At 30.2% G+C, this 44,058-nt stretch carries 42 protein-coding genes (1 of these 42 running past the window's edge); 36 read left to right on the top strand and 6 right to left on the bottom strand.

What is annotated here, in order from left to right; genetic code table 11:
* The first annotated feature begins 420 nt into the window (after nucleotides 1-420).
* The 7 genes from B5E92_RS01800 (at nucleotide 421) to B5E92_RS01770 (ending at nucleotide 11,624) form a co-directional block, all read left to right on the top strand.
* On the top strand, nucleotides 421-1,896 hold the full coding sequence (locus tag B5E92_RS01800; RefSeq protein ID WP_087298713.1) for a S41 family peptidase: 1,476 nt from the start codon (nucleotides 421-423) through the stop codon (nucleotides 1,894-1,896).
* A gap of 144 nt (nucleotides 1,897-2,040) precedes the next feature.
* The gene (gene uvrB / locus B5E92_RS01795; protein WP_087298712.1) at nucleotides 2,041-4,014 is read left to right on the top strand and encodes an excinuclease ABC subunit UvrB; all 1,974 of its coding nucleotides are present in this window, start codon (nucleotides 2,041-2,043) and stop codon (nucleotides 4,012-4,014) included.
* Nucleotides 4,004-5,359 carry a CCA tRNA nucleotidyltransferase gene (locus B5E92_RS01790; RefSeq protein ID WP_087298711.1) on the top strand — a complete coding sequence of 452 codons (1,356 nt, stop codon included), beginning with the start codon at nucleotides 4,004-4,006 and terminating at the stop codon, nucleotides 5,357-5,359. Before uvrB ends, B5E92_RS01790 begins: the two co-directional genes overlap by 11 nt.
* A gap of 3 nt (nucleotides 5,360-5,362) precedes the next feature.
* A complete protein-coding gene (gene uvrA / locus B5E92_RS01785) occupies nucleotides 5,363-8,185 on the top strand; it encodes an excinuclease ABC subunit UvrA (RefSeq protein WP_087298710.1) in 2,823 nt (940 codons plus the stop codon).
* 12 nt (nucleotides 8,186-8,197) lie between these two features.
* Nucleotides 8,198-9,133, top strand: a complete 936-nt coding sequence (hprK, locus tag B5E92_RS01780; RefSeq protein ID WP_087298709.1) for an HPr(Ser) kinase/phosphatase — start codon at nucleotides 8,198-8,200, stop codon at nucleotides 9,131-9,133.
* Between the two features lie 3 nt (nucleotides 9,134-9,136).
* Nucleotides 9,137-9,946, top strand: coding sequence for a prolipoprotein diacylglyceryl transferase (gene lgt, locus B5E92_RS01775; RefSeq protein ID WP_087298708.1), 810 nt, complete (start codon nucleotides 9,137-9,139; stop codon nucleotides 9,944-9,946).
* Nucleotides 9,947-10,202: 256 nt separating this feature from the next.
* A complete protein-coding gene (locus B5E92_RS01770; RefSeq protein WP_158095178.1) occupies nucleotides 10,203-11,624 on the top strand; it encodes an ROK family protein in 1,422 nt (473 codons plus the stop codon).
* Nucleotides 11,625-11,716: 92 nt separating this feature from the next.
* Here the strand turns inward: B5E92_RS01770 and bilS are convergent, their stop codons facing one another.
* A complete protein-coding gene (bilS, locus tag B5E92_RS01765) occupies nucleotides 11,717-12,223 on the bottom strand; it encodes a flavodoxin family protein BilS (protein WP_087298706.1) in 507 nt (168 codons plus the stop codon).
* A 138-nt stretch (nucleotides 12,224-12,361) separates the two neighbouring features.
* Here bilS and trxB point away from each other — a divergent pair, with 138 nt between their 5' ends.
* From trxB to B5E92_RS01730, 7 genes are all read left to right on the top strand, one after another.
* The gene (gene trxB, locus B5E92_RS01760) at nucleotides 12,362-13,270 is read left to right on the top strand and encodes a thioredoxin-disulfide reductase (protein ID WP_087298705.1); all 909 of its coding nucleotides are present in this window, start codon (nucleotides 12,362-12,364) and stop codon (nucleotides 13,268-13,270) included.
* A 39-nt stretch (nucleotides 13,271-13,309) separates the two neighbouring features.
* A complete protein-coding gene (locus B5E92_RS01755; protein WP_087298704.1) occupies nucleotides 13,310-13,888 on the top strand; it encodes a uracil-DNA glycosylase family protein in 579 nt (192 codons plus the stop codon).
* Nucleotides 13,889-13,933: 45 nt separating this feature from the next.
* Nucleotides 13,934-14,857, top strand: coding sequence for a hypothetical protein (locus B5E92_RS01750; protein WP_087298703.1), 924 nt, complete (start codon nucleotides 13,934-13,936; stop codon nucleotides 14,855-14,857).
* A 141-nt stretch (nucleotides 14,858-14,998) separates the two neighbouring features.
* Nucleotides 14,999-15,847: an RNase adapter RapZ gene (gene rapZ / locus B5E92_RS01745; protein WP_087298702.1), complete on the top strand. Its 849-nt coding sequence runs from the start codon at nucleotides 14,999-15,001 to the stop codon at nucleotides 15,845-15,847.
* A gap of 5 nt (nucleotides 15,848-15,852) precedes the next feature.
* The gene (gene whiA / locus B5E92_RS01740; RefSeq protein WP_087298701.1) at nucleotides 15,853-16,800 is read left to right on the top strand and encodes a DNA-binding protein WhiA; all 948 of its coding nucleotides are present in this window, start codon (nucleotides 15,853-15,855) and stop codon (nucleotides 16,798-16,800) included.
* Nucleotides 16,801-17,013, top strand: coding sequence for a helix-turn-helix domain-containing protein (locus B5E92_RS01735; protein WP_087298700.1), 213 nt, complete (start codon nucleotides 16,801-16,803; stop codon nucleotides 17,011-17,013). It abuts the gene before it with no gap.
* Nucleotides 17,014-17,051: 38 nt separating this feature from the next.
* Nucleotides 17,052-17,333 carry a hypothetical protein gene (locus B5E92_RS01730; protein ID WP_087298699.1) on the top strand — a complete coding sequence of 94 codons (282 nt, stop codon included), beginning with the start codon at nucleotides 17,052-17,054 and terminating at the stop codon, nucleotides 17,331-17,333.
* Between the two features lie 43 nt (nucleotides 17,334-17,376).
* Here B5E92_RS01730 and B5E92_RS01725 read toward each other — a convergent pair whose 3' ends face one another.
* Both B5E92_RS01725 and B5E92_RS01720 read right to left on the bottom strand, forming a co-directional pair.
* A complete protein-coding gene (locus B5E92_RS01725) occupies nucleotides 17,377-18,714 on the bottom strand; it encodes an MATE family efflux transporter (RefSeq protein ID WP_087298698.1) in 1,338 nt (445 codons plus the stop codon).
* Nucleotides 18,715-18,825: 111 nt separating this feature from the next.
* Complete coding sequence (locus tag B5E92_RS01720; protein ID WP_087298697.1) at nucleotides 18,826-19,734, bottom strand: HD-GYP domain-containing protein; 909 nt, start codon at nucleotides 19,732-19,734, stop codon at nucleotides 18,826-18,828.
* Between the two features lie 184 nt (nucleotides 19,735-19,918).
* Here B5E92_RS01720 and rnmV point away from each other — a divergent pair, with 184 nt between their 5' ends.
* The 7 genes from rnmV (at nucleotide 19,919) to B5E92_RS01685 (ending at nucleotide 25,858) form a co-directional block, all read left to right on the top strand.
* Nucleotides 19,919-20,455 (top strand): ribonuclease M5, encoded by a 537-nt coding sequence (gene rnmV, locus B5E92_RS01715; RefSeq protein WP_087298696.1) that lies wholly within the window; start codon nucleotides 19,919-19,921, stop codon nucleotides 20,453-20,455.
* Nucleotides 20,436-20,969 (top strand): hypothetical protein, encoded by a 534-nt coding sequence (locus B5E92_RS01710; protein ID WP_087298695.1) that lies wholly within the window; start codon nucleotides 20,436-20,438, stop codon nucleotides 20,967-20,969. Before rnmV ends, B5E92_RS01710 begins: the two co-directional genes overlap by 20 nt.
* Before the next feature lie 7 nt (nucleotides 20,970-20,976).
* Nucleotides 20,977-21,783 carry a 16S rRNA (adenine(1518)-N(6)/adenine(1519)-N(6))-dimethyltransferase RsmA gene (gene rsmA, locus B5E92_RS01705; RefSeq protein ID WP_087298694.1) on the top strand — a complete coding sequence of 269 codons (807 nt, stop codon included), beginning with the start codon at nucleotides 20,977-20,979 and terminating at the stop codon, nucleotides 21,781-21,783.
* A 27-nt stretch (nucleotides 21,784-21,810) separates the two neighbouring features.
* Nucleotides 21,811-22,554, top strand: a complete 744-nt coding sequence (locus B5E92_RS01700; protein WP_087298693.1) for a sporulation peptidase YabG — start codon at nucleotides 21,811-21,813, stop codon at nucleotides 22,552-22,554.
* Between the two features lie 4 nt (nucleotides 22,555-22,558).
* A complete protein-coding gene (ispE, locus tag B5E92_RS01695) occupies nucleotides 22,559-23,407 on the top strand; it encodes a 4-(cytidine 5'-diphospho)-2-C-methyl-D-erythritol kinase (protein ID WP_087298692.1) in 849 nt (282 codons plus the stop codon).
* Between the two features lie 105 nt (nucleotides 23,408-23,512).
* Nucleotides 23,513-24,892 carry a bifunctional UDP-N-acetylglucosamine diphosphorylase/glucosamine-1-phosphate N-acetyltransferase GlmU gene (gene glmU / locus B5E92_RS01690; RefSeq protein WP_087298691.1) on the top strand — a complete coding sequence of 460 codons (1,380 nt, stop codon included), beginning with the start codon at nucleotides 23,513-23,515 and terminating at the stop codon, nucleotides 24,890-24,892.
* A gap of 9 nt (nucleotides 24,893-24,901) precedes the next feature.
* Nucleotides 24,902-25,858: a ribose-phosphate pyrophosphokinase gene (locus tag B5E92_RS01685; protein ID WP_087298690.1), complete on the top strand. Its 957-nt coding sequence runs from the start codon at nucleotides 24,902-24,904 to the stop codon at nucleotides 25,856-25,858.
* A 46-nt stretch (nucleotides 25,859-25,904) separates the two neighbouring features.
* Here B5E92_RS01685 and B5E92_RS01680 read toward each other — a convergent pair whose 3' ends face one another.
* Nucleotides 25,905-26,561, bottom strand: a complete 657-nt coding sequence (locus B5E92_RS01680) for a DUF2238 domain-containing protein (protein WP_087298689.1) — start codon at nucleotides 26,559-26,561, stop codon at nucleotides 25,905-25,907.
* Nucleotides 26,562-26,974: 413 nt separating this feature from the next.
* On the opposite strand from B5E92_RS01680, the gene B5E92_RS01675 reads away from it, so the two are divergent.
* The 13 genes from B5E92_RS01675 (at nucleotide 26,975) to B5E92_RS01615 (ending at nucleotide 39,535) form a co-directional block, all read left to right on the top strand.
* A complete protein-coding gene (locus B5E92_RS01675) occupies nucleotides 26,975-27,787 on the top strand; it encodes a helix-turn-helix domain-containing protein (protein WP_087298688.1) in 813 nt (270 codons plus the stop codon).
* Nucleotides 27,788-27,994: 207 nt separating this feature from the next.
* On the top strand, nucleotides 27,995-29,533 hold the full coding sequence (locus B5E92_RS01670; RefSeq protein ID WP_087298687.1) for an NEAT domain-containing protein: 1,539 nt from the start codon (nucleotides 27,995-27,997) through the stop codon (nucleotides 29,531-29,533).
* Complete coding sequence (locus tag B5E92_RS01665; RefSeq protein WP_087298686.1) at nucleotides 29,524-30,411, top strand: heme-binding Shp domain-containing protein; 888 nt, start codon at nucleotides 29,524-29,526, stop codon at nucleotides 30,409-30,411. The genes B5E92_RS01670 and B5E92_RS01665 overlap by 10 nt, the downstream gene beginning before the upstream one ends.
* Complete coding sequence (isdE, locus tag B5E92_RS01660; RefSeq protein WP_087298685.1) at nucleotides 30,389-31,279, top strand: heme ABC transporter substrate-binding protein IsdE; 891 nt, start codon at nucleotides 30,389-30,391, stop codon at nucleotides 31,277-31,279. Before B5E92_RS01665 ends, isdE begins: the two co-directional genes overlap by 23 nt.
* Nucleotides 31,266-32,249, top strand: a complete 984-nt coding sequence (locus B5E92_RS01655) for an iron ABC transporter permease (RefSeq protein ID WP_087298684.1) — start codon at nucleotides 31,266-31,268, stop codon at nucleotides 32,247-32,249. Before isdE ends, B5E92_RS01655 begins: the two co-directional genes overlap by 14 nt.
* Nucleotides 32,239-33,000, top strand: a complete 762-nt coding sequence (locus B5E92_RS01650) for an ABC transporter ATP-binding protein (protein ID WP_087298683.1) — start codon at nucleotides 32,239-32,241, stop codon at nucleotides 32,998-33,000. The genes B5E92_RS01655 and B5E92_RS01650 overlap by 11 nt, the downstream gene beginning before the upstream one ends.
* A 472-nt stretch (nucleotides 33,001-33,472) precedes the next feature.
* Nucleotides 33,473-34,231 carry a TatD family hydrolase gene (locus tag B5E92_RS01645; protein ID WP_087298682.1) on the top strand — a complete coding sequence of 253 codons (759 nt, stop codon included), beginning with the start codon at nucleotides 33,473-33,475 and terminating at the stop codon, nucleotides 34,229-34,231.
* Nucleotides 34,232-34,242: 11 nt separating this feature from the next.
* A complete protein-coding gene (locus B5E92_RS01640; protein ID WP_087298681.1) occupies nucleotides 34,243-35,172 on the top strand; it encodes a G5 domain-containing protein in 930 nt (309 codons plus the stop codon).
* Between the two features lie 119 nt (nucleotides 35,173-35,291).
* Nucleotides 35,292-37,154: a tRNA uridine-5-carboxymethylaminomethyl(34) synthesis enzyme MnmG gene (mnmG, locus tag B5E92_RS01635; protein ID WP_087298680.1), complete on the top strand. Its 1,863-nt coding sequence runs from the start codon at nucleotides 35,292-35,294 to the stop codon at nucleotides 37,152-37,154.
* A gap of 2 nt (nucleotides 37,155-37,156) precedes the next feature.
* Nucleotides 37,157-37,858, top strand: coding sequence for a 16S rRNA (guanine(527)-N(7))-methyltransferase RsmG (gene rsmG, locus B5E92_RS01630; protein ID WP_087298679.1), 702 nt, complete (start codon nucleotides 37,157-37,159; stop codon nucleotides 37,856-37,858).
* Nucleotides 37,859-37,866: 8 nt separating this feature from the next.
* Nucleotides 37,867-38,634, top strand: coding sequence for a nucleoid occlusion protein (noc, locus tag B5E92_RS01625; protein ID WP_087298678.1), 768 nt, complete (start codon nucleotides 37,867-37,869; stop codon nucleotides 38,632-38,634).
* 24 nt (nucleotides 38,635-38,658) lie between these two features.
* Entirely contained in the window at nucleotides 38,659-39,021 is a 363-nt protein-coding gene (gene spx / locus B5E92_RS01620) for a transcriptional regulator Spx (RefSeq protein ID WP_087298677.1), read from the top strand.
* 19 nt (nucleotides 39,022-39,040) lie between these two features.
* Nucleotides 39,041-39,535, top strand: coding sequence for an AAA family ATPase (locus B5E92_RS01615; protein ID WP_087298676.1), 495 nt, complete (start codon nucleotides 39,041-39,043; stop codon nucleotides 39,533-39,535).
* 23 nt (nucleotides 39,536-39,558) lie between these two features.
* Here B5E92_RS01615 and B5E92_RS01610 read toward each other — a convergent pair whose 3' ends face one another.
* Together B5E92_RS01610 and B5E92_RS01605 are read right to left on the bottom strand one after the other, a co-directional pair.
* Nucleotides 39,559-40,956 carry a M17 family metallopeptidase gene (locus tag B5E92_RS01610; protein WP_087298675.1) on the bottom strand — a complete coding sequence of 466 codons (1,398 nt, stop codon included), beginning with the start codon at nucleotides 40,954-40,956 and terminating at the stop codon, nucleotides 39,559-39,561.
* 52 nt (nucleotides 40,957-41,008) lie between these two features.
* Nucleotides 41,009-41,818, bottom strand: coding sequence for a MerR family transcriptional regulator (locus tag B5E92_RS01605; RefSeq protein WP_087298674.1), 810 nt, complete (start codon nucleotides 41,816-41,818; stop codon nucleotides 41,009-41,011).
* A gap of 83 nt (nucleotides 41,819-41,901) precedes the next feature.
* On the opposite strand from B5E92_RS01605, the gene B5E92_RS01600 reads away from it, so the two are divergent.
* Nucleotides 41,902-43,632 (top strand): ABC transporter ATP-binding protein, encoded by a 1,731-nt coding sequence (locus B5E92_RS01600; protein WP_087298673.1) that lies wholly within the window; start codon nucleotides 41,902-41,904, stop codon nucleotides 43,630-43,632.
* Nucleotides 43,625-44,058: the 5' end (the start) of an ABC transporter ATP-binding protein gene (locus B5E92_RS01595; protein ID WP_087298672.1), read on the top strand. 1,342 nt of this gene lie beyond the right edge of the window; the window shows 434 of its 1,776 coding nt (coding positions 1-434); its start codon is at nucleotides 43,625-43,627; the stop codon falls past the right edge of the window. The genes B5E92_RS01600 and B5E92_RS01595 overlap by 8 nt, the downstream gene beginning before the upstream one ends.

Here is a 44,058-nt window from a genome sequence, read left to right as displayed (position 1 = left end):
TAATTTAAATATAATAGTTAAAATAATTTGACTATCATAATTAATTTATAAAAATCTTCTTCAAAAATAACTAATTTAATTTGAAAATAATTAGCTAATATAATTCGCTAATCAACACTGATAGATCAAAATAAAAAATTTAAAGTGGAATTTAACTTTTCACTTTAGATTTTATAATCTTTTTCAATTTTTACTAAAAAATATTTAGATTATATGCTAAAATATAAAGATGTGAGGATAGAATAGGTATAATAAATATTCAATTAAACAGTTAATAAAAGTAAAATATAGACTTTTATTAGGTGTTTTTGGTTAATAATTATTAAATAATACTAATTAATAACATATTATTAAATACGAGGTTAATAAATAGCCTAACAAAGAGAGGAGGGAGTCGTCTAAATACGACTCAATTATTAAATGGATGATTTTATTCGCCCACAAAAAAATCAAAATCTACAGCAAAATCAAGTTCCTGTAAAAAAACCTAAAAAAGGACGACATTTAAAAGAAACCGTCTTTATCATTTGTATGATCGTATGTCTAGGAATTGGTTTTGTTTCTGGATATTTAACTAAACAAGTAGTTCCTGAAAGTGGTAGTTCTTCTAGTGAAACTACAGTAATTGATGAGGCGTATCAAGTATTAAATGATAACTGGTACAACGCTAGTGGTAAAGAGGTTGATATTCAAGGGGATACAATTTCAGCATTAGTTGCTTCGTTGGGGGATCAACATAGCGATTATTATACTTTTGAAGAAGCAAAAGCTTTTAATCAAAGTGTTGATGGTAATTATGTAGGGATTGGTGTTGTCCAAAGAACTGTTAGTCAAGGAACGATGATCATTGAGATTTATCAAGATACTCCAGCGATGGAAGCTGGCTTACAAGTCGGAGATATTATTGCCGGTGTTAATGGACAAGATGTAGCTGGGAAAACAGCTACTGAAATTTCTGACTTAGTTCGAGGGGAAGCTAATACTACTGTTACTTTAACAATTATCCGTGGCGGTAAAGAAATGCAGGTAGATGTTACTAGAAATAATATCGATAGTGCAGTTAAAAGTGAAATTCGAACTAACAATGATAAAAAATTTGGTTATGTGCAAATTAATACTTTTGGAACGACAACAGCAAGCGATTTAGAAGCAGCTTTACAATCATTTGCAGAAGCTAATATAGATACATTAGTTATTGATTTACGTGATAATGGTGGTGGTTATTTAGTTGCTGCTCAAGATGTATTGAATTTATTTTTTGACGAAGGAGATTTATTATTCCAAATGGAATATAAAAATGGAACAGTCGAAAAATATGAAGCTGATGATAGCAAAACATATAATTTTATAAATGGTTATATTCTGGTAAATGGAAACACCGCTTCAGCTTCTGAAGTTGTGGCAGGGGCTTTACAAGAACAATTAGGCTATAAACTAATTGGTGATCAGACATATGGTAAAGGAACAGCCCAGACCCAAAAACAATTAAGTGATGGTTCTGTTTTGAAGTATACTTATGCTAGATGGTTATTACCTAGTGATACTTGGATTGATGGCAAGGGGTTAACACCTGATTATTCAGTAAGTAATATAGATATTAGTGAAATTACATCAGAAAGTTTAGAAAGTGATATGGGCTATGATAGTGTGGGAACTGCTATAGCTTCAATGCAAAAAATGTTAAACTGTTTAGGTTATACTTGTGATCGCAGTGATGGATATTTTTCAAGTCAAACTGTCACAGCCTTACAACAATTTGAACAAGCTAATAATTTAACGGTTGATGGAATTTATAGTGATGCTGATCGCCAAATCTTAGAAGCGACAGTATTAATCTATGCAAATGATGATGCCAATGATTATCAGTATCAAAAGTTAATGGAGTTAGTCAAATAGAGTTAGTTTTTTTCTAACTCTTTTTATTTACAATGTAATAATTTGGTAAAAAATATTGAAAGCATAGTTAGTCTAGTAATGGGCATAATTCTTTTAAGTTTGCAAGTTTCTTGTTATAATAGAAAGGACATAGGAGGTGTTTTTATGCCAGATTTTAAACTAGTATCACCATTTTCCCCAATGGGTGATCAAATAACTGCAATTGAACAATTGTTAGATGGGATAAAAGCCGGAAAAAAAGAACAGGTTTTACTAGGTGGAACAGGTACTGGTAAGACTTTTACTGTTTCTAATGTAATTGCGGCAGCTAAAAAACCAACATTGGTTTTAGCACATAATAAAACATTAGCCGGACAGTTATATTCAGAATTAAAAGAGTTTTTTCCTGAAAATCGAGTAGAATATTTTATTTCTAACTTCGATTTTTACCAGCCAGAGGCATATATCCCTGGTCGGGATTTATATATTGATAAAAATGCTAAAACTAATTATGAAATTGAAATGCTTCGTAGTGCAGCTATGAATTCATTGATAGAAAGAGATGATGTTATTGTCGTGGCTTCAGTTGCTTCAATTTATGGATTAGGGAATCCGCAACAATATAAAGAAATGATATTTTCATTGCGGGTAGATCAGGATATTGATCGTCGTGAATTATTGACATATTTAGTTGATCGTCAATATCAGAGAAACGATATTGAACAAACAAAAGGAACTTTTAGAGTACGTGGTGACGTAATCGAAATTGTTCCTGGTCATAGTGAAAGTTATTTAATTAGAATTGAACTATTTGGTGATACTGTTGAAAGAATCAGTGAGGTTGATCCTTTGACCGGACATGTTTTAGGTGTATATAAAACATATACGATTTATCCTGCTTATGGTTATGTAACAACTAAAGAACAAACCTTAAAAGCATGTGATACGATTTTAGCAGAATTAGAAGAACGCTTAGAAGTATTTAAAAATGAAAACAAGTTATTGGAATATGAACGTCTTGAACAAAGAACTCGCCACGATGTTGAAATGTTACGTGAAGTTGGTATGTGTCCTGGAATTGAAAACTATTCACGACATATCGATGGTCGAGCACCAGGACAACGTCCTTATACATTAATAGATTATTTTCCTAAAGATTTTTTATTGATCGTTGATGAAAGTCACGTTATGCTACCACAAATCAGAGGAATGTTTAATGGCGATCGCTCTCGTAAAGAAACCCTTGTAGAATACGGGTTCCGTTTACCAAGTGCTTTAGATAATCGGCCATTACAATTTGATGAATTTGAACAACTAATTAATCAGGCTATCTATGTTTCAGCAACACCTGGAGATTATGAATTAGAGCGAGTTGATCATCATGTAGTTGAACAAATTATTCGTCCAACTGGACTATTGGATCCAATTATTGAAGTTCGTCCAACTAAAGATCAAATCGATGATATCATTAATGAAATTAAGTTACGTCAAGAACAAAACGAACGTGTATTGATTACGACTCTTACTAAACGAATGGCTGAAGATTTAAGTGCTTATTTAAAAGAATTGGGTATTAAAGTTGCTTATCTTCATAGTGATACTAAAACACTAGAACGTACTGAGATTTTAAGAGATTTACGATTAGGTAAATATGATGTTTTAGTTGGCATCAACTTATTAAGAGAAGGATTAGATTTACCAGAAGTTAGCTTAGTATGTATTTTGGATGCTGATAAAGAAGGCTTTTTACGAAGTGAACGTTCTTTGATTCAAACAATCGGAAGGGCTGCTCGTAATAGTAATGGTAAAGTAATTATGTATGGTGATAAAATAACTGATTCAATGGCTTATGCTATTGAAGAAACAAATCGTCGCCGTGGTATCCAAAACAAATATAATAAAGAACATAATATTACCCCAACAACAATTCACAAGGAAATTCGTGATGCTATTCATGGTCAAGAAGTTATTGATGATGCTGCAAGTCTTGTTAAAAAAGGACGAAAAGCTAGCAAGAAAGATAAACAGGCAATGATTCATGAGCTTGAAAAACAAATGAAAGATGCCGCTAAAGTTCTTGATTTTGAAAGAGCAATGGAATTAAGAGATATTATCCTGGAGTTACAAGGTGAAAAATAAATACCAATTTGAAGCTTTAGTAAACCAGATATTTAAAGATATTGATTGCTTAGGCGGACGGGTTTTTCTAGTCGGTGGAATTGTTAGGGATATGTTGATGTATGGTCATGTTGACTATCATGATGTTGATGTAGAAATTTATGATTTAAATATCGACGATTTACAACAAATACTAGGTAAATATGGTAAAGTAAATCTGGTAGGAAAATCATTTGGCATTTTAAAACTAGATAAACTACCTAATTACGATTTTGCCTTGCCGCGAATCGAGCGTAAAAATGGCTTAGGTCATCAGGGTTTTGAAGTGACTGTCAATGAACATTTAGATTTAAAAACGGCTTCATCAAGACGTGATTTTACTATCAATGCTATTATGTATGAAGTAAAAACAGGAAAGATTTATGATTTTTATCATGGAATTGACGATATTAATAAACGAACAATCAGAATGGTTAATGCTAGTAGTTTTGCTGAAGACCCTTTGCGCGTGTTAAGAGCAGCACAGTTTGCTTCAAGATTTGATTATTATATCGACCCTAATACAAAAGCCATCTGTAAAAAAATGGTACAAGAAAAGTTATTAGATACTTTAAGCAATGAACGCATTTTTCAAGAATATAATAAATTACTGTTAAGTATGCGTCCTTCAATTGGGTTAACTTTTCTAAAAGAAATTAAAGCTTTGTGGCCATGTCTAGATATTTTATCATCAACAATGCAACGATTAGACTTCCATCCTGAAGGTGATGTTTGGAAACATACTTTATTAGTAACAGATTTAGCGGCTTTATGCCGCCATAAAACAAGTAATCCATTAGGTTTTATGTGGAGTGCCTTGCTTCATGATATTGGAAAGCCTGAAGTAACGACGCCAGAAGGAAGGGCACCACGTCATAATGAATCCGGTGTTAAGATTTTTGATAGCCAGGTTACTTGTTATATACCAGATAAAAAATTACAGCGTTACATTAGAACGATGATTTATTATCATATGCATTTAATGAATATGGTAAGAAATGGTGCTCGTGATTATGGCTATTTTAAAATTCTAAAAGGAATAAATGGAATTGTACCGGTAGATGACTTAATTTTAATAACAAAATGTGATAAACTAGGTAGATATAAAGATGAACATGAAAATATTAATCGATTTGATTATGTGATGAAAGAAAAAATGGCTCGATTAGGTAAAGAGGCTAAAGAGCCAGTGATAAATGGTAATGATTTAAAAGGACTTGGCATTGAGCCATCATCCAAATATAAAGAGATATTAGAGTGGGCATATGATCAACAGCTAAAAGGACATGATCGTGTGGCTATATTAAAGATGTTAAAAGGTAGGTAAAATATGGAACATGATAAACTGGTCATTAAAGGGGCTAGAGAAAATAATTTAAAAAATATCGATATCGAGATTCCTAAAAATAAATTAGTAATTATGACGGGATTATCTGGTTCTGGTAAAACTTCGTTAGCATTTGACACAATTTATGCTGAAGGACAGCGCCGTTATGTCGAATCATTAAGTGCTTATGCCAGACAGTTTTTAGGGAATATGGAAAAGCCGGATGTTGATAGTATCGAAGGATTATCGCCAGCTATTGCAATTGATCAAAAAACGACTTCTAATAACCCTCGTTCAACAGTAGGAACTGTAACAGAAATCTTTGATTATTTGCGATTATTATATGCAAGAATTGGAAAAGCATATTGTCCTAACCATGGTATTGTCATTGAGTCACAAACTATTAAACAAATGGCAGATACAATTGATAAATATCCAGATGGATCAAAATTGCAGGTTTTAGCTCGGGTAGTTAAAAATCGTAAAGGAACTTTCAAAGATTTATTTGAAGATTTGTTGAAAGATGGTTATATCAGAGTACAAGTTGATGGTGAAGTTATGCTTCTTGATGAAGAAATTAAACTTGATAAAAACAAAAAGCATAATATTGATGTTGTAATTGATAGAATTGTAAAAAAAGAAGGTTATCGTAGTCGTTTAATAGATTCTTTAGAAGTCGGTTTGAAATTAACTGGTGGTGAGGTTATTGTTGCCAATTTAAGTGAAGGAACAGAAAATTTATTTTCAGAACATCTTGCATGTCCTGAATGTGGGTTTAGTGTTCCTAAATTAGAACCACGCTTATTTTCTTTCAATAATCCTTTAGGAGCTTGTCCTGACTGTCGTGGGTTAGGAATTAAAAATGAAGTTGATGAGGATTTATTGATTCCTGATTGGAATTTGAGTATTAATCAAGGTGGAATTCGGTTTTTTAAGTCATCAGTAGGAACTGAACGAATTGAATGGCAGCGTTTTTTAGTTTTATGTCGTCATTATAAAATTGATTTAGATAAGCCGTTAAAAGATTTTACAAAAAAAGAATTAAAGGTTATTTTTGAAGGTTCAGATAAACCAATTTCATATGAGATTGTTTCAAGTAGCGGTAATGTTTCTAAAACAACTCGTCCAATTGAAGGGGTAAAAAAATTAATTGAACGTCGTTATGAAGAAACAACTTCTTCATGGTCAAAAGAATGGTATGCCTCATTTATGGCTGAACATACTTGCCCAACATGTAAAGGACGTCGTTTAAATGAACAGGTTTTAAGTGTTCGTGTTGGTGGGTTAAATATCAGTGAGTTTACTGATATGTCAATTGAAAAAGCATTAGATTTTGTTAATAATTTAAAATTGAATGAATATGAAGCTAAAATCGCTAATCTGGTTTTAAAAGAAATAAAAGATCGTCTAACATTTTTAAATGATGTTGGTTTAGGGTATTTAACGTTATCAAGAAAAGCTGGTGGTTTATCAGGTGGAGAAGCGCAGCGTATTAGATTAGCAACTCAAATCGGTTCACGCCTAACTGGGGTATTATATGTATTAGATGAACCATCAATTGGATTGCATCAACGTGATAATGATAAATTGATTGCAACATTGCAAAATATTCGTGATCTTGGTAATAGTGTATTAGTAGTTGAACATGATGAAGATACAATGAAAGCAAGTGATTTTATTGTTGATATTGGTCCTGGAGCCGGGGTTCATGGTGGTCAGGTAATTGTTGCTGGAACGCCACAAGAGGTGATGGACTGTCCTAAATCGATTACTGGTCAATATTTATCAGGACGGCTTAAAATACCAGTACCTAAAAAACGTCGTAAAGGCAATGGTAACTTTATTCAAATTAAAGGTGCTCGTGAAAACAACTTAAAAAATATCAATGTTAAATTCCCGCTAGGAACGTTAACCGTTGTTACAGGTGTTTCTGGTAGTGGTAAAAGTACCCTTGTCAATGAAATTATGGGTAAAGCAATGATGGCTAAAATCTATCATTCTAAAGAAAAACCAGGAAAACATCGTGAAATCTTAGGATTAGAAAATATTGATAAAGTAATTGAAGTTAGTCAAGATCCAATTGGAAGAACACCACGTTCTAATCCAGTTACTTATACAGGTGTTTTTGATGACATTCGTGATTTATTTGCGCAAACTAATGAAGCTAAAATGCGTGGATATGATAAAGGAAGATTTAGTTTCAACGTTAAAGGTGGTCGCTGTGAAGCTTGTCAAGGTGATGGGCTAAAGAGAATTTCAATGCATTTTTTACCTGATGTATATGTTCCATGTGAACAATGTGGTGGAAAACGTTATAACGAAGAAACTTTACAAGTTACATATAAAGATAAAAATATTTATGATGTTTTAGAAATGACAGTCGAGGATGCAGTTGAATTCTTTGGTAATTTACCAAAAATTAAAACTAAGATGAAAACATTAGAAGATGTTGGATTAGGTTATATAAAATTAGGACAAAGTGCAACTACTTTATCAGGTGGAGAAGCACAACGTGTCAAACTAGCAAGTGAATTACAGAAAAAACCAACTGGCAAAACTGTTTATATTTTAGATGAGCCGACTACTGGTTTACATAGTAGTGATGTTGCCAAATTGATTGAAGTTTTACAAAGAATTGTTGATCAGGGTGATACAGTTATAATAATTGAACATAATTTAGATGTTATTAAAGTAGCTGATTATATTGTTGACCTTGGTCCAGAAGGTGGCGATGGTGGTGGAACTGTTGTAGTTTCCGGTACTCCAGAAAAAGTCGCTAAGTGTGAAAAAAGTTATACTGGAATGTTTTTAAAGAAAATGTTATAGGGAGGAAGCATAATGCCAAAGTCAATTACTGTAGGTGAATTATTAAATAATGATCATTATGTTCAAGTAACTGGTGATGAAAAATCTTTAGAACGGCCGATATTTGTAGCTGAAATTAATCGTCCTGGTTTTGAGTTGGCAGGATTTTTTAAACATAGTGATTTTCGAAGAATTATTATTTTTGGTGATAAAGAATCAGCCTTTATTAATGAAATGTCTGAAGAAAGACAACGTGAAATATTTCCATTTTTAATTAATGATGAGGTTCCATGTATTATTGTCGCTAAAGGAAATGAATGCCCAGCTATTTTAATTGAGATCGCTCGTAAGAAAAATTTTCCTATTTTCGTAACTGAGTCAGCTACTGGGCGAGTTTCAATTGAATTAACTAATATTCTTGATGAAGTCTTAGCACCAGAAACACTTATTCATGGAGTTTTCTTAAATATTTATGGTAAGGGTGTAATTATAAAAGGTGATAGTGGAATTGGTAAATCAGAAATCGCTTTAGAGTTAATTAAAAGAGGCCATTTATTAGTTGCTGATGATGCTGTTGAATTATATCACTTAGGACAAAGTATCGTCGGTAAAGCACCTGAAGTTCTAGCAAATTTATTGGAAATTAGAGGAATTGGTGTTATTGATGTATCTAAAATGTTTGGAATTAGCTCAATTTTAGATAAAGATGAAGTTAACTTAATTATTCAATTAGACCGTTGGGTACCATCACGTGAATATACACGGGTTGGTGTTGAAGAAAATGAAGCTACTGAAGAAATTCTAGGTGTTAAAATTCCTAAAGTAGTTGTACCTGTTTCAAGTGGACGTAGTATGTCAGTGATTATTGAAGCTGCAGTTATGAATATGCGTTTACGCGAATACGGTGTTGATTCTAGTAAAGAATTTGTTGATAGAATTTTGAAAAATATTGATAAAAATAAGGGGTAGAATATGACTTTTTTTCCTGATGCAAAAACGTTCGTACAAATAGGATCGCTTTCAATTGCCTGGTATGCAGTTTTTATTATCACAGGAGCGTTTATTGCTTATAAACTTGGACAACATAATTTTAAAAAAATAGGCTATGATCCAGAAGTTTTATCAGATTACTTTTTTGGGATAATGATTACTGGTATCTTAGGAGCCAGGTTATGGTATGTTATTTTTATGTGGGATGAGATTTATGCTCAAAACCCATTAGAAATTATCATGTTCCGTCATGGTGGTCTGGCAATTCAAGGCGGGTTGATAGCTGGAATTGCTTTTAGCTTATGGTATTTTAAAAAACATAATATTGATTATATGGTTGCTGGTGATGCAATTATGCCTGGGGTTTTAATAGCTCAAGCTTTTGGACGTTGGGGAAATTTCTTTAACCAAGAAGCTTATGGAAGTGCTGTAAGTTTAGATTTTCTACAATCACTTCACTTACCAGATTTTATCATTAATGGTATGCATATTAATGGTGTATATTATCAGCCAACGTTTTTGTATGAATCAGTAGCGAATGTTATTGGATTCTTGTTGATATTTTTTGTTATTCGTAAAATTCAAACTAAGCAGGGCGAACAGTTTTTCTCTTATTTTATCTGGTATGGTATTATAAGATTCTTTATTGAAGGTTTACGTACCGATAGTTTATATGTGATGGGATTTAGAACTGCCCAGTTAGTATCAATTGCGTTTGTTATTGTTGGAGTAATTGGCTTTATTTATTGTAAAAAACGAGGCAAACCAGTTATTAAAGAAATGAAAGCTTAAATTAATTACACTCTATAATTTAGAAATGGATTATAGGGTGTATTTTTTTATTTTGAAAAACGTTGAATAAATCTAAATATTTTTATCTTGGAAGATATTTTTCAAAAAAATATTGATTTTTAAAAAAATAATAATACTTTTTTATCAATCAATTAAAAATCATATTTATTTTGATAAAAATAAATATAATAAAAGATATGTGGGAGGCGATATAAATGATAAAAACTAATCTATTAAAAGCTGGGGAAGAATTATGATGGATGAATTTTTAAAAGACATTCATACTGAAATATTTTATTATTGGATATTGAATCAAAAAAATAGGTTATATCGTTGCTTTCAAGATCCTGATAATCATCAGATTATTATTTTAGAAAATGAAGATAGTCAAGGAATTATTACTTTCAATAAATATAATATTATTGAATTAACAGTAGTTAATAAAATAAAGCATAAAACAGAATTTTATCTTCATTTTCAAATGAAAAATCTTCATCACGCAAAACATCTTTTTGAAGAAATGGTAAAAACAATTAAAAAAATTTCAACTACGCCATCAACTAAGATACTTCTTTGTTGTTCAGGAGGATTAACAACAGGTTATTTTGCTGAAAAAATTAATGAAATATCAAGACTATTAGATTTAGATATTGAAGCTAGGGCGACACGATATCTTGATGTCTATGAAAAAGGGCTTAATTATGATTATGTTTTATTAGCACCCCAGATATCATATCTTTGTGCTAATATTCAAAAAGTATTGAAAGAACAAAAGGTTCTTAAAATACCACCTAAAGTTTTTGCTAAATATGATGTATTAAACTTAATCAGATTTATTAGTAATTATAATAAAACAAATATAATAAATAAAGATAGTGATCGATTATTAATTAAAAGAAATGTTGAATTAGACACAATGATATTATGCTTATCAGTTTATAAAAATAGTGGCAAAGTATATATTGATTATCGTATTTATGATAAGAATAAAAAAATTATTTATCAAAATGAAATTATAAAACAAACAATTGCTATCGAAGATATTTACGATGTATTAGATATTGTTTTAGTTAATTATGATAAAATTGAAAAGATTGCAATTTCATTACCTGGAGTAGTAGATTCAGGAAAAGTTGTTAGTACATTTGTTGTAAATGCTAATAATATTGATTTAGCAAAAGAGTTAAAGCGAAAGTACCAAAAAGAATTTATTATTGCTAATGATATAAATGCAGCTGCAATTGGATATTATGGTGTACAGGATATTTATGATTCTTTTTGTTTTTTATTTCAGCCAATTGGTTTGGATGCTGGTTTAGGAACAGTAATTAATGGTGAGTTAATTCAAGGTAATTTTCATCTGGCTGGTGAAGTTAAATTTCTGCCACTAGAACTATCTGAGAATAAAGCTGAGTTAAATAAAACCCCTGAAGGAATCAATGAGTTAGTTTATAAAATGATCGTTACAATCTCATGTATAATCGCACCAGAAGTGTTTGTTATTTATAGTGATATGGTTAATGATGTGGATTTAATAAAAACTAAAGTTGAACAAAGATTTAATAAAGATGTTGCAAATTTTACAGTTAAGATCGTTAAAGTGGAACATCTACAAGAGTATATATTAGCTGGCTTGATGATATTAGGGGCAAGAGATTATAATAAACAAAAATTATAGTCTTTTTATTGTTAGTTATATCGATTTTTATCTATATAAAATAGGCATTAGTGTTGCTACAAACACTAATGCCCATTAAGTTTAATATTAAATTAGTTTGTATTTACTTGTTTTAAAATATCTAAAGCATATTTTTTAGCGTTATCTAAATCGCTTTGATCAGGATGACTTAAGGCAGCATCAAAATTATCAAGACTAACTTGTAGCCTTTTATCTTCAGGATGTTCTTGAATCATTTTGACATAACGTTCTCTTGTTGCAAGAGGCATCTTACCTTGGCAGAAAAAATGTCCTAAAATCTGATTGCTAGAATCAACAGTAATATCAAAACGAGCTGCTAGTTTATCATAATATTCTTGACTACCACCAAATCCAGCGGTTGCAAAAAAAGCAATCTTTTTATTTTTTAATGATTTTAAAATCTCTTGGATTTTATGACTACAATTTCCTTTATCAATCCAGGTACCTAAAAAAATCAAATCAGCATCATCAATACTTTCAATTAATTCTATATTTTGCTCTTGGCATGTTTCTTGAATACATGAGGCAATTTGTTTGGTATTGCCAGTATTACTATCAAAAATAATCGTAACTTTCATAAATTTTCACCTCTTAGATATAGTATAAACTTAATTGGCTAAATAATAAAGCATATTGTTTATTGCTTTTAAAATGGTATGTTATACTAAAAGGGAAAATAAGGGATAATATTAAATATAAAAATAGGAGTGAATCAAATGGAAGATTTAATTATTATTGGAGCTGGACCGGCAGGAATGAGTGCTTGTTTATATGCTACTAGAGCTGGTGCTAGTGTATTAATGTTAGATGCTGGGGCACCAGGAGGAAAACTTAACGTTAGTGCTGAAATTGAAAACTATCCAGGTCAAAAAAAGAAAACAGGACCTGAATTAGCTTATGAAATGTACGAACATTCATTATCATTTGGTGGAAAACAAGTTTTTGGAGAAGTAACTAAAATAATAGATCATGGTGACTATAAAGAAGTAGTAACTACTGATAATACTTATCAGGCAAAAGCAGTATTAATTGCTACTGGAACTAAAGAAAGAAAAATGGGAATTGAAAATGAAGAAGAACTGACAGGACATGGTGTTTCTTATTGTGCTGTTTGTGATGGACCATTTTTTAAAGATGAAGAAGTAGCTGTTGTCGGTGGTGGAAACTCAGCGTTAGAAGAAGCCATCTATTTAACAAAGTTTGCTTCTAAAGTTCATTTAATTGTCCGCCGTGATGTATTCAGAGCTGATAAAATTATTCAAGATCATGTAAAAGCTAATGATAAAATTGAAATTCATTTTCTAAAAAAACCACATCATTTAATTGCTAAAGATAACAAAGTTGATAAATTAGCGTTAGAAGATTCTGTTACTGGTGAAATTAGTGAATTAGAAGTTAAGGGAGTTTTCCCATTTGTAGGATTAGATCCTGTAACTGATTTTGTTAAAGACTTAGGAATTACTGATGAAAATGGTTATATTATTACTAATGAATTAATGGAAACTAAAATTGATGGTATTTATGCTGCTGGTGATGTTCGTCAAAAAGTATTGCGACAGGTTGTTACAGCAACAAATGATGGGGCAATCGTTGGTCAGCAAGTAGGGCAAAAATTAAGCAGATAATCATACACAGGTCTTTTGCGACCTGTGTTTTAGTAAGCTATGAAAGATTTTGATCAGTTAATGCAGGCAATACGCAAATGTCGTTATTGTAAAGATGATTTCAATCATGAATTTCATCCCGTAGTCTGGGGTCATCAAAATGCTAAGATCATGCAAATTGGACAAGCCCCTTCATATAAAGTAAATCAAAGTTTAGTTCCATTTAGCGATTTAAGTGGTAAACGGTTATTGCAATGGTACCAGATTAGTCAAGAAACTTTTTATAATCAAGATATTTTTTATCTAACGTCTTTAGCGCATTGTTATCCAGGAAAAGCAGCTAGTGGTGGTGATCGTCGACCACCAAAATGCTGTTATCAAAAATGGTTACATCAAGAAATGCAACTAGTTAATAATGAGATTTATATTATTATTGGCAGCTATAGTGCTAAACTATTTTTTCCTGATCAAAAGCTTAGCGACCTGGTTTTTGAAAATCAAAAAATAAATGATAAACTAGCAATTGTTTTACCACATCCATCACCTTTAAATATGCGTTGGTTTAAAGCAAATCCTGAGTTTGAAAATAGGTTGGTAGAAATTCGGAAAATAATCGCTTTTTATTGTAATTGCAATTAATAAAGGTTTCTAGTAAAATAAGTTCAATAGTTTGGAGGGATTTTAATGGTAGATAACGAAATGTTTGCGACATTAAATCAAGATTTAGTGATTAAGGGAAAATTTTATGACAAAGAAAATTTACCTAGTCAAATTAGTAATGCCATTTATAGTTTTGGTAGTTTTGATGTTTTTGAAATATTGGCTTTTATTGATATCAGTGATGAATTAGATGGTAGTAAGGGAATGATAATAACACCAGAGGCTATATATTTTAAGTTTGGTCAAGCTGGATGTTTTAAATATCAAGATATTATTGCACTTTCGTTAGAAAAACATCGTCATGATCCCGTTATAAAAGCGGTTATTAAAACCAATGATAAAAATTATGCTTTTTCTAATAAAACGATTGATCCTGAAATTTTTGTTAATTTGTTATCAAAGATTACTGATTTAGATATAGAAATGATTATGACTAATCATGAAAAGGTTGCTTATTATGTACCAATTGTTTTACAGGATTTAGAAAATGATGAGTATGAAGATATTGAACTAACGTTAATAGAAAAAAATAAAATTCAGGAATTTTATCAGGATTTATCAATGATTGAACAATTAGATGATGAAAATTATCAATATGAGTTAGTGAATTTATGTCATCAAGCCCTTGCTTTTTTTGATGATCTAGGTCTTGATAGTGATGAAATTGATGAACTTGAAAAAGTAGAAGCAGTATTTAATCAAGCTGATCTAGAAGAAGAACAGAAAATTGAAAATGCTAAGAAATTTTATGATGATATGATGGATAAGTATCGTCACGGTGATAGTGAAATGTATGATCGAGTTAAAGGGATAATGAATCAATTTGGTATTGATGAAAATGGGTTGACTGGTAAATCTACTGAAGAGATTGAAGATATTTTATGTAGTAAATTTGGAATTTCTAAAAGTATGATGGAAAAATTAGTACGTAAATTTAATGGTCAATAATGTTTATAATAAGTTCTAAGAAAATATTTTCTTAGAACTTATTTTTACCAATTAATGTAAATAAGTTGTGAAAATAGTGAAAATAAAATACACTTATAGATGTATTTTTGATAAAATATAAATAGAAAGTGAAGTGATATTATGGATCAAGTTGAAATTATAATTGTAACAGGGATGTCTGGTGCTGGAAAGACAAGTGCTATGGCTTGTTTTGAAAACTTAGCATATCGCTGTATTGATAATTATCCGGTAGCATTGTTAACGGAGTTTGCAGAATTAGTACAGGACAATTCTAAATATCAAAGAGTTGCCATGGCAGTAAGTCTTGATGATGCTTTAAAAGCAATTCGTTTGTTATCTAATATTGATTGGATTCACTTAACTGTAGTATTTTTGGATTGTGATGATGAAGTTTTGGTTAAAAGATATAAGGAAACAAGAAGAACACATCCATTATTAATTTCTAATAAAGCATCTTCTTTAATAGAAGCAATCGAATTTGAAAGAAGATTAGCAGAACCGATTTCTAGATTGGCTAATTTATTAATAGATACTACAAAATTAAAAGGAGCTAGATTCCAGGATTTATTAGAAGATTATTTTAGTAAAGGAAAAGTAGATCCATTTAGAATTACATTTGTTTCTTTCGGGTATAAACATGGAGTACCTAAAGATGCTGATTTATTATTTGATGTTCGTTTTTTACCTAATCCTTTTTATGTAGAAGAATTACGTAATTTAACAGGCAATGATAAAGCAGTTTATGATTATGTAATTGAAAAAGAAGAGACCCAGATATTTATTAAGAAAATGCTGGATTTATTAGATTATTTATTAAATGAATATGATAAAGAAGGAAAAATGCATTTAATTGTTGGAATTGGCTGTACTGGCGGGCAACATCGTTCAGTTTCTTTGACTAACTATTTTGCTGATCATTATAGTAAATATTATCAGGTGCATCGTTTGCATCGCGATGCTGATCATTAATAAAAATGGTATCTTTTTCACGAGTTGTCAAAGAGGAAGTTGTATTTAATGATTTTGAATCGTGTTGTCAAAGGGCAATGCTTTGTGCAGTTATTAAAATAAATGGTGTTTTATCTTTATCAAATAGTGGGCTTTCTTTAACGATTAGAACAGAAAATGCTAAAATTGCTTCAAAAATTCATAAGATGTTAAAAGAAGAATACGATCCGCAAATTGAGTTTTTGGTATCTCGAAAGATGAAACTAAAGAAAAATAATGTTTATATTTTAAGAGTTACTAAAGCAAGGGAGATACTGGATGATTTATCTTTACTACAAGGATTAGGTTTTAGTCAAATACCTAATCCTAAAATAATTAAAAAAGATTGCTGTAAACGAGCATATTTAGCAGGAGCTTTTTTATCATGTGGTAGTGTAAATAACCCTGAAACTTCTAATTATCATCTAGAAATGAGTTTTAATGAAGAAGATTATGCTAAGTTTATTGCTGATTTGATTAATTCCTATGAATTAAACGCAAAGGTTATTAAACGTCGTAATAAGTATGTTGTATATTTAAAATCATCAGAAAAGATTGGAGATTTTTTAAGAGCTATTGGTGCTAGTCAATCAGTAATGAATTTTGAAAGTACTAGAATAGATCGGAATATGTCAAATACAGTAAATCGCTGGAATAATTGTGATATTGCTAATGAGGTAAAAACATTAGCTACGGCTAATCGTCAGTTACAAGATATTGAAATAATTGAGATGTTTTCTGGGTTAGATATGTTAGATGAAAAAACTAGAAATGTAGCAATGATAAGAAAAGAAAATCCGGAGTATTCTTTAAATGAATTAACGGAAGCTTATTATGAAAAAACTGGAGAAACAATTAGTAAATCTGGTTTGCATCATCGATTTAAAAAAATTAGTGATGAAGCCAAAAGGTTGATCCAGATGGAGAGTGATTAAATGGATAAAATAGAAGTAAGATTTGGTCATCGAATCAAAGAATTACGTGTAAAACAAGGAATTTCTCAAGAAGAGTTAGCTTTTCGGTGCGGTTTATCAAAAAACTATATTTCTGATGTTGAGCGTGGTACACGTAATATTTCTTTAAAATCAATTGAAAAAATTTCCAAGGGTTTTTCAGTTAATATCAAAGAATTATTTGATTTTAAATAATAAATATGTATGATATAGATGTAAAGGAGTTGATTTGATTGCCAATATATTATGCGATTTTAATAATTTTGATTATCTTTGTAATATTAAGTTTAATCTTTAATATATTAACTAGTCCGATTACCTGGATAATTATTGCTGCTTTATTAATTTATTCGGCAATAAAAAAGCGTACATATGCTAAAAAAGTTGAAAAATATCAAGAAGAATTAAAAAGAAAAGCTGAAGAACAAGAAAAGGCATATTATAGCCAACAGCAATATCGTCGTGGTAGTGAAGATATTATTGATGTTGACTACAAAGAATTTGAGGATGACTAGGGTCATCCTTTTTTATAAACAAAAAATCTACCAATTGGTAGATTTATTGATAACTCTTAAATTCTTTCTTTAATAATAACCAGGCAATTATACTAGCAATCGTTTCAGCGATAACAAAAGTAGTCCATACCCCATTTAAACCAACTAACTGTAATAAAACGTATGATAATGGTAAAGTAATGATAAATTGTCTTAATAGTGAGATAGTTAAAGAATTGCGGCCATTACCTAATGCTTCAAATACCCCAGAAATAACAACGCCAATAGTTGATACAATAAAACTAAATGAAATTATTCTTAAACCACTAATACCAATTTTCAATAATTCATCAGTTGCACTAAACCATGATAAAATTGGTTCTGGGAAAACAAAGAAGAGGACTGTTCCTAAAGATAAAATAATACCATTACAAATAATTGAAACTTTGATAATTTCTTTAACTCGATTAAGGTGATTAGCACCAAAGTTATAACTGATTAGTGGTCGCATTCCTTGAATTAAACCGTTTGCTGGCATATAAATAAATGATTGTAGTTTATAATAAACTCCAAAAAAGGCAATTGCACTTTGAGATACGGTTGCTAAAATACCATTTAATAAAGAAACTAATAATGATGGTAATCCTTGCATTATTCCAGAAGGAATACCAATAGAATAGATTTTAATGATCGTTTGTTTATTTAACTTAAAATTCTTAAATGAAATTTTTAAATCCGATGTTTTAATAAATAAAATAATAGCTAGTAAACAAGCAGTCATTTGACCGATTATTGTAGCAATTGCAGCTCCAGCAACACCCATTTCAAAATAACCATTAATACCAAAAATTAAAATTGGATCAAGAATTATATTAATGATAGCTCCAATTCCTTGAAGAAACATAGGGATAATCATATTACCAGTAGCCTGGAACATCTTTTCAATGGTAATGTGAATTATTGAACCGAAAGTAAAAGTAATAACAATACTTCCATAAGTGATACCATATTGTAAAACTAATGGGTCATTAGTAAATAACATAAAGAACGGTTTCATCAAAAAGATACCCATTAGGACAAATAGTAAAGAATGGAATAAAGCTAAAACAATACCATGATCACAGATATTATTGGCTTCATTATTTTGCTTGGCACCTAGGTTTTTAGCAATCAAGGCATTAATAGCAACTCCAATACCGACTGAACAGGCTAGTGATAGATTTTGCAGGGGATAGGCAAGTGATAAAGCAGTTAAAGCTTCTTCACCTATTTTAGCGACAAAAATACTATCAACAATGTTATACAAAGATTGGATCAGCATGGAAATCATCGGTGGGATTGCCATTTTCATCAATAATGGAAAAACGGGTTTACTCGCCATTTCATTATATGTTTGATTCATAAAATTCCTCCTAAAAAAAGAGCTATAGTTCTCGTTTAATAATCAGAAACGAGAAAATCTATAGCTCTAAAAGTTTTATTCTTTCAATAGCTATCATATATTATCTTAATCTTATTTACTTGTCAATAAGTTATCTTTTTTTAAACGGCTTATTAGTGCGTTTATAATTTGCTTATCATAATGAGTTGATTCAAATTGTTTTAAAATTGTGATAGCTTCATTAACTTCCATACTGCCACAATATGGCCGGCTAGTAACTAAGGCATCATAAGCGTCTGCTACAGCAATAATTTTAGCTCCTAAATTTATTTTATCACCAGCAAGTCCTTGGGGATAACCGCTGCCATCGATTCTTTCATGGTGTTGGAAAACCATTTGACTAGCTTCGTTACTAAGAATATCTTTGATCATTTGATATGATATTTGAGGATGTTTTTTAATAATTTCTTTTTCTTGATCGTTTAAAGGACCGGGTTTTAATAAAATTTCAGTTGGAATAGCTATTTTTCCTACGTCATGAAAACAAGCGGCATAAAATAAATCAGATAATAAATTATTATGAATATTTAATTCATCAGCAATTTTCATTGTTAATTGCTGGACTCGTAAACAATGCTCTTTAGTTTTGACATCTTTTTGGTGCAGTTTTGTAAGAATATTGGATAATTGTTCTAATTGATCCATTTTTTGATTAAAACCTTGATAATTACAAATAACTAAGATAACAGTATCTTCAATTGCTTTAAAAAGATGATTATTGCTTTTATTTGTCAAAGTTAAAGTATCATTATTAGATAATATTAACGGCTTTTCTTGATAATAATCAACAGCTATTTTACCAGTTAAAATAAAAATATTTTTAACACTTTCTGATTTATAAACAGGTTTAATGATATCAAAAGTATTAGCCTTTAAATTTCCTTTAATAATTTCTAAATTAGGGTTTGAATATAATAGTTCAAAACTATTACCATTAAAAATAGTTTTTTTTGGTAGAATATTATTATTTTTTATTTCCATAATGTATTCCTCTTAACAGTAAATTGTAACTAATGAATTTTATGATGTCAATTTATAACCTTTTATTTTATGGTTGTTATCGTTATAATTAACAATAGGAACTGTTGTTTTGATGGAACTGTTATTGTATGATAGTCACATATTTTAAAGTAGTCGAAGGAGGATTAGTAATTTAAATAAAGTTATGAAAAAGATAAAAGAAATTGTTGTAGTTGAAGGAAAAACAGATACGGCTTTATTAAAAGAGTTATTTGAAGTTGATACAATTGAAACTCATGGATTAGCTTTAGATGATAAGACAATGGCATTAATTAAAGAAGCTAGTAAAAAAAGAGGGATTATTGTACTTACTGATCCTGATTTTCCTGGTAAAAAGATTCGTGATCAAATTCAAAAAGAAATTCCTGAATGCAAACATGCTTTTGTTGCTAAAAAAGATGCTGTAGGTAAAAAGAAGTTAGGGATTGCTGAAGCTAAAAAAGAAGCAGTTATTGCAGCGATTGAAAATGTAGTAACATTTGATGCTAATAAAGAAAGTATTACTTGGAAAGAGTTTATTGATTTAGATATTATTGGTAATAAACAAAGAAGATTAGCAGTATATGATTTGTTTAATTTAGGATATGGGAATGTAAAGACGTTATTTAAAAGGTTAAATATGGTAGGAATTACTAAAGAAGAGATATTAAGGAGATTAGCAGATGAAAATTGCAAGTCATAATGGATTTGATTTTGTTGTTAGTGATGTATTTAAAGGAGAATATTTAAATGCGATTATTGATAATTTAAAAGTTAAATATCAAAATAATTTTGATGACTATAATGAAGTATATCATTGTAATGAGTTAATTCATAAACTACAAAAAGATCCTGATATAAAAGTAGAATATCATCTTATGTATAAAGATAAGCAATGCTTGGGAATAGCAATGATTTCGTCAGGAAAGATTGATTCAATAAAATTTTTTGATCAGGAATTTTTCAAAACTAATGATAATGATATTGTTTTAAATTATTTTCATATTTCGCCATTAGGACGTGGAAATGGTACTTATTGGTTAAAAGAAATCATCTTACCATATTATCAAAATAAAGAATATATGTATTTAAAATCATCACATCCTCAGGCTTTTAGTTTATATCAGCGCTTAGGGCAAGAAATTGGCAGTTATACAACAGTAAGCGATAATGGTGATTTTAAAAGAAATGGTAAAATTTTTAGAATAAGGGTATAAAGTAAAAATGAAAGATATTGCAACTATAGCTACAACAAAAGAAATATTAGAAAAATATCAATTAGGAGCATTAAAGAAATTTGGTCAAAACTTTTTAATCGATATCAATATTATTGATAAGATCATAACAAGTGTGGATATCAATAAAAAAACAGCAGTTATCGAAGTTGGTCCAGGAATAGGGGCATTAACACAAAGATTAGCTTTACAAAGCGGTAAAGTAATTAGCTTTGAAATCGATGAACGTTTTAAACCAGTTTATCGTGATTATTTGAATTTTGATAATTTGAATATTATTTTTGGTGATTTTATGGAACAGGATATTGCCAAAGTTGTTTTAGATTTGAGAGAGGAATTTGACCAAGTATATTTAATTGCTAATTTGCCATATTATATTACTACTCCGATTATTGAAAAGGTTCTTTTGAGTAATTGTAAAATTGATAAAATTGTTGTAATGATTCAAAAAGAAGTGGCTTTAAAAATGACAGGATCATTAAAAAATCCTCTAATGATGATGATCGAAGATATGGGATCAATTGATTATTTATTTACAGTTAGTAAAAACGTTTTTATCCCGGCACCACACGTTGATTCAGCAGTTATTGCCATTGATATAAAAAAAGAAGCGGATTTAAAGTTGTATGAAGTATTAAAGGTTTGTTTTAAACAAAGAAGAAAGACAATTTTAAATAATTTAAAACAACATTATGATAATGCCCAGGAGATTTTAGATAATGCTAAGATAGAAAGCAGTAAAAGAAGTGAAGAATTAGCGTTGGAAGATTTTAAAAATATCACCAAATTTATTTAATTTCATATAATAAAGTGGTGATTATAGATGAAAATAGGTGATATTGTTTGTCGAAAAAAATATGGAAAAGATATTTGTTTTCGCATTACAGATATAAAAGATGGAATCTATTATTTAACGGGGATTGAATATCGCTTAATAGCTGATAGTGAAGAAAGTGATTTGGAGTTAAGTGATTTTAGTGGTGAGAAAAATGATATTTTAGTTGAAAATAAACCATGTTTAAAAGGTAGTGTTTTACACATTGATGGGGATAAAGATTATTTAAAAATGTGTTTAAAGAAGTATAAAGAATTTAATATTAATGTTCATGGTTATTATATGAAAGAAACTGAAATTAAAGAAAAAATCATTCCTTTACTAGAAAAACATCGCCCTAATTTGTTAGTTATTACTGGACATGATGCGATGAAGAAAAATGGTAACCGTCATGATATTAATTGTTATTTACATTCAAAAGATTTTGTTGAGGCAATTAGACAAGCACGTTTGTATGAAGATGATAAAGATAGTTTAATTATTTTTGCAGGTGCTTGTCAGTCATATTATGAATTATTATTAGCTAGCGGCGCCAATTTTGCTTCAAGTCCTAGTCGCAAAAATATTCATGCTTTAGATCCAGTATTTGTTGTTAGCCAAATAGCCAATGCAAGTATAAAAAACTATGTTGATTTAGAAAAAATTGTGGCTAAAACATCTAATAAGCAATTAGGTATTGGTGGCATTGATACTAGAGGAGTGGCACGTAAAATTTATCCAGCAAGTAGGTGAAGTAATGAAAATAAGAGCATATGCAAAAATTAATTTAGCGTTAGATGTAATTAGAAAAAGAGAAGATGGTTATCATGAATTAGAAATGATAATGGCACCAATTACACTACATGATTTAATTTATATTAATATTATTGATAGTGGTATTGAAATAGCTTCAAATAGTAAAATTATGCCAACTGATAATCGGAATATTATGTATAAAGTGGCCGCTTTGATGAAAGAACGTTATCAGATAAAAAAAGGTGTTAAGATTTTTGTTTATAAACATATTCCAACTCAAGCCGGATTGGCTGGAGGAAGCAGTGATGGCGCAGCAGTAATTAAAGCGATGAATCAATTATTTCATTTAAATTTAACATTGGAGCAAATGGCATCATTAGGTAAAGAAGTAGGGGCTGATATTCCATTTTGTATTTATCAAAAAATTGCTTTTGTTCAAGGAATTGGAGAGCGATTAGAATTTATAGAACATCCATTTAATTGTAAAGTATTATTAGTAAAACCTAAACGAGGTGTTTCTACTAAAAAATGTTTTAATAGTCTTGATTTAACAAAAGCCAGCCATCAAGATTGTCGTTTGATGATCAAAGGAATTGAAGAAGATGATTATCAGACAGTAATTGATAATCTTCAAAATACATTAGAGGCTCCTTCAATTGATATGGTGCCAGAAATTGAACAAATAAAAAAAGAATTAATGGAATTAGGTTTTGATGGAGCTTTAATGTCGGGAAGCGGATCGACTGTTTTTGGTTTGACTCGTGATGAAGAAATACTAGAAAATGGCTATAATTTTTTTAGAGGAAAGTATTATTTTGTCAGAAAAACTGAAATATTAAATGAATTATAAACTAAATATTAGAAAAGAGATACAATTTATCGCTAGTTTTTAGCTTTTTTCCTTTAACTAATGTTAATTTTTTGTTATTATGTTGTTGAAAAAAGAGGTGTGAAAATGAGAACATATGCGGTAGTAATGGCAGCTGGTAAAGGAACCAGAATGAAATCTGATAAACCTAAAGTTGTTCATGAGGTTTTGTATAAGCCAATGATCAATCATATTGTTGATGAATTGAAACAGGTTGGCGTAGATGAGATTTATGTTATCGTTGGTCATAAAGCAAATGAAGTTGAAAAATTATTAGATGATGTCAATATTGTTTATCAACATCAGCAGTTAGGAACTGGACATGCATTAATGCAATGTAAAGAAGCTTTAGCCAATAAAGAAGGAACTACAGTTGTTTTAAATGGAGATGCTCCACTTATTACTAGTAAAACATTACAAGATTTAATTGCTTATCATAATGATAATCATTTAAAGGGAACTATTATGACTTGTGATTGTGATTTAGATAAAAAATTTGGTCGTGTAATTCGTGAAAATGATCAGGTTAAAGGTATTGTAGAATTTAAAGATTGTACTCCTGAACAAATTCAAATTAGTGAGATGAATTGTGGAGAATACTGTTTTGACAACCAGGCTTTATTCCAGGCATTAGAAAAAGTTACTAACAACAATGCTCAAAACGAATATTATATTACTGATGTTATCGAAATTATGAATAACGACAACTTAAAAGTTGGTGGTTATAAAATTGCTGATTTAGCTGAAGTCGGTGGTATTAATGATCGCGTTGAATTAGCTGAGGCTACTAAAACATTACAGTTAAAAGTAAACAAACAGCATTTATTAAATGGTGTTAATATTATCGATATTAATAATACTTATATTGGTGTTGATGTTGAAATCGGTAGTGATACAACAATTGAACCAGGATGTATTATTAAAGGTAAAACAAAGATTGGCAATAATTGTCATATAGGTCCTTATTGTGAATTTGATAATGTTGAAATCAAAGATAATGTAGAAATTAAATTCTCAGTTATTTCTGATTCTATTATTGAAAATGGCGTTGATATTGGACCATTTGCAAGACTTAGAACAAATTGTCATATTATGGAAAATGCTCATATGGGTAACTTTGTAGAAATGAAAAAAGCTGTTTTTGGAAAAGGAAGCAAGGCTTCACATTTAACATATGTTGGCGATGCAACAGTTGGAAGCAACGTTAACATGGGTTGTGGAACTATAACATCTAATTATGATGGTAAAAATAAATATCAAACTATTATCGGTGATAATGCATTTATTGGATGTAATAGTAATCTAGTGGCACCAGTATCAGTTGGTGCAAATGCTTATGTCGCTGCTGGATCAACAATTACTGATCAAGTTAATGACGACGCTATGGCAATCGCTAGAGCAAGACAAGTAAATAAAGAAGGTTACGCTAAGGTATTAGAAGAAAAGAGAAATCAAAAAGGAAAATAGGAGAATAAGATGAAGAACAAAATTACTGTTTTTTCGTTATCAGCTAGTAAAGAATTAGCTAATGATATTGCAGAAAAATTAGGAACTAAAGTAGGAAAAAGTAAAGTACATCATTTTGCAGATGGTGAAATTTTGGTTGAAATTGATGAATCAGTACGTGGAAAAGATGTTTTTATTGTTCAATCAACTTCAAATCCAGTTACTGAAAATTTAATGGAAATCTTAGTTTTAGTTGATGCTTTAAAAAGAGCTTCAGCTAAAGAAATTACAGCTATTATTCCATATTTTGGATATGCAAGACAAGATCGTAAAGCTAAACCAAGACAACCAATTACTTCAAAATTAGTTGCTGATTTATTAACGGTAGCAGGGGTAACACGTGTTGTTACTGTTGACTTACATGCAGCTCAAATTCAGGGATTCTTTGATATTCCTGTTGATGAAATGCAAGCATTACCATTAATTTCTAATTATTTTAAAAGAAAAAATATGGAAGATATTTGTGTTGTTTCTCCAGATCATGGTGGAGCAACTCGCGCTCGTAAATTAGCAGTAGCTTTAGATGCACCAGTAGCTATTATTGATAAAAGAAGACCTAAACCAAATGTAGCAGAAATCATGGGGGTATTAGGTGATGTATCAGGTAAAAACTGTATCATGATTGATGATATGATTGATACAGGTGGTACAATTGTTGCGGGAATTGAAATGTTAAAAGAAAAAGGTGCTAAATCAATTTCTGTAGCTTGTACGCATCCAGTTTTCTCTGGACCAGCAGTTGAAAGACTACAAAACTCATCTGCTGATGAAGTAGTTGTTACAGATACAATTAAATTACCAGAAGAAAAAATGTTTTCTAAATTAAAAATCGTTTCTGTAGCTGGGTTACTAGCTAAAACAATCGAAAATATTGAAAACTGCTTACCGGTTTCTGATGTTTTCCAAATGTTTGATTTTGATAAATAAAAAAAATTAGCTATTATTTAATCATTGATTAAATAATAGCTTTTTTCTACAATTTACTAAATGTTTTAATATTTTTGTTATAGAAACGCTGTACCATATTGATAACCCAGTTTTGCTTATCTTTACGATAATAAGAAATAACATATCCAAGGACGATTAACCCACCCAAGAAAGCACAGATCATATCAGTTAAAGAATCATGAACTCCAGTAGAATAATGATTGATACAATCATTATTAAAGAAAATTAACATTCCATATTCATAGAATTCCCATATAACAGCAATAGATAAATTAACAGCAACAATAAAAATTAAAAAGATAATGTAATCCTGTTTATTGCTAATATGTGTTTGCTTTTTAATAAGAGTAAAAATAAAAACAGCAAAAATACTAGCAAGAATACCGCTGAAAAAATGAACAATTTTATCAAAATATGCGACATGATAGCCACCTAAACAGCTACCAATTAAAGATGCAAAATAGATAAAGACTACGTTCAATATTTTGACTTCATCGGTCATTTTAATCTTTAAAATGTGCATAAGCGCTGGGAAAAGCCACGGTGTTAAACAAGCAACGATTCCCATATAAAAAGCCTGTTGATTACCATTTAGATAATTATAAATAAATGATCCTGTTAAAGTAATAATATAAATACCGGTCATTAAATAAAATACTAATTTGCTACTTGTTTTTTTCATCTGCCCATCTCCTCGTATAATATGTTTTTAATGATGGATTTTCAACTTATTTAAATAGATAATGTATGATTTATATCATCTTTGATGATTTTGCAAGGTATTAATTATGGTAAGTCATTAACCTATTTTAACAGTTATGATAGCTTTTTTGGTTTAATTTAGTTGAAATAATAAATGGATTATTTTATTGTTCTCTTTTAAGGATAACATACTTTTTAATGTTTATCACGTTAATTATTAATGTTTTAAAGTTGTTATATACGCTAATCATATCTATTTTGCTAAAAAAGTTTATATTTAATTGAAAAATTATCTCTTTTGTTTAGTTGAAACAATTTATTATTGCAATATTAAACTAATAAGGGTAATATAGTTAGCGCTAACTAACTATAATTTATATAAAGGAGCATGACATGCAATTAACAAAAGAAAAACTAACATACTTACTTTTTTTATACGATTATAAGGATAAAGGCTATACGATTACTAGAATTGCTCAGGAAATGAATATATCCAAATCAACAATTAGTCGTGTTTTAAATACTTTTTATCAAGAAGGACTTTTATTAGAAAAAGGGAAAGGAAAACTATCTTGTCAGGGTTGTCAAATGGCAAAAAGATATAAGTACGACATTAATAAGTTATCGAAATGGCTCCAGGATAGTGCTGATTTTAATGAAGAACAAGCGTATCAAGAGGCTTTGTTATTAGTATTGACATTGAGTGATGAAACAAGACGGAAATTAGTAACTAATACTAGTAAAGAGAAATTATTCAAATTAATTGCAAATGTTAAAGAAATTAGTGGCGATATGCTTAGTGTTAATCTAGATGACGGTGAATATTCTTTTGCATTTACAGTGTATAAAAAAGATCGTGTGGGGATTTCTATGGCTAATGAAGTTTTTTATCATCCCGGTGTTTTAGAAATTAAACAAGGTTATGGTCAATTGATTCTTAAACCTAAAGAAGTTGAACATGTTTCGTTAAGTGGTAAGATGGTATTGAAAGGGAAATTGGAATCATTGAAATATGAAATTGAAAATCAATTTATATCAAGTCATTTTATTCGTGGTAATTTTGTTATACCGATCTCTAAATTACGGTTTTTTTATAGTAAGGAAGAAAGAATGTTACAAGCATCGATTAAAATTATAGTTAAAGTAGATGTCGGAATTATTCATATACCAGAAAATGAAGTGATTTTAACAATTATTTTTAAATAATGTTTCGTGGGGTACAACAAATAAATTATTTTAAAACAGTAAGATATTTTGTTATTTTGTTGCAGGATTGAAACAAAAAATGTAGTTGAAATGAGTAGAAATACTGTTAAAATTCCGTTGTGGTTAGTTTTAACTAACTTAAAGAAAATATTTTTTTTGATATTTAAGTTAGAAAAAACTAACAAATATATCTAAGAGGAGGAGAATATGAAAAAAATATTAAAAGTTGCATTAGTTTTAATGATGGCTTTTGGGATTCAATTAGCTTCATTAAATGGAGTTAGCGCTCAAGAAAATGGCACTTTGCCCGATGGTAGTTACATAGTATCAACCGTTTTGAAGAATGCCTCAAATATTAATAATGATTCAAAGGCAGCAGGAGCATTAGCTGATGAAGGAACTCTAGAAATAATTGATGGTAAATGGTATTTGATTGCTGAATTTAAAACATTAAGTATGTTTGGATTTTCAGGTAATGCCTCAAATATCAAATACTATGAAACAGATACTAATTCATCATTAAACGATGCCGAAGTTATTAGTTATCGAACTGATGCTTCAGGGGCTCAACAGGTTGAAAAAGTAAAAATACCAGTAGCCGTTGATAGTGAAGGTGTCTATATCCAGATGTATGTTGATGTGATGATGATGACAACTGATGCTTACATTCAGTTTAATACAGATGGAATTATTATTCCTAAACCAGAACCAGAAAATCCGGTCTATAATTTAGAAAATGGTAAATATGAAGTAGCTGTTGATGTTTTAAAAACGGATAGTGATGATCAATCTATGGCAGCTCAAGCAGTAAAAAGTGCAGTAGTAGAAGCTAATGGTGGCAAATTAATTGTTACATTGGAAATGGGATCAGTAACGGTTTATGGTCAAACGGCCTATGTTGATAATATGGAATATCAATTAGCTGATGGGACATACAAAACAGCCGAAGTTACAGATTATGATAGTGACGGCAATGTTTCACAAATTAAATTTACATTAGATAAAAATACTAAATATACTAATGTAAAATTCTATTACGGTGGAAGTTCACGTGGTGCTGAGGCTAGATTATCTTTAGGATTAGATAATCCGGTATTGGTTGAAGACGATAAAGAAACTTCAAAATTTAGTAAAGATGGTACATATAATGTCAAAGTTGCATTGTGGAATGCGACTCAGGATAAAGCTTCAATGGCAGCAGAAGCAGTTGATGAAATGGCAACCGTTGTGGTTAAAGATGGTGTAAAAACAATGTATTTAACAACTAAAAAAATGTCATTTGCAAGTTTAGAAGCAGCATTACAAGAATTATATATTGGTTCTACTAGCGATAGTAATTATAAAGACAATATGGCTACTGTAGAAGCAAGAGACAATGAAGGTAATCCAGTATTATGGTCATTTGCTTTACCTAGTGAAGAAGAATTTTTCAATGTTGTTGTTAATCCCCATGTAGCAATGATGGGTAATGGGGATATTGATGCTCGTATTAAAGTGGATTATTCAACTTTAACATATGTATCTGCTTCAACTGAAGCACCAATTGTAAAGGGTGATGATAATCAACCGACTACTGATGATTCTAAAACAGATACAACAGTACCTGCAACAGATAATAATACAGCTAGTTCAAATAGCACAGCTGTAAAAACTGGTGATAATACAAGTATAGAATTAATGGGAGGATTATTAATTGTATCACTTGTAACTATGGGTTATTTAGTTAGAAGAAAATTATGGCAATAAAAAAGATTGTTTTAACACTGATTACAATTTTAACATTAGTAATCACGATTAAACCAGCTTTTGCCCTTGACGATGGAGCGTACTTAGTTGGACGCTCCACGTCTTATGTTAATCCTCATACTGGTTCACCAGAAGATGGTGGAACTAATATTGCGCTTGGCGAAAGCATGTGTTCAAATATTATTAGTAGTCAATTGTTATTAGAACAAACAGGTGGAAAATATTATCTTACTTTTGAAATTAATTTAGCTGATAATATTTCTGATTACAGCTTTAAAATTATGAATAGTAGTGGGAGTTTTCGTAATGCTAGTGCTAGTGAATTAAGCACTAGTACATCAAATGCTAAACGTTTTAGAATCCAGGTAAACTCACCAAGTGAATATATTAGTCCGATTATTTATGTAGTACCAATGAAAAGAAATGTACAATTTTTCTTCCAGGCTGATGTAAATTCAGCGACGCCTGGAACAGGGATGTATGAAAGTCAAATGGTTCCGGCAACTTCAAATAGTAATGGTATAAGTAATAACACTACAACTTCAAATTCTAGTACTGATCAAAATAATGAATCTAGTAGTAATGAAGAGAATGTAAGTCAAGAAACTGTTGTTACAAATACAACCGAAAACCAACAGGTTGGGACAATTAACAAAGAGTCATTGATGGAAAATGTTACAGGATTATCAAATTATATTATTGATGATGATGGTAAGGTGGATAAAGACGCCAAATTAACAGTTAAAAACCTAAAAAAAGATAGTGGGGAAACAAAAGAACAAACTAATAATTTACCAATGATAATTGGTGGAGTAGTGATGGTTGTTTTAATAGCTGTAGCAGGAGGAATATATTATGTTAAAAAAGTTAAAAAGTAGTTTGTTAGCTTTAATATTAACTTTATCATTTGTTGGCTGTGTTGATCAAAGTGGTGCTAGCAATAATAATGATAAATTAACAATAGCAGCAACTTCTGTAGCAGTGACTGAAATTTTAGAAGCTTTAGAGATATCGGCTGATCAGGTTATTGGAATTCCTACAACTGAAGCTTATTCAGTACCTAAAAAATATCAAAATGCAACCGAGTTAGGGACTGCAATGGCACCAGATATGGAAACATTATCAACTTTAAAACCAGATTTGATATTAAGTCCTAATTCATTAGAAGGTGATTTGGCAGCTAAGTATGAAAAAATTGGTATTAGTTCATCATTTCTGAATTTAAAAAGTGTTTCAGGAATGTTTAAAAGTATTGAAGAATTAGGAAAGTTATCAGATAAAGAAGATAAAGCAGCTAAACTTGTAAATGAATTTGTTGATTATATGGTAGCATTTAGAGAAAAATATCAAAATCGAACTAGTCCCCGAGTTTTAATATTAATGGGGTTACCAGGTGGTAGCTATGTTGTAGCAACAGAATCTAGTTATGTCGGTGATTTAGTAAGACTAGCAGGTGGGACTAATATTTATGGTAATGGTGATGGCCAGGATTTTGTAAATGTAAATGTTGAAGATATCTTACAACAAAATCCGGATATCATCTTAAGAACAAGTCACGCCTTGCCTGAGGAAGTAATGGAGTATTTTAAAAAAGAATTTCAAGAAAATGCTATCTGGTCACAATTTAGTGCCGTCCAAAATGGTCGTGTTTATGATTTAGATAATAATTATTTTGGGATGAGTGCTAATTTTAATTACCAAAAGGGATTAGAAAATCTAGAGGGAATTTTATATGGCACAAATTAAAAAACATCCTAAATTATTTATTTTAGTACTAATAGTAATATTATTTGTGAGTTTTTTTGTTGCTATTAATCTAGGAAGTATTCAGGTTTCCATACCACAGTTATTTAAAGGATTATTTATTGAATATGATAGTGAGGTAGCGAGTGTTTATACGATTCGGTTTCCACGGGTAATTGTAATGATGTTGGCCGGTGGAGCTCTGGCTTTATCGGGATTATTATTCCAAGTGGTTCTAAAAAATCCTTTAGCTGATCCCGGAATTATTGGTATTAGTAATGGTGCTAATCTTGCCAGTATTTTAGCGGGGGTATTATTACCGCAGCTTTATAGTATTAACTGGTTAATAGCTTTCTTAGGTGGACTTGTTACATTTGCAATTATATATAGTTTGTCGTGGAAATCAGGATTTAAGACAACTAGAATTATTTTAATTGGTGTCGCAATAAATTATACGATCAGCGCGCTAGTGTCCTTAGTTGAAAGTTCATCAGCATCTTTGACAAGTCAGGCAACGGGAACGGTAGCTTTATATACTTGGCAAAATGTAACTGTTTTACTAGTTTGTTTATTACCAGTAGTATTAGTTACTATGTTCATGGCTAAGGCTTGTAATTTATTAGCTCTTGAAGACAGGACTTTAACGACATTAGGAGTAAATGTTAATTTTTATCGATTTGGTTTGTCATTATTAGCAGTATTATTATGCAGCATTTCGGTTTCGGTTGTTGGAGTGATTGGTTTTATCGCTTTGTTAGTTCCTCATGTTTCTAGATTATTAGTAGGTTTAGAACATAAATATTTATTACCGGTTAGTTTTTTGATTGGGATGATTGTTTTATTGATTACTGATACGATTGGACGGGTTATCATGGCGCCTTATGAAATAGCACCAGCAATAATTATGGCTGTTATTGGAGGACCGTTGTTTATTATTTTATTGAAACGGAGTATTGATGTAAATGGAAGTTAATAATATTAGATTTAGTTATCATAATAAGCCATTTATTGATGATTTATCGGTAGTTTTTCAAGAAAATAAAATTACTTCAATCATTGGACCAAATGGCAGTGGTAAATCGACATTATTAATGTTATTGAGCCGGATTTATAAAAGCAATGAGGGTGTAATTAAGCTAAATGGCAAAAATATCTGGGATTATAAATTGAAAAATTTTGCTAAAAAAGTAGCAGTAGTTCATCAAAAGAATCAAATATATGGGGATTTAGATGTTAAGACAATTGTTGGTTATGGTCGATTACCATATCTTAGCTATCATCAAAGTTTGGGTGAAAAAGATTATCAAATCATTGATTGGGCTTTAGAAATAACTAATTTAAAAAAATATCAAGACCACCAATTGGCTAAATTATCCGGTGGTCAACAACAACGAGTTTGGCTTGCAGTTGCATTGTGTCAAAAAACACCAATTTTGTTATTAGATGAACCAACAACTTATTTAGATGTAAAGTATCAAATAGAAATATTAAATTTAATTAAAAAAATTAATCATGATTATAAAATGACTATTATTATGGTTCACCATGATATTAATCAGGCAATTAATTATAGTGATGAAATAGTAGCAATGAAAGATGGAAAGATTTTATTTCAAGGAAAACCTAATGACGTTATTAATCCTAAATCTCTAAAGCAGCTATATGACTATAAATTAGAAGTAATAGATCATGGTAATCAAAAAATAGTTTTAAACTATCAATAAAATAATTTAATCATTTCTAAACCATAATTTACCATTATTTAAAGATATTCTTATAAAATCATGACTAAATTGAACGAAAATTATAGCTTATACTAACAGTGTAGTCAAAAATAATATGTTTTTTTCAATCCTTTCTCAAAAAAAGACTACTACTCTTTGGATATCTTTTCCCTGATATCTATAAAAAAGGCAGTGTAAACTGTCTGTTTTTTTTTGAATAATAGTAGCAGAATTGTCAAAAATTAGTTTATAAAATCGATTTACATTTTATAACTATTCTTGCTATAAATGTATTAAATATCCAAAAAATTTATGATTTGGCTAAAAAGTTTTGTTTGATTAAGGTTTAAAAAGAGAACTCAGTTATAAAAGTGTCGATTTTATCGTTGCTTTTTTAGCTGTGTTATGAAAATATCATTTAGATATTTGACAAATCTATATGATTTTGTTAATATACAGCGGAGGTGAATTTATGTACTTTGATACTCATTGTCACTTAAATAGTGAAGAATTATTTGAAAATCATGATTTGTTTATTCAAAAAGCTTTGGATAATCAAGTGAATAATATGGTCGTTGTTGGCTATACACTAGAGTCTTCTAAAAAAGCTGTTGAACTTGCAAAACAATATGATTTTATATATGCAGCAGTTGGTATTGGACCAAATGACTGCTTAGATACAACTAAAGAAGATATGGACGAGTTGGAAGAGTACCTAAAAGAGCCTTGTGTTGTAGCTTTAGGTGAAATCGGACTTGATTATTATTGGGATACTGTTAGTAAAGAAAAACAGTTAGAGGTTTTTAATTGGCAAATGGAATTAGCAAAAAAATACCAAAAGCCAGTAGTAATTCATTGTCGTGATGCTTATGAGGACACCTATCAAGTTTTAAAACGCAATGGACATCCAGGAATAATGCATTGTTATAGTGGATCGGTAGAAATGGCCAAACGCTTTATTGATATTGGTTTTTACATTTCGTTGGCAGGACCGGTAACCTTTAAAAATGCCCGAGTTCCTAAAGATGTGGCAGCAAATATTGATTTAGAGCATTTATTAATTGAAACTGACTGTCCTTATTTGACTCCTCACCCATATCGAGGTAAGTTGAATGAGCCTGCAAATGTTGTGTATATTGCCCAGGAAATAGCTAAGCTAAAAAACATGGAAATAGAAAACGTTGCAAGGGCGACAACGTTTAATGCCAAAAAAGTTTTTGGTATTAAATAGGAGGAAAAATAATGAACAAAATTAAAGAGGCTGTTATTAAAGCAGACCCCCGTATGAAGGGGTTAGTTGTTGTAATGATTGCCTATATCGGGATCATGTTCGCTGTATTTAATGTTGGTGCGACTGATCAAATTGATAACTATGTGGAAACAATTGATGTAACTGTTGAAGATGGTAATACGGGACAAAAAGGATATTTAGTTAGACAAAACTCAGTATCTGATGTTCTTGATGAATTAGGTATTGTTGTTAATCCACAAGATATCGTGAATTTAGATTTGAATTATGTAGTTAATGATGGTGATTTGATTCAAATTACCCGCGTAAACGAAGCAAATATAGAAGAAGTAGTTGCTGTTAAATCCAATACAATAAATACAACAGGATTAGAATTGTTTACGACTAAAGTTGCTCAACAAGGGCAAGATGGCCAAGTAAAAAATACTTATCGAGTAACTTATCAAAACGGAAATGAAGTAAGCAGACAGCTTATTGGTAGCGAGGTGATAAGTCCAGCTACTGATACAATAATTGAAACAGGTACTTTACAGGAGGGAGCTTACTTTACAGGACGATTAACTACTTATGGTGGTGATTGTGCTGGAGGTAATGGAACTTCTTCTAGTGGTATTAAGTTAAGTCCAATTTCTGGAGTACAAGGATCTAATAGTGCCAAATTAACATATAATGGGCGCTCATATTATTGCTTAGCAGCCGATCCATCAATTCCATTTGGAACAATTATTGAGATTTCTAATCATAATTTAAGTATTGAATCAACAGCCTATGGTATTGTTGTTGATAGAGGTGGAGCTATTAAAGGTAATAAAATTGATATCTTTAATGGAACTGAAGCTGGTAAATATTTCAGCGGTGGAACCTCAAATAATACCCAGTTTAAAATTATTTCAGTTGGAAGTGGCAAGAACTTCTGGAAATAGAAAGGTCAGCTATGTCTGATCTTTTTTTATTTCGATGATTTGGTAAATAAAATCTTTATAGTTTTAAAAATAGCGATTTTGTAGTACAATAGTAGACGACTTAAAGGAGGGAAAAAATCGTGTATGATATAATTGTTGTAGGTGGTGGGCATGCCGGTATTGAAGCAGCTTTAGCACCAGCAAGAATGAAACAAAAAACAGTTTTAGTAACATCTAATTTTGATAATGTTGGCAGCCTTCCTTGTAATACCTCAATTGGAGGACCGGCAAAAGGAATTATTGTCCGGGAAATAGATGCTCTAGGAGGGCAAATGGCAGTAACTGCTGATAAAACATATTTACAAATGAAAATGTTAAATACAGCAAAAGGCCCAGGAGTTCAATCTTTACGTGGTCAAGCTGATAAAATAAAATATCCTCGCTATATGCAAAAAGTATTAAAAGAACAAGAAAACTTGGATATAGTAGAAGGAATGGTCGAAGATTTAATTGTAGAAGATAACACAGTTAAAGGTGTAATTTTAGATGATGGTCAAAAAATTATGGGTAAGATGGTCATCTTAACGACTGGAACTTATTTAAAAGCAGAAATTTTATGTGGTCATCAAAAACATCCTAGTGGACCTGATCAACAAAAAGAATCTAAATATTTATCAACTCGTTTAGCTAAGCTTGGTTTTAGAATTCAACGATTGAAAACCGGAACTCCACCACGAGTGGATATTAATAGTGTTGATTATTCAAAAACAACGTTACAACCAGGAACTGATGCTAAATTGGCTTTTAGTTTTAGAACAAAAGAATTTGTACCAATTGACCAACAAGTACCATGTTATTTAACATATACAAATGAAAAAACACATCAAATAATACGAGATAATTTACACAAATCAAGTATGTATGGTGGTATCGTAAAAGGAGTTGGACCACGCTATTGTCCATCAATTGAAGATAAGATTGTAAAATTTGCTGATAAAAAACAACATCAGATTTTTTTAGAACCAGAATCTAGAGAAATGAATACTATTTATGTTCAAGGTTTTTCTAGTTCGTTACCTCATGATGTTCAAGAGGAAATGATTAGAACGATACCTGGTCTAGAAAATTGTAAGATTTTAAAATATGCTTATGCTATTGAATATGATGCTATTGATCCTTTACAATTATGGCCTTCATTAGAAACTAAAGTAATTAAAAATTTATTTACTGCTGGTCAAATCAATGGAACTAGCGGTTATGAAGAAGCAGCTGGACAAGGATTGATCGCTGGAATTAATGCTAGTTTAAAATTACAAGGAAAAGCACCATTAGTTTTAAAACGTGATGAAGCTTATATTGGTGTTATGATTGATGACTTAGTAACTAAAGGAACAGATGAGCCATATCGAATGTTAACTAGTCGTGCTGAGTATCGTTTATTAATTCGTCATGATAATGCTGATGAACGTTTAATGAAATATGGCCATGATGTAGGTTTAATCAATGATGAGGTTTATGATGAATATTTAGCAAAAATGAAAGGTATTTTTGATGAAATTGAACGTTTGGATACAATTCGTTTTACACCAAAACATGAAATAAACGATTTATTAGAACAGTATAATTCAGCTCGTTTAACAGAAGGAATTAGTGCTAAGGAATTAATTAAACGTCCTGAATTAACATATGATATGATTTTGCCATTTGTTGATGGTCCAGAATTAAGTGAAGAACAACGTCGTCGTGTTACTATTTTGATTAAATATAAGGGCTATATAGATAAGGCAAAACGTCAAGCTGAAAAACAAACAAAGATGGAAGAAAAGAAAATTCCATCAGATATTGACTATGATCAAGTTAAGAATTTAGCTTTAGAAGCAAGACAAAAATTAAATAAGATTCGTCCTTTAACAATTGGACAAGCTACGCGGATATCTGGTATTAATCCTGCTGATATTTCAGTGTTATTGATTTATTTAAAACAAAAATATAATGAGGAATAGATATGAACGAACAAGAATTTATTAATCAACTGAAACAGCAGGGAATTGAATTAACTGCGTTGCAGATTGAACAGTTTAAAAAATATTATGAACTTTTAGTTGAATGGAATCAAAAAATGAATTTAACGGCGATTACTGATCAAGAAGGGGTTTATTTAAAACATTTTTATGATTCACTAACAATTGCATTTAATTTTAAATTTAATAATCAAAAGATAATTGATGTTGGTGCTGGGGCTGGCTTTCCTAGTATTCCTCTTAAAATAGTGTATCCTGATTTAAAGGTTACTATTGTTGATTCACTTACAAAAAGAATAACTTTTTTAAATCATTTATTTAAAGAATTAAAGTTGACAGATTGTCAGGCAATAAGTGCTCGTGCTGAAGAATATGCTAAAGATCATCGTCAGGAAGCCGATATTGTTATGGCAAGAGCTGTTGCTAGATTAAATATTCTTGATGAACTTTGCTTACCACTGGTAAAAGTAAATGGCTATTTTTTAGCTCTTAAAGGATTAAAAGCTAAAGAAGAATTAAAAGAGGCAAGTAATGGGATAAAAGTATTGGGTGGTCGTGTTGACGAAGTAATCGACTTTACGTTAACTAATGATGATCATCGAAGCAATATAATTATCAAAAAAGTTAAAGCTACTCCAGGTAAATATCCTCGAATGTTTAGTAAGATTAAAAAACAGCCTTTATAGGAGAGAATATGTTAGAGAAAGTATATAAACAAATAGATATTGAAAAAATCAAAGCTAATGAAAATCAACCAAGAACAATTTTTGATGATGAAAAAATTGCTGAATTGGCTACGTCAATTAAAGAAAATGGTTTGATTCAGCCATTGATTGTTAGAAAATACAATCGAAATTATCAAATTATTGCCGGTGAACGTCGTTATCGTGCATGTAAACTAGCTGGTTTAAAGACAGTACCATGTATTATTAAAGATATTGATGATAAACAAATGGATACTTATGCAATTATTGAAAACATCCAACGAGAAGATTTAACACCAATTGAAGAAGCTAATGCTTATAAAACATTAATCGATACTTATGGTATGAGCCAAACTGAACTAGCTAATAAAGTTGGTAAAAAACAATCAACGATTGCTAATAAACTTAGATTATTAAAATTAAGTGATGAAGTAAAAGATGCTTTAAAATCTAAACAGATTACTGAACGTCATGCTCGAGCAATGTTAAGTTTACAGCCAGAAAAACAAGAAGAAGTCTTACATGAAGTTATTGATAAATCATTAAATGTAAAGCAAACAGAGACTTTAATTAATAAACCGCCAAAAATTAAGAAAAAAAATAAAGGAACTGTTAAAGCTGTTTCACGAAATTTTAAGATTGCTATTAATACGATCAATCAAGCAACTGATTTAATTTTAAAATCAGGGGTCGAAGTAACTAGTGAAACAGAAGAAAATGATGATGAATATGTTATTATCTTACGTGTAAAAAAATAAACTTTGTTGGGATGGGGGAATTTGATGATTAGAGTTTATACTACACCAGCTAGCCAATCTTGTCGAAAGGTGATTGCCTGGTTAAAGGAACATAATCTCAGCTTCATTGAAAAAAATATTTTTTCATCTGATTTACATACTAGTGAGATAAAAGAGATATTAGAACGTTGTGAAAACGGAACCGATGATATTATTTCTAAAAATAGTAAAGTTTTCAAATCAGCAACTGTTGATTTAGAAAGTATGAAGATGGAAGAGTTGATTGCTTTTATTAAAGCTAATCCTTCTATTTTAAAAAGGCCGATTATTATGGACGAACACCGTTTTCAAGTAGGGTATAATGAAGAAGAAATAAGAACTTTTATTCCTAGAAGGTTAAGAAAGTAAGCTTAAGGAGTATTAGAAAATGAAAAATATTTATATTATTGGCGGGACAATGGGGGTTGGTAAAACAACTATTTGTCAAAAGCTAAAACTAAAGTTGGCCAATAGTGTTTTTTTAGATGGTGATTGGTGTTGGGATATGAATCCATTTCAAGTCACTGAAGAAACTAAAAAAATGGTAATTGATAATATTTGTTACCAGTTAAATAATTTTATTGGCTGTTCAGTATATGAGAATATTATTTTTTGCTGGGTAATGCATGAACAAAGTATTATTGATCAATTACTTGCAAGAATTAATACAGATAATTTAAATGTTAAAGTTATTTCGTTAGTTTGCAATGAAAAGGCACTAATTAAAAGATTACAAAAAGATATTGATCAAGGTATTAGAACAGAAGATGTATTAACGAGAAGTCTGGCTCGAATTAAGCTTTATGAAAAGCTGGATACGATAAAAATAGATGTCTCTAATTTATCAGTGGATGAAGTAGCTGCTAAAATTTGTGCATTATAAAACAGGATTTTTCAATCCTGTTTTTAGTTTGCAGCAATAAAATTAACAACACTACGAATCATTGCCCCAGTTGCTCCGGTACCGTCATTATCAGCAGTTCCGGCAATATCTAAATGGATCCATTTAACATCATCGTTTACAAAAGCGGCTAAAAAGTTCGCAGCAACACTAGCGCCTGCACCAGGTTTACCAACTGAATTTTTAAAATCAGCACTATTAGATTTTAATTTATCAAAATATTCTTTAGCGATTGGTAAACGCCAAGCTTTTTCATCACTTTGTTTAGCGCATTGAGCAAATTTTTCATAAAAATCATCATCATTACTAAAGACACCAGTATATAAATCACCTAAAGCAGCAACGCAAGCCCCAGTAAGAGTAGCTAAATCAATTAATTTAGTTGCACCTAATTGTTGAGCGTAAGTAATAGCATCAGCTAGTATTAAGCGACCTTCAGCATCAGTACTAACAATTTCGACAGTCTTTTTAGCAAGAGTTGTAATGACATCTTGAGGTTTATAGGCCCCACCATTAATTAAGTTTTCTGTTGTTGGTATAATACCGTAAACATTTGCTTTAACTTGGTTGGTAGCAAGAATTTGCATGATTCCTAAAACATCAGCACCACCACACATATCATATTTCATACCATAACTATTCTTTTTTATATTATAACCACCAGAATCAAATGTAATTCCTTTACCAATTACTGCGCTATAAGGTCCTGTACCATTTGTGTATTTTAAACAGATTAAGTAGGCTGGAATATCACTACCTTTATTTACTGATAATATTCCACCAGCATTCATTTTTTCAAGATCATCTTTATCTAAGATTGTACATTCCATGTTATATTGTTGTGCTAATTTTTTAGCTTCTTTAACTAAATCATATGGAGTCATTAAATTAGATGGTAAATCACTAATTTTACGAGCATAGTTAATACCATTTCCTAAGTTAATTCCCTTATTGATTGCTTCTTTAAGATCATTTTGACTATAAATGATATCAATTGGTGAAATTTTATGTGGTTCATGACCAATTTTTTGTTCTTGATATGCTTCGATTAAGTAGCTTTCAATAAATGTTGTAGTAATAGTATTAATATCTAGTTTTGAAGTTTCAATTTCTTCAAGATAGATTACAGATGGTTTATCAGTTTTAATTTTTTTAGCAACATCTCTGATTGTTTGAGTAGTTACTTTATCTTTACTACCTAAAGAAATAAATGTAATTGTGTCAAAATTAAAATTATTTAAAGTGTGAATAGTTGTAGTTTTTAAGTATTCTTTGTTAATAATACTATTAAGATTACAGTTTAATGTATCCGTTATTTGAACATTGATTTCTTGTTCTAAGTAGATTGGATAGATTAGATTTTTATCTAATGATTTTAAATCAATATTTTTAATTTGTTCCATATTATACCTCCATATCAATAGCCTATCACTTTTAAAAGTTAAAGTAAAACATTTATTGTTCAAGTTCGATCGTTATACGGGTTAAATAATTATCGGGTGAGGCTTCACTAATATCAAATATTATATATTCTTCATAAGCATATTTACCAAGTTTGATTTGATGAGCATCAGCATATTGAATGATACGTTGATATGAGTCATTTAATCCATCATAATTACCATGATGATAGCCGCATAAATAATTACCTGCTTTTTTTTCAAAAGTATTAGGACCCAAGTGGCTTGTTGTAGTAAATAAATAAGAATAATTAGCGGTTTGATTTTTATAAATATTTTCAACTTTAGTCATTATCCCTACAAATTCGCCGGTCATTACCTGATTATTTTCAATAAATGATGTGTAATCATTCATAAAACCAGCAAAGTCTTTTGAAGTACTGTTTTCTAAATTAGCTGATAAAATTAGATTACTTTTATTAAAATGAACTATTTTAATTTCATCATAATCAACTGTTAATGCTTCATTGGTGTATTGCTTAAATCTGGTAATCATTTCATGAATATGTTTTAGTTCTTCGATTGATTGTAGTAATTTTGCTTCTTGCTGGGTTAATAATTCGGTAAACAAAATAGGGTTTCGTTGATCTAAGTATATTTGAATATCTTTTAGTGACATTCCTAATTTTTTTAAAGCAATAATAACTTTAAATGTATCATATTGACGATAGGAATAAAATCGATAACCCTTTTCATTAATGTAGATTGGTTTAAATAAACCAATTTCATCATAATGAAATAAAACATGTTTTTCGACACCACAGATTTTCGCAAAAGTACCACAGGTAAAGAGTTTTTCTTTCATTGTTATTCTCCTCTTGACTATAAGGTTACCTTATAGTTTATCATATTGTTATCTCTAGCACAATATCAGGAAAGGAGAAGGAAATGCGATTAATATTAAAGTATTTAAAGAATTATAAACTATTATTCTTTTTTAATGTGATTTCTGTATTTGGATTTGTATTGGTTGAACTAGGCATACCTACAATTGTTGCGACAATGATTGATGTTGGTGTATCTAACCGTGATTTAAATTACATTTATATGATGGGAGGATGTATTTTACTTGTATCAATTATTGGTGTTGCAGGGACAATTGCTTTAGGTTATTGCTGTGCTAAAATATCGACTTCGATTACTAGGGATATGCGAAATGATATTTTTAAAAAAGTACAACAATTTACAGCTAATGAATTTAATCAATATGGGATTTCATCAATGATTACTAGAACTAATAATGATGCTTTTCAAATTCAACAGTTTGTAAATGTATTACTTAGAACGGCATTGATGACGCCAATAATGTTTATTTTTAGTTTTATTATGACTGCAAGAGCATCATTACCTCTTTCATATATAATTGCCGGAACGATTCCTTTAATTATTTTAGGGGTATTTGCTGTTGCCAAAGTTACTAAACCGATTTCTGAAAATCAACAACGTTCTTTAGATAATTTAAATCGAATTTCAAGGGAAAATTTAAGCGGGATAAGAGTAATTAGAGCTTTTGACAATGATCAATATGAACAAGAACGGTTTGATAGAACTAATCATAATTTTACAAATTTTTCTAAAAAATTATTTAAAATTATGACAATGACACAGCCAATATTTTTTATGTTGATGAATATCGCTGGCTTATTAATATATTGGGTAGCGGCGCATTTAATTGCTAATGGTAACTTAGAAATAGGGCAATTAGTGGCATTTATGGATTATTTATTTCATGCGATGTTTTCTATTATGTTATTTTGCACTGTGTTTATGATGTACCCACGGGCTGAAGTTTCTGCTAAGCGTATTGAACAGATTTTTGAAACTGATTCTTTGATTAAAAATAATCCCCAAGATGATAAAGAGGAAGATGATGTTAGCATTGAATTTGATAATGTTACCTTTGTTTATCCAGATGGTGAAGAACCAGTTTTATCAGATATTAACTTTAAAGCTAAAAAAGGTGAGATGGTTGCTTTTATAGGAAGTACCGGTTCAGGAAAAAGTACGTTAGTAAATCTGATACCACGGTTTTATGATGTTACTAATGGGGCAATAAAGATCAATAATAAAGATATTAGAGATTATGATCTTTTAGATTTACGTGATCATTTAGGGGTTATTCCACAAAAGGCAATTTTATTTAGTGGTACTATTAAAGATAATATCCGATTTGGTAAAAAAGATGCAACTGATGATGAAATTGAACATGCAGCTAAAATTGCGCAAGCTTATGATTTTATCATGGCTAAAGAACATGGTTTTGATGAAGAAATCAGTGAAGGGGCAACAAATGTTTCTGGTGGGCAAAAACAAAGATTAAGTATTGCTCGGGCTTTGGTTCGTAAAGCTCCAATTTATATTTTTGATGACTCTTTTTCAGCGTTGGATTTTAAAACTGATGCTATTTTAAGAAAAGAGTTAAAAAAGGAAATGAGTAATTCAATCATGCTTGTAGTAGCCCAAAGAATTTCCAGTATTATGGATGCTGATCAAATCATTGTTTTAAATGAAGGAAAGGTTGTTGGACATGGGACCCATCAACAGTTATTAAAAGAATGTAAGATATATTATGAGATTGCAATTTCTCAATTAAGTGAGGAGGAATTGGCACATGAATAAAAAATACGGTTTTAAAAAGACGATAATGGGATTAGTGCCATTTATTAAACCATATAAGTGGCAATTTATTATCGCTATTTTAATGATTTTGGTATTTAATATATCAATGGTTTTAGCACCAAGTTTTGAAGGGATGATTACTACACAGTTAGCTAATGATGTTGCTAAAAGTAGTGGCTTAGCTAATATTGCTATCGATTTTGGTGCGGTATTAGAAATTGTTGTTTGTTTATTAATAATTTATGCTTGTAAAACAATTTCTCAGATTATTTCTGTTATCTTTTTGACTAATGCCATTCAAAATGCAATGCAGGATTTAAGAAATGCTTTACAAAATAAGATTAGAAAGTTGCCAGTTCGTTATTTTGATAATCATCATTTTGGTGATGTTTTAAGTAGAATTACAAATGACGTTGATGCTATTTC

Source organism: Erysipelatoclostridium sp. An15 (assembly GCF_002160675.1).
Lineage (GTDB): Bacteria > Bacillota_I > Bacilli_A > Erysipelotrichales > Coprobacillaceae > Thomasclavelia > Thomasclavelia merdavium.
The sequence above is the reverse complement of the archived record's forward strand: the minus strand, read 5'-3'. Positions and strand labels throughout refer to the sequence as shown.

Excerpts from the sequence above, each read along its gene's own strand:
- B5E92_RS01800 (WP_087298713.1), top strand. The coding sequence starts at position 421 with ATGGATGATTTTATTCGCCCACAAAAAAATCAAAATCTACAGCAAAAT.
- uvrB (WP_087298712.1), top strand. The coding sequence starts at position 2,041 with ATGCCAGATTTTAAACTAGTATCACCATTTTCCCCAATGGGTGATCAA.
- uvrA (WP_087298710.1), top strand. The coding sequence starts at position 5,363 with ATGGAACATGATAAACTGGTCATTAAAGGGGCTAGAGAAAATAATTTA.
- hprK (WP_087298709.1), top strand. The coding sequence starts at position 8,198 with ATGCCAAAGTCAATTACTGTAGGTGAATTATTAAATAATGATCATTAT.
- lgt (WP_087298708.1), top strand. The coding sequence starts at position 9,137 with ATGACTTTTTTTCCTGATGCAAAAACGTTCGTACAAATAGGATCGCTT.
- B5E92_RS01770 (WP_158095178.1), top strand. The coding sequence starts at position 10,203 with ATGGATGAATTTTTAAAAGACATTCATACTGAAATATTTTATTATTGG.
- bilS (WP_087298706.1), bottom strand. The coding sequence starts at position 12,223 with ATGAAAGTTACGATTATTTTTGATAGTAATACTGGCAATACCAAACAA.
- trxB (WP_087298705.1), top strand. The coding sequence starts at position 12,362 with ATGGAAGATTTAATTATTATTGGAGCTGGACCGGCAGGAATGAGTGCT.
- B5E92_RS01755 (WP_087298704.1), top strand. The coding sequence starts at position 13,310 with ATGAAAGATTTTGATCAGTTAATGCAGGCAATACGCAAATGTCGTTAT.
- B5E92_RS01750 (WP_087298703.1), top strand. The coding sequence starts at position 13,934 with ATGGTAGATAACGAAATGTTTGCGACATTAAATCAAGATTTAGTGATT.
- rapZ (WP_087298702.1), top strand. The coding sequence starts at position 14,999 with ATGGATCAAGTTGAAATTATAATTGTAACAGGGATGTCTGGTGCTGGA.
- whiA (WP_087298701.1), top strand. The coding sequence starts at position 15,853 with ATGGTATCTTTTTCACGAGTTGTCAAAGAGGAAGTTGTATTTAATGAT.
- B5E92_RS01735 (WP_087298700.1), top strand. The coding sequence starts at position 16,801 with ATGGATAAAATAGAAGTAAGATTTGGTCATCGAATCAAAGAATTACGT.
- B5E92_RS01725 (WP_087298698.1), bottom strand. The coding sequence starts at position 18,714 with ATGAATCAAACATATAATGAAATGGCGAGTAAACCCGTTTTTCCATTA.
- B5E92_RS01720 (WP_087298697.1), bottom strand. The coding sequence starts at position 19,734 with ATGGAAATAAAAAATAATAATATTCTACCAAAAAAAACTATTTTTAAT.
- rnmV (WP_087298696.1), top strand. The coding sequence starts at position 19,919 with ATGAAAAAGATAAAAGAAATTGTTGTAGTTGAAGGAAAAACAGATACG.
- B5E92_RS01710 (WP_087298695.1), top strand. The coding sequence starts at position 20,436 with ATGAAAATTGCAAGTCATAATGGATTTGATTTTGTTGTTAGTGATGTA.
- rsmA (WP_087298694.1), top strand. The coding sequence starts at position 20,977 with ATGAAAGATATTGCAACTATAGCTACAACAAAAGAAATATTAGAAAAA.
- B5E92_RS01700 (WP_087298693.1), top strand. The coding sequence starts at position 21,811 with ATGAAAATAGGTGATATTGTTTGTCGAAAAAAATATGGAAAAGATATT.
- ispE (WP_087298692.1), top strand. The coding sequence starts at position 22,559 with ATGAAAATAAGAGCATATGCAAAAATTAATTTAGCGTTAGATGTAATT.
- glmU (WP_087298691.1), top strand. The coding sequence starts at position 23,513 with ATGAGAACATATGCGGTAGTAATGGCAGCTGGTAAAGGAACCAGAATG.
- B5E92_RS01685 (WP_087298690.1), top strand. The coding sequence starts at position 24,902 with ATGAAGAACAAAATTACTGTTTTTTCGTTATCAGCTAGTAAAGAATTA.
- B5E92_RS01680 (WP_087298689.1), bottom strand. The coding sequence starts at position 26,561 with ATGAAAAAAACAAGTAGCAAATTAGTATTTTATTTAATGACCGGTATT.
- B5E92_RS01675 (WP_087298688.1), top strand. The coding sequence starts at position 26,975 with ATGCAATTAACAAAAGAAAAACTAACATACTTACTTTTTTTATACGAT.
- B5E92_RS01670 (WP_087298687.1), top strand. The coding sequence starts at position 27,995 with ATGAAAAAAATATTAAAAGTTGCATTAGTTTTAATGATGGCTTTTGGG.
- B5E92_RS01665 (WP_087298686.1), top strand. The coding sequence starts at position 29,524 with ATGGCAATAAAAAAGATTGTTTTAACACTGATTACAATTTTAACATTA.
- isdE (WP_087298685.1), top strand. The coding sequence starts at position 30,389 with ATGTTAAAAAAGTTAAAAAGTAGTTTGTTAGCTTTAATATTAACTTTA.
- B5E92_RS01655 (WP_087298684.1), top strand. The coding sequence starts at position 31,266 with ATGGCACAAATTAAAAAACATCCTAAATTATTTATTTTAGTACTAATA.
- B5E92_RS01650 (WP_087298683.1), top strand. The coding sequence starts at position 32,239 with ATGGAAGTTAATAATATTAGATTTAGTTATCATAATAAGCCATTTATT.
- B5E92_RS01645 (WP_087298682.1), top strand. The coding sequence starts at position 33,473 with ATGTACTTTGATACTCATTGTCACTTAAATAGTGAAGAATTATTTGAA.
- B5E92_RS01640 (WP_087298681.1), top strand. The coding sequence starts at position 34,243 with ATGAACAAAATTAAAGAGGCTGTTATTAAAGCAGACCCCCGTATGAAG.
- rsmG (WP_087298679.1), top strand. The coding sequence starts at position 37,157 with ATGAACGAACAAGAATTTATTAATCAACTGAAACAGCAGGGAATTGAA.
- noc (WP_087298678.1), top strand. The coding sequence starts at position 37,867 with ATGTTAGAGAAAGTATATAAACAAATAGATATTGAAAAAATCAAAGCT.
- spx (WP_087298677.1), top strand. The coding sequence starts at position 38,659 with ATGATTAGAGTTTATACTACACCAGCTAGCCAATCTTGTCGAAAGGTG.
- B5E92_RS01615 (WP_087298676.1), top strand. The coding sequence starts at position 39,041 with ATGAAAAATATTTATATTATTGGCGGGACAATGGGGGTTGGTAAAACA.
- B5E92_RS01610 (WP_087298675.1), bottom strand. The coding sequence starts at position 40,956 with ATGGAACAAATTAAAAATATTGATTTAAAATCATTAGATAAAAATCTA.
- B5E92_RS01605 (WP_087298674.1), bottom strand. The coding sequence starts at position 41,818 with ATGAAAGAAAAACTCTTTACCTGTGGTACTTTTGCGAAAATCTGTGGT.
- B5E92_RS01600 (WP_087298673.1), top strand. The coding sequence starts at position 41,902 with ATGCGATTAATATTAAAGTATTTAAAGAATTATAAACTATTATTCTTT.